The organism is Haloarcula marina, from assembly GCF_024218775.1.
GTDB classification, from domain to species: domain Archaea; phylum Halobacteriota; class Halobacteria; order Halobacteriales; family Haloarculaceae; genus Haloarcula; species Haloarcula marina.
This window is the reverse complement of the sequence record NZ_CP100404.1, coordinates 1,919,880-1,975,197: the sequence shown is the minus strand read 5'-3', so window position 1 is coordinate 1,975,197 and position 55,318 is coordinate 1,919,880. Positions and strand designations below refer to the sequence as shown.

Below are 55,318 nucleotides of genomic sequence, written 5' to 3'. Positions count from 1 at the left end.
TTCGACCACATGGACGTGACCTACGGCCCCGGCGGGAAGTGGAGTCCCGACTACGTGGGGATGGAGACGCTCGCGTCGGCGGGCGACGACGAACTCGACGCGATGCTGAACACGATGGACCTCGCCGACCTGCAAGCGGCCATCCGCTACTGGGACGAGGGCGTCGGCGACGAGTGGAACTGCCTCTACATGGGGAGTCACGACCAGACGCGGGCCGTCTCCAGATTCGGCGACGACCGCCAGTACCGCCGCGAGTCGGCCAAACTCGTCGCCACGTTCCTCCTCTCACAGCGCGCGACGCCGTTCCTGTATCAGGGCGACGAACTCGGGATGACCAACGCCGACTGGGACAGCGCCGACGACATCCGCGACGTGGAGGCCCGCGGACAGGTGGAGATGCTGATGGCCGACCACGACGTGCCCTACGAGACCATCGCCCCGTTCGTCCGCAACCGGTCCCGAGACAACGCGCGGACGCCGATGCAGTGGGACGACGGCGAGAACGCGGGCTTTACCGACGGCGACCCGTGGATACAGGTCAACGATAACTATCCCGAGATAAACGCCGCGGAGGCGCTCGACGACTCCGACTCGATTTACCACTACTACCGGCGGCTACTGGCGTTCCGACGCGAGTCCGACGTGCTCGTCTACGGCGATACCGAGTACGTCCTCCCCGACGAGACGTACCCGAACGTGTGGGCGCACCGCCGCACGCTCGACGGCGAGTCGGTGCTGGTCGTGCTGAACTGGCAGGGTGAGGAACGGACGCTCGATACTGACTGGGTAGACGCCCCGGTGCTGTTCGGGAACTACGCCGCGAGCGAACGGGACGGGGCGACGCTGCGCCCGTACGAGGCGCGGATTCTCGACCGCAGCGAATAATCGGGCTTCTCGTCTTCGGCGCTATTCGTCGTCTTCCTCACTGCCGACGCGGATGACCTGGAGAAGCGAGTAGACGGGCACGCCGCGGATGTCCTCGATGCCGCGCTTGTCGGCGAGGACGACGCAGGCGACGGGGTTGCCGCCCTGTTCTCGAATCGCTTCGACCGTCTCGGTCATCGTTCGGCCGCTGGTGATGGTGTCGTCAACGATGTAGCAGTCGCGGCCGCGAATCTGGGCGAAGTTCCGCGAGAACGACCCGTCGGTGGTGGCGCTGTCGTCGTCGTCCCACTGGTGCTTCGTCGGGGCGTAGGTTCCGAGGTCGGTGTCCAACTGTCGGGCGACGGTGGTCGCCAGCGGTGCGCCCGCTTTCTCGATACCGATGGTGAGGTCCACGTCTTCGCCCTGCTTCGAGAGCAGGTCGGCCATGGCACAGCCGATGTGGTGGAGTCGGTTGCTGTCACGGCCGAGGGCGGACCAGTCGACGTGGATGTCGTGGGGACCGCTCGCGGACGTGGTCTGCGGGGTGGTGCCCGCACCGCTCCGTTCCACGAGCCAACTGGCCGTCTCCCGCGAAACGTTCAGTTCGTCGGCAATCTCTCCCTTGGAGAGGCCTCGCTCGGCGAGGTCGGCCGCGCTGTCGACGAGGTCGTCGATGTTCTTCATACACCAGTCTCCGAGTGGCAGGACTTAATAGGCAATGCTCTCGGTCCCCGTTGCACCGAAAACTATTTACAACTGCTGTTGTTACCTAATCTTGGCTGGGTCGTGCCTGTCGTTCGTGGCCGAACGGCGTAGACGGCATATCAACGGGTGACTCTCCGAATAACCCGCGTCTCCCACACCCTTCGTTCCCCCACCACCGTCGCACACCCGGCCACCCCCCACCACAATCCGCCGACTCGTCAGGTCGGTCATGGTTGTCACCACTACGGTTCGTCGGCGGGGCACTCCCGCCGATTCACTTACTCGGACGGAAACGTGAACAGTCGCTGCTCACAGGACGGGCAGACGAGGGTTTCGTTGGGGGACTGTCGCGGCGTCATGTAGCCGCCACAGCACGAGACTTCCGAGGACTCGACGAGCGCCGTCCCGCAGGCCGGACACGCCTCCAGAAACATGCGGAACGACTCCGCGCCAGCGAGGCGTACCGCCTCGTCGTCGATTCGGTCGCCGAGCGTGCGGTAGGCGGCCAGTTCCGCGATAGCGACCGGCCGAGCGACGAGTTCGCCGCCAGCGTCGCCGACGACGACCCACTCGGAACCGTCGGTGACGAGGGTGTCCGCCCGTCCAACGTTGGGCATCGACCGCTCGACTTCCGCCGCGAGGTCGGAGAGCGACAGCGACGCGAGCGCGTCCATCTCGTCGCGCCACGCCTCGTCAACCTCGTCGGCCAACAGGAGCATCTCACCCTCGGCTACGAGGACGCCCGCCGCGCCCAGTTCCCGCATCACGGTTTCGCCGTCAAGGTCGGCGTCGGCGAGCGATTCCCGTTCGGCCTCGTGTTCGTCGATGGCGTCGTGAAACAGGTCGTTCGGCAACGGCGACGCGTCGACCAACTGCGGTGCGAACCGCGGGGTGTACGGGACGACGTAGCCCCGGAGGTAGACGATTCCGACCCCGACGCTCGCGACCACGAGGCTCAGTACCCGCCGTTTCCGTACTGCCAACCACAGCACGAACACCCCGACGACGGCGAGATTGACGAGCGTGCAGGGCCAACATCGGTTCTCCCCCGTGTACGAGGGTTCGCGCATCGAGGCAAGGTCTACCATTCAGAGAACGGGTGTTCGCGGGGGAGCATTAGCGTTCCCCTCCGTCAGAACTGGTCTGTGAATAGCAACCAAACTTTTTAACAACAGGTGTTGTTATATGCTCCCATGGTCGACACGCCCATTGCGTCCCCGTCGGCGAATCTCCCCCACGAAGTGCGGTGGCCGACGGGGTGCAGTTCTGGCGGGACCGACTGGGTCGGTCGGCGCGTCAGTCGCCCGCCCCCGGAGTCACCGCACCGGTCGTCACCGGCCGTGGTGGCCCTCCGCGCTAGTGCACTGGCGATGGGTCGAACGACTGAAATCCCTGTGTCCGGTATTTGCCGTCAGACAGACAGCGACACCACTCTCGCACACTCATGGACGACGACGAACTAACAGCGATACTCGAAGACTCGGGCCTCTCGCCGTATCAGGCGGAGGCGTACGTGGCACTGCTCGGACTCGGGACAGCCTCTGCGACGGACGTCGCCGAGTCCTGCGACGTCCCAGACCCGCGAATCTACGACGTGCTCCGGGACTTAGAGTCGAAGGGATACATCGAAACCTTCCAGCAGGACAGTCTCACCGCGCGGGCGCGGGACCCGAAAGAGGTCCTCGAAGACCTCCGGTCCCGGTCCAGTAAGTACCTCGACGCGGCGGAGACTATAGAGGAGCGGTACAACCAGCCGGAGATTTCGGACCACGAGGTGAGCATCGTCAAGCGGTTCGACACGGTGCTCAACCGGGCGGTCGACCTCATCGACGCCGCCGAGAACCAGATTCAACTGGGGGTCAACTCGCGGCAGTTCTACGAACTCGAACGGGCGTTGCGAGACGCACACGAGCGCGGTATCGACATCAAACTGAGCATCTGTACGGAGCCCGACGAGGAAGCCCCCACCGTCGAGGACATCGAGGGGACCTGTACCGAGGCGCGCCACCGGGAGTTGCCGTCGCCGTTCCTCGTTCTCGTCGACCGCCAGTGGACGTGCTTCGCGCCGCACCGCCACTCGGTCAGCGAATACGGCGTCTTGGTCAACGACCCCACGCACACCTACGTCTTCCACTGGTTCTTCCTCACCTGTCTGTGGGAGATCTGGGACACCATCGTTACGGAGCGAACCCCGGAGACGCCGACGACGTACGTCGACCTCCGGTACGCTGTCCGGGACATCGAACCCCTACTGAGCGAGGGCGCGACTATCGAGGCCACCGTCGAAGGGTTCATTACCTCGACGTCGGAGCACGTCGAACTCACGGGGACCATCACCGACGTCAACTACATCGGGAGCGCGATGGACCGCAAAGACCCCGTTCCCCTCGTCCAGTTGGCTGGGCGCATCAGTGCGACTCTCGAATCCGACGGTACAACCTACGAAATCGGGGGGTGGGGTGCGGTCTTAGAGGAGATAGAAGCGACCAACATCACGATTACCGACATCCGCTACGAGTGACGGTTCGTCCGGATAAACCATACAACTGTTTGCGCGTTTGAGCTGAGAGGATTCGCAAATAACCGTTTTTCTTTACGAAAGCTATTTATACGACTTGTTGATGTCGCGGTAGAACTGTCAGGAATATTCATTTTTGACGGTGAGACCACATGCCATTAACAACACCTGTGGTTAATTATGGATAACGCTTAAGTGGTGGCCCGGTAACCACAGAATAGACATGTCGGACAATGGCAAGCAGAACGGTGATAGCTCGACAGGCGTTTCGCGGCGACGGTTCGTCCGTGCCGCAGGGGCGACTGGTGTCGCAGCAGGTATCGCTGGGTGCGCAGACTTCGTCGGTGGTGGCGACGGTGGCGACGGTGGCGATGGCGGCGGTGGGAGCGACGGTAGCTCGACCGGAGACGGGAGCGGTCAGGAGACACAGTCGGTCACCATGAGCATGGGTGCGCCCATCCTGCAGGAAGCTGAGCAGGGTGTCCGCGACGCGTTCCGCAACGCGGGCCTCCCTGACTGGGTCGAGCTGAACTTCACGACACAGAGCCAAAACACCGGTGAGGTTCGGTCGAACTTCAACCGCCGACTCAGTGCGGGCGAGTCGAAACCGGACGCGATGCTGATGGACAACGGCTGGGTGAACATTTTCATCCAGCGCGGTCAGATCATGAACCTGTCGGAGCAACTCCCGGAGGACGTGCTCTCGACGGTCAACAACGACTATTTCCAGGGCTTTACCGACACCGCTCGGGACCCCAGTAGCGGGAACCTCTTCGGCGTTCCACTGTTCCCGGATTTCCCGACGATGCTGTACCGCAAGGACCTCGCCGAAGAGGCCGGTTACAGTCCGGAATCGAACAACTGGGCCACCGAACCGATGACGTGGGAGGAGTGGTCGAACATCGCCGTCGACATACAGGACAACGCCGGACTCGACTACGGCTTTACGACCCAGTGGGACATCTACGTCGGCACCGCCTGCTGTACGTTCAACGAGGTCATGTCCTCGTTCGGCGGCGCGTACTTCGGCGGCCGGGACAACCTCTTCGGGCCAGTCGGCGAGCGCCCCATCACCGTCAACGAGCCAGAGACGATCAAGTCGCTGAACATGATGCGGAAGTTCGTCCACGACGAGGACTTCGGCGGCGAGTTCGACGGCTACGGCGGCGGATTCACGCCGACGGACATCCTCGGCTGGATAGAGAACCCCTCGAAGGCACCCTTCGAGAACGGCAGTTCCGTGTTCCACCGCAACTGGCCCTACGCCATCGCCAGTGCTGGTAGCGAGGACATCTTCGGAACGGACCTGGGGACGATGCCGATTCCGTACGCCGTTCCTGAGAGTGATGCCGCACAGCCAGGGACGGGTGGCACGACGTCGGCACTCGGTGGCTGGCACGTTGTCGGCAACCCCAACACCCAGAGCCCGGAGGCCCTCAACGAACTGTTCCGTGCAGTCACGCAGGACTCGTTCAACCTCGACCTGCTCCGCGTGTGGGGTTGGCTGCCGCCGAAACCGGAACTGTTCAACTCCGACGTCGCCAGAGAACAGGAACCGACAGGCCGTTACATGGACACGCTCCGTGTGGCTGGTGAGAACACGATGCCGCGCCCGACCACGTCCGTCTGGGGCAATCAGACCAGCAAGATCGCCCAGCAGGCAAACCGTGCGGTCGCGCAGGATACGTCCTCCGAGCAGGCGATGGAGGCGTTGGCGACGGCCCTCGCCGAGACCGAGTCGTCATAAGCTCGGGATAACTTTACAAGCAACCCCAAACAGTTATAGACATGTTATCTATGCACATGTGGAGGATTGATTAACGATGAGCACAGACGCAGCCGACGCTGGACGTGAGTCCCGTCGGTCCGGGATGCTCATCGCCGCGGTTCGCTGGATGGAGAACCTGAGTGACACACAGTACGCGTATCTGTTGCTCACGCCGGTGTTCATCATCATGGGTATCGTGGCCCTCTATCCGCTCTTGCGGACGTTCGAACTCTCGTTGTACGCGGTCGGCACCGATCTGACGACGTTCACGTTCGTCGGAATCGACAACTACGTGCAGGTGTTCACCGGCGGCAAGGACCAGTTCCTGCCGGGGAGTAACACCTTCCTGCCCGCGAGTCTCACGGTGGACAACCTCGTTAACAGCGCGCTGGCCGTGACCATCATCTTCGCCGTCGTCAGCGTCTTCTTCGAGACTATCATCGGATTGGGGCAGGCGCTCGTTCTTGACCAGGACTTCTACGGGCGACGGTGGATCCGAGCGGCCATCATCATCCCGTGGGCCGTCCCCGTCGTCATCCAGGGCATCATCTTCTACCTGATGTTCAACTCCAACGTCGGCTTTGCGACGCCACCACTCGCTGACCTCGGGCTGTTGGCACCTACCAACACACTGAACGACCCGGTCAGCGCCCTGTTCATCATTCTGGTGGCCGACATCTGGAAGACGTCGGCGTTCATGGCCCTGCTGATTCTGGCGGGCCTCCAGAGTATCGACCGCGGGCTCTACGACGTCGCGAAAGTCTCCGGAGCCACGAAATTCCAGCAGTTCAAGATGATCACCTTCCCGCTCATCCTCCCGACTATCGGGGTCGCAGTGCTGTTCCGGATGGTCGGCGCGATGCGGGTGTACGGTATCATCGACACCGTGTCGAGTTGCGCCGTCGTCCCCTCGCTGTCGTGTATGGTCGTCTCGACGTTCAACACGCGGCAGGGGACGTCTGCGGCTATCGCGTTCATCACCGCGGCAATCATCGGCCTCGTTGTGATGGTTATCATCCTGTGGCAAGGGGAGGATGCGATCTGAAATGGCAACGACAACAGACAAGGCAGACGAGACAGAGGGCGGACCGCTCGCGCGATGGACTCAGAGTGCCATCCAGAACCCCGGGAAAGTGTATCAGGCGCTGTTCTACGCGGCGATGGTGTTTTTCATCGTGACAACGCTGTTCCCGTTCTACTGGCTGCTCGTCCTCGCGGTGACACCACGAGAGAACCTGCTCGCGGGCAGTTTCCTGCCGTCGTTCGATCTGTTCGGTTCCCAGATGACGTTCCCGCTCCCGGTGCCGAACAAAGGCGTTAATCTCGAGGCGTTCATCACTATCTTCGAACAGATCCCGTTCCACCTGTTCGTGTTGAATAGTTTCGCGCTCGCGCTCACGACGACCATCATCATACTGATTATCGCGAGCCTCGCCGGGTATGCGTTCGGTCGATTGGAGTTCCCGGGTCGGGCGCTGTTGATGCTCGGTATCCTCGCGATTAGCTACTTCCCACCGGCGGCGTTCCTCATCCCGCTGTTTGAGGCGTTCGCTGGCAACGAACCGATACTCATCCCGTTCACCGAGATACCACTGTTCACCGGGCCGCGTCTCCTCAACACGCCAGGGTCGATGGTGATTCCGTTCAGCGGCCTGTTCCTGCCGCTCGCGGTGTTCATCCTGACGACGTTCTACGCCCAGATTCCCGACGGACTGGAGGACGCAGCGCGCGTCGAGGGAACCACGAGACTGGGGGCGCTGTTCCGGGTCATCATGCCGCTTTCGGCACCCGGCGTTGCGACGGCCGCCGTGTTGACCTTTATCTCGGTGTACAACGAATACTTCTTCAGTTCCATCATGGCACTGTCACCGGAGGCCCAGAACTGGTCGCCTCTCGTCGGTGGTATCCTCAGCTATCAGACCCAGTACACTACCCAGTTCAATCTCATGGCTGCGGCGAGCGTCGTCGGGGTGCTCCCGGTCGTCATCCTCGTCGTCGTCGCACAGGAACGCATCGTCAGTGGACTAACCTCAGGCGCACTCAAGGAGTAACACAATGGCATCAGTACGACTCGAACACGTCACGAAACGCTACGACGACCAAGGTGAAATTGTCACCGCGGTCGACGACATGAACTTGGACATCGACCACGGCGAATTCATCTGCTTCGTCGGCCCATCCGGGTGCGGAAAGTCGACGACGATGGAGACCATCGCCGGTCTCACCATCCCGACCGAAGGGGAAATCCACATCGGCGACCGCGAGGTGACGAACCTCCCGCCGAAGGACCGGGGCATCGCGATGGTGTTCCAGAACATCGCGCTGTTCCCGCACATGGACGTTTACGACAACATCAGCTTCGGCCTGCGTCTGCGGGACTACCCGCAGGACGAAATCGACCGCCGGGTCGAGCGGGCCTCCGAAATCGTCCAACTCGAAGGCATGCTCGACCGGATGCCCGACGAGATGTCCGGCGGCCAGCGCCAGCGCGTCGCCATCGCCCGGGCAATCGTCCGCGAACCGGACGTCTTCCTGATGGACGAGCCGCTGGCGAACCTGGACGCGAAGCTGAAAGTCCACATGCGGACGGAACTCCAGCGCCTGCACAAGGAACTGGACACGACCATCATCTACGTGACCCACGACCAGGAGGAGGCGATGACGCTCTCGGACCGCATCGCAGTCCTCAACAGCGGGAGTCTCCAGCAAATCGACCCGCCGCTGACCTGCTACAACGAACCGGACAACCTGTTCGTCGCCGGATTCATCGGGTCGCCGTCGATGAACTTCGTCTCGGGGACAGTGAGCGAGAACAGCATCGACACGTCGAACTTCTCGTTGGCGTTCGACCCTTCGACTGTGGATGGGGTCGGCGTTGGCGACGAGGTGACCATCGGCATCCGTCCCGAAGACATCTACCCGGCCGAACACCGTAACGAAGTCGCCGACGCGACGGCGAGCATCGCGGCGAAGGTGGACATCCTCGAACCCATGGGCGACGAAATATTCGCCTACATGAAACTGGACGAGACGGAGACGTCGATGGACCAAGAGCTCACCACGGACAACCAACTCCTGATGAGCATCGAACCGGACTCCGAGTACGAGGAGGAAGACGACATCGAAGTCGTCATCGACCGGCGGAACATCCACCTGTTCGACACGGGGACCGGCGAGGCGTTGGTGCACAAACTCCAGCCAATCGGGGCCGGCGGCGGTGCCGCCGGAAGCGAAGTCGAATCCGACGACTGAAAGCATGAGCAGCCACCTCGCCGCCACAGTGTACTGGGGCGGAATGTTGGTGCTGTTCTTCTTCTGGGCGTACGGCATCGGGTCGTTCGTGCTGGACATGAAGAACAAAATCATCCCGGGGCTGGTGCAGTACCGGCGCGGCCGTCGCGCGGAGAAGGCCCAGCAGGAGCACGAAGAAGAGCGCGAAGAGCGCGAACGACAGCTGTACTAATCCGAACCCGAGACGCTTTTCTCGTCGCATCTGCTCGCTTCCGGTAGCAACGACAATGACTGATTTCTCATCCGTCCGTCTCGGTTTCGTCGGCCTCGGGAACATCGCACAGCTCCACGCGCAGCGCCTGCACGATGTCGGGCTAGGGAACGTGGTCGCCGGTGGCGTCGACATCGACCCGGCGGCCCGCGAGGCGTTCAACGAAGAGTACGGTGCGGTGGTGTACGAGCAACCGGAGCGGCTCTACGAAACCGTCGACGCCGTCCTCGTGACGACGCCGAACAAGTTCCACGAGGAGTACGTCGTGGGCGCGTTGGAGGCGGGGCTGGACGTGTTGGTCGAGAAGCCGCTGGCGAATACGGTCGAGAGCGCCGAGCGAATCGCCGACGCCGCCGCCGACGCCGAGGGCTTTTGCATGGTCGGCTTCCACAACCGCTTTGCCAACCCCGTACAGGCGCTCATGGGGTACGAGGAGAAGGGAACGCTCGGCGACATCACGCACGTCGAGGCTGACTACATCCGTCGGCGCGGCGTGCCCGGACGCGGGTCGTGGTTTACTCGCGAACCGATTGCCGGGGGTGGCTCGCTCATCGACATCGGCGCACACGCCATCGACCTCTCGCTGTATCTGCTCGGCTACCCCGACGTAGTCGAGGTGTCGGGCGAGACGCGCGCACAGTTCGGGACGCGGGACGACTACGCGTACGTGACGATGTGGGGCGAAGACCACGGCGCGGACGAGTTCTCCGTCGACGATTCGGCGAGTGCATTCATCCGCTGTGCCGACGGCTCGACGGTGACGCTGGAGGTCGCGTGGGCGAGCAACCGACCGGACAGCCAGCAGTTCTACGTCCGCGGCGACCGGGCCGGGGCGGGGTTGGACCTCTCGGACTACTCGCTGGAACTGTACGAGACGGAGACGACGGGCGTGATGCATCACCGGACGAGCGACATCGAGACGCAGGACGACGACGCTCACGCGACGGAATTGCGCCGGTTCATCGAAGCGGTCGCCGACGGCGCCGCCCCGGAGACCAACACTGTCGCGCAGGCGCTGACCGTCCAGCGGGTGATGGATGCCATCTATCGGTCGAGCGAGAACGGCCGCGCGGTGTCCCTCGATTAATCGGCGATAATCGGGAAGAAAGACTTAATCCGGTGTACTCTGACAGTCCGGTACGTTATGAAAGCCATCGGTGTTACGCGTGAGGGGGACGAACCGCAGTTACTCGACGTAGAACGACCGGAACCGAGCGAGGGGGAAGCGCTCGTCCGGACGCTCCGCGTCGGTGTCGACGGGACGGACCACGAGGTAATCGCGGGGTCCCACGGGGGATTCCCGGAGGGGGAGGACCACATGGTGCTGGGCCACGAAGCCGTCGGCGTCGTCGAGGACCCGAACGGCACAGGCATGGACCCGGGGCAAGTCGTCGTCCCCACTGTCCGCCGAAAGCCCGACGGGAAGACGAACGAGTACTTCCGCCGCGGCGAACCGGACATGGCTCCCGAAGGCGAGTACGTCGAACGCGGCATCGTCGGCGGGCACGGGTACATGGCGGAGTTCTTCACCTCTCCGGCAGACTACCTCGTCCCCATCGACGAAGACATCGCCGAGTACGGCCTGTTCGTCGAACCCATCTCCATCACCGAGAAGGCGAACGAACACGCCTTCGCGACTCGCGAACCGTTCGAGTGGCGCCCGGAATCCGCCTGCGTGCTGGGCAACGGGTCGCTCGGCCTCCTCACACTCTGGATGCTCCAGCAGAAGTTCGACCGGACCTACTGCGTCGGCCGCCGTGACCGTCCGGACCCGACTATCGACATCATCGACGAACTCGGGTCGACGTACGTCGACTCCCGACAGACTACCGTCGACGAGATTCCCGACGCCCACGAGTCTATCGACTACGTCTACGAGGCCACCGGATTCGCGCCGCACGTCATCGAGACGGTCCACGCGCTCGCCCCGAACGGCGTCGGCGCGTTGCTCGGCATCCCGGAGCCGTGGGACTTCGAAATCGACGGGGGGACGCTCCACAACGAGATAGTCCTCCACAACAAGTGTCTCATCGGGACGGTCAACTCTCACATCAAGCACTTCGAATATGCCGTCGAGACGCTCGAAGACATGCCGGAATGGCTGCTCGACGACCTCATCACGACCGTCGCGACCCCGGAGGACGTGGCCCCGGCCTTCGACGACGACAACGACCAAATCAAGGCCGTCGTCGAGTTCGACTCGCTGTAATCAGCGCCCTGCCCGGCGGGTTCGGACTCGAGAAACTTCCTTTGAATATCAGGGTAGGAGAAGCCAAATTCAAGATTCGAGGGCCCGATATGAATGATAATATTCGTTACATTTCCTACCAGCTAAATTATTTACTCGAACCGGAATAAAGACGTAACCGATGGACGGCTCGCGTTTTTTGTGCGGATATCGATGGGTAAAACGGACGCTGTTGTCATACAGAAGTATTAAGTGTGAATCCTCAATAAGAAATGGTGAGGTATTGGTGCAACCATGACTGACGAAAACTCTGACAAACGGCTTACACGACGGAACGCTCTACGCATCGCTGGCGCGGCTGGTGCTGCGTCGCTCGCTGGCTGTGGTGGCGGCGACGGCGGCAGTGGCAGCAGCGACGGCAGCAGCGATGGCAGCAGCGGCGACGGCTCCAGCGATGGTAGCGACGGCGGGAGCGAGACCACGCAAACCGCCACCCTCGAAGTGGCCCACTGGTGGGGCGAGGGCGACGGTAACGAAGCAATCAACGCGCTGTTCGAGGGCTTCAAGGAGGCTCACCCGGACGTCGCGACCGACGACAACCTCGTCGCCGGTGGCGCGGGGAGCAACCTCCAGACCAACATCCGAACGCGTATTCAGAACGGCAGCCACCCCAGCACGTGGCAGCAGTGGCCCGGCAAGGCCCTCATCCCGTTCACGGACGCGAACCTCCTCGAAGACATCGAGGACTCCGTCTGGAGCGAGAACGGCATGAAGGACGCCTATCTGCAGGGCGTCAAGGACGCCGCTCAGCCCGCCGGTAACTACGTTACCGTCCCGCTGAACATCCACCGTATCAACAACCTGTTCTACAACGTCAGCGTCGTCGAGGACGCGGGTGTCGACCCGTCCTCGCTCTCGACGCCGTCGGACGTGACGGACGCACTCGCGGCCGTCGACGAGGCAGGCTACACCGGAATGGCCCACCAGACCGGTTCCCCGTGGTCGACGGTCCAGATGTTCGCGACCATCTTCCTCGGGCAGACCGACGCCTCCACGTACAACGCGACGTGGGTCGAGGGCAACATCGACGCCAACAGCGACGCTATCGCGGCGGCGCTCGACACCGTTCGGGAGTACAGCGAGTTCTACCCGAGCGACGCTGGCTCCATCTCGTGGACCGAGGCGAACTCCGGTGTCATCAACGGCGAGACCGGGTTCATCCACCAGGGTGACTGGGCCGCAGGGACCTACATCGGTGCCGACGGCTTCGAGTACGGCGAAGACTGGGACTACGTCGTCTTCCCGGGCACGGAAGGGAACTACATGCTGAACATGGACTCCTTCCCGTACCCGACGGCGAACCCGTCGCCCGACGCCACCACCCTGTGGTGTCAGTACTGTGGGACCGCGGAAGGTCAGGAGCTGTTCAACCCGCGCAAGGGTTCGATTCCGCCGCGTACCGACGCGAGCGAGGAGCCCTTCTCGGCGTTCTCGCAGGACCAGATCGCGGACTTCGGCGAGTCCGAGGCCCAGCCGCCGTCGCTCCAGCACGGCCTGGCCGTCAAGCCGTCGGTCAAGTCCGGCGTCGCCTCGGCTATCAGCTCGCTCATCTCTGGCTCCTCGAACGACGAAGTCGTCAGCCAGATTTCGGACGCCTACAGCAACCTGTAACTCCGTCCACCCAACCGTCATTTTTTATTGGCTACCTGGATAGCGACAGCTATATACGTCGGCCAACGGCCCTTTCTACCTGATAGTGTCCCGGTCCGTCCGGTGGCAACAGCAGTGCAAGTAGACACGACATCAATGGGGGAACCAACCGATGGCAGGTCTGACACTCGATAACGTAACCAAGATATTCGACGACGACGGTGAGCAGATTATCGCCGTCGACGATGTTTCGATAGACATCGACGACGGTGAATTTCTCGTGCTGGTGGGTCCGTCCGGCTGTGGAAAGTCCACGACGCTCCGGATGATTGCTGGCCTCGAACAGATTTCCGAAGGCGAGATTCGACTCGGCGGTGAGGTGATAAACGACGTGCCCGCGACGAAACGCGACGTCGCGATGGTGTTCCAGTCGTACGCCCTCTACCCGCACATGAGCGTTCGGGAGAACATGGCGTTCGGCCTCGAAGAGTCGACCGACCTCCCGGACGACGAAATCAACCAACGCGTCGAGGAGGCCGCGTCGCTCCTCGGCATCGCCGAACTACTGAACCGACCGCCGAGCGACCTCTCCGGCGGGCAACAACAGCGCGTCGCACTCGGCCGCGCAATCGTCCGGGACCCCGAGGTGTTCCTGATGGACGAACCGCTGGCGAACCTCGACGCCAAACTCCGCGCGGAGATGCGGACGGAACTCCAGCAACTGCAGGAAGACCTCGGCGTGACGACGGTGTACGTCACGCACAATCAGGTCGAGGCGATGACCATGTCCGACCGCGTGGCCATCCTCGACGAGGGGATTCTCCAGCAGTGCGCGACGCCGCTGGAGTGTTACCACGAACCGAACAACCTCTTCGTCGCGGGCTTCATCGGGGAGCCCTCGATGAACTTCTTCGACGCAGAGCGCCAGGGAACGACGCTGGTCACAGCGGACTTCGAGTACGAACTCTCCGAGGAGACAGTGTCGGCGCTCGGCGACGAAAGCGAACTCGTGTTGGGCATCCGTCCCGAGGACATCGAACTCAAGTCGACCGTCGAGTCCGACCACGACTTCCGGGCGGTCGTCGACGTCATCGAACCGATGGGCGACGAGAACGTCGTCCACCTCGTCTTCGAGGGCAACGAAGTCACCGAGTCGAACCTCTTCACGGCCGTTCTGGACGGCATGAAGAGCGTCGAATCCGGGCAGCATCTCGTCGTCGAGATACCGGAGTCGGCCGTCCACGTCTTCGACCGCAAGAGCGGGCAGGCGCTCCACAACCGCCGCCTCGAAGAAGTCGACTCGCCGACGGTCCGGTAAGTACCGGGCGATAGCCGAACCTCTTTGTAGTCGACCGTGTAACGGCCGGTATGTCCAGTGACGATTTGGAGGCGTCACTAGAGCAGGTCATATCACGCTTCAATCTCGGCGAATACGAGATTGCGGCGTATCTGGCCGTCCTCCAACATGGCGAGATGACGGCGTCGGAGATAGCAGAGAACACGAGCATCCCGCAACCACGGGTGTACGATACGGTCAGGAGCCTCAGCGACGTCGGCCTCGTCGAACTGAAGGAGTCCCGGCCGATGAAGGTCCTCGCGATAGACCCCCGCGAGGCGTTCGGCGACATTCAGGAATCGCTGAATTCGTTAGTCGACGACCTCTCATCGCGGTACGTTGCCCCGGCCCGCGAGCCGGAAGCCGTCTCGCTCGTGAAGTCCCGGCCGACGATTCTGCGCTACCTCGACGACATCATCGATGCGGCGGAGTACGAACTGACGCTGTCGCTGACGCCCTCGCTGCTCGACCGGTTCGAGTCGAAGTTGGCCAAGCGCCGCGACTCGGGCATCGCGACGGAGATTCTCCTCTCGCCGTCTTCGAAGGCGCCGTCGCCGACAGAGTTCGACTACGCGTCGGTTGCGACGACGGTGAAGGGGCGACGGGGTATCACGACGCCCGTCGTCGCCGTCGCCGACGGCAACTACTCGATGTACGCGACGCGCGAGTCCATTCAGGGCGAGAGCGACCGGTACGGCGTCATCTTCAACCGCTCGGAACTCGGCTTCCTCGTCTCTGGGTTCCTCAACACCGTCCTGTGGACGACGGCGGAGGTCATCGCGACCGACGGAATGGGCCTCCCCTTCCCGCGGCGGTACGGAACGATACGGCGCTGTATCTCCGACCTGACGACGCTCGAAGGCAAGTTCTACGCGACCATCGAAGGCAGGGACGTCGAGACGGGCGAACACTGGGTCGTTCAGGGAGAGGTCGCCGAGGTGTCGTTCGGGCCGAATCGCGAGGTGGCGACGCTCGTCGTCGAGACGGCGGAGGGACCGGTCGACGTAGGCGGACAGGTCGCCGCCTACGAGGACATCGAAGCCTACGAGATACAGATCGGCCGCGACGAACCGCCGACCGCCTGAGGGCTGAGTCCGACCACCTTCGCTTTCGGGACTGTACCAGCGTCGGAAAGGACAATGAGTGCCGTGAGCGGATAGCCCACGGCCCGCACCGTCGCGTGGACGGATGCTGTCGAGGTACGGTGGCGACGAACGGTCGGGCGGAGACCCGACCGTCGTCCGAGTCAGCGGGGAAACGCTGGAAGACAGCACGCTGTCGGAGGCCAGCCTCAATCAAAAAGATTCCAGTATTTCTGCGAAGAACTCTCGAAGCGTCTCGCAAAAGCGAACTCCGCGCAGAGAGTTCCGGTTCTAGTGGAAACTGATATGTGTCTCGCCGGACAGGAGAGCATAACAAACACTCATGGGTGGCTCTTCACACGTCGAGTACGTCGGGGCGTCGTCGGTTCGGTCGGACGTAGTGTGTACGCTCTGTGACCGGACGCGGCGGACCGACGAACTCCTCTCTGCACTCGACGCCAGCGAATCAGCCGTCTACGACGCGCTGTCTGACCTCGAAACACGCGGCGTCATCGTCGAGACGCCCGATGGCTGGCGACTCAGCGGAATCGGGCGATTGGTCGCGGACACGCTCGCTCGGCAACACGCGACGGACGCGTTGCTCGCGGCGGAACCCGAGTATTGGGAGTCCCACGACGCGAGCGTGGTTCCGGAGCCGTTCCGCTGCCGCCTCCCGGAACTGGGGGAGTACGAAGTACTTCGTGCCGCCGAGCGCGACCTCCGTGGTCTGGTGCCGTGGGTGGTCGAGAAAGTCGAAGCCGTCGAGAGCTGTGACATCGTCTCGCCGGTGTACCACCGGGAGTATCAGGAGGCCATGCCGGACAACGAGGACTCACGACTCCTCGTATCGGAACCCGTGGTCGACGACGTGCTACTGAACATGGAGGACGGGCCGTACACGCGGGTCTACGAGGAGACGGACGTGCGTGTCACGACCGTCTCCTTCGCCCTCGGCGTCTCCGAACGGTGGACCATACTGACGGTGCCGACGTACGACGGGCGGTGGCCGTCTGCGAAAGTGTACGCCGAGTCGGCGTCGGCGGTTGAGTGGGGACGTGACCTGTTCGAGCACGTCTGGACGGCGTCGACGCCACTCGAAACGTATCTCGAGCGACAGTAGTTTTGGCGAACCTAAAAGCTCAAGAGGGGCGAGCAGATACGTCTCTCCAATGAACGCAGTGTCGACGCAACAGGCCGACGAGACCAGATACACGTTCGACGACCTCGCCGTCGTCATGGGCACGTACAACGAGGAAGAAGCCATCGGGAGCGTCCTTTCGGACATCGACGACGTGACCGACGGCCGGGCCGAGGTGGTCTGTGTCGACGGCTCGAGCGACCGAACGCCCGAAATCGCCCGTGAACACGGCGCGACGGTCGTCGAACAGGAACCGCAGGGCTACGGCGTCGCGGTCCGCGAAGCCGTCCTCACGCCCGAGCGCCCGGTCGTCGTCACGACGGACTGCGACGACACGTACCCGATGGCGCGACTCCCCGACTTTCTCGACGAGATAAACGACGGGGCGGACGTGGTCAGCGGCGACCGACTCTACTTCGGGGCCGACGAGATGCCCGGAATGAACAAACTCGGCAACGAACTGTTCGCACTGCTGGCGAGCGTGTTGATGGGCAAGCGCGTCCACGACACGACGACGGGCATGCGTGCCTACCGCCGCGAGGTGCTCCAGAAGATACGCTGGACGGAGAACACCGGTCTCTCGGCGGAACTCCTGATGCGCCCGCTCACGCGCGGCTACGACGTGCGCGAGCGCCCCATCGAGTACGACGAGCGCAAGGGCGAGACGAAACTCGACCCGTTCTCGGGCGGCGCGGCTATCGCGAAGTCCATCGTCCGCGTGGCCTACGAAGAACGGTTCCGGTGAGAGTGGCCCGCAAACGTCACTCGGGCGGTCGACGATAACTCTTCGTCCCACCGGGGTGGCCCTGCGGATTCTCGATGCCGACCAACGTCCCGCCGGTCGGCGAACTGTAGAGCGCGAACTGGAGGTCGTTCACGAGGTAGTACCGGACCCGCTGACGCGGGTCGCCGTCCGGGTCCGGCGTCGAGACGTGGACGCCCATCCCCCGTAGCGTCTCGTCCCGTTTCGGCGCGTCGAGTGCGGCGAAGTCGTCACCTTCCCAGTCGTGAGCGTACCGGTCCAGGGCGGCGACGGCGTCTGCGATACCCCGCGCTCGCTCCGGGTCGGCGTCGACTCGTCCGGCGAGGTAGCCGTCGACGAACCCCGCGACACCGCGGAGTTCACTCGGATAGACGGTGCTCGCGACGGCGCGGACCGTCTCGCGTTCGTGTTCTCCCATCGCAACGTTCTCGTCCTCGCTCTCGCCGTCCGGCCACGACAGCGCCGCCACGCCGCCCGCGACGGTCACTCCTGCGGCCCCGAGTGCTTTCAGCGCGTCTCGTCTGGTGAGTTCGTAGTCTGTCACGTTGTTCCCTCCACAGTCACGTTCATCTCGATGCCGTAGCGGTGCGTGCCCGGCACGTAGGCGGCCCGGCCATCACAGCGGCGCTCGGACCAGCACACTTCGAGGCGGGGCGTCAGCGCCCGTACTTCGCCGGTAGTCTGGTCGACGGGAAGTTCGGCGCGGTACTTGAAGCCGGACCCGGTCCCGAAATCGACGAACAGTATCAGCGTCACCGTGCCGCTGGTCGGCGTCGAGACGGCCACTCGTTCGTCGACCCCAGCGCCCGTCAGCACCGTCTGATTCGCGTTCGACCGAAGCCGCAGGTCCAGCGGCTCGCTCCCGTCTATCGTCGTGTAGGCGTTCTCCTCGCCGTTCGTGAGGCGCACGGCGACGAGTTCCGCCGAGTCGGGGACCGTCGCCTCGACGTGCGTGTCGACGGCCGCTCCCTCGACGAGGCGGACCCGCTGGAGCGTCGGTTCCACGGGCTGACCGAGGTAGGGAATCCACTCGCCGCGGTAGGCGTAGCGGTAGTACTGCCGCTCGGCGTAGTGGTCCGCGACGGCGAACTGCGCTTCCTGCATCGCGTAGACGGTGTCGCCGTCGAACCCGGGGTCGTTCCGGAGCGGTTGGAACGGGTGATTCAGCCAGTCGCCGTACGGCGTCGGCAGGAACACGACGCTGTTCGTGAGGTCCGTCTGCTCGAACGGCGCGTACGCCTGCTCGTACTGTTGAGTGACGGTGTAGTTGTCCCGTACTGGCTCGGCCGCCGCCGTAACGGCGACGCCGCCGCCGACCGCTCCACAGACGAGCGTCGCCGCGACGAGTACCGGTGTAGCACGCTCGGCGGGGACGTGCGTCTCGACGAGTTCGCGGAGGCGGTGTGCGGTGAACAGGACGCCGACGGCACCGAACGCGACTGTCGGCACGAGCAAGTCGACGTGATAGTACGGGCCGAGAAAGCGAACGAGGCCGTCTGTCGGATCAGCTAGCGCCCCCAGCATGTTGACCGTCCCCCAGAAGTAGAGGTTCCCGAGCGGAACGGTCACAAAGACGCCAGCGAGCGCGGTCTGTCGGGCGTCGAAACCACGGTGACGAGCGACGAGGACGCCGACGGCGGCGGTGAGGGTGCCGAGCGGTCCGGCGACCACCCACTGGGTCGCGAACTTCCAGAGGAGTTCGGCGTTGGCTTGCAGGGACAGCGCCGGGGTGAAGTCCCGCGAGTAGCCGAGAATCGACCGCTCGCCGAATCCGAGGCCGTCGTCCGGGGCGAACGCTTGATACGGAAAGACGAGCGGGTCGCCCGTTAGCAGGGCGTTGTACGACAGGGCGGCGAGCACGCCCAGGGCGCCGAACAGCGCAGTGAGTCCCACTCGAACGACGACCGGCCGCTCGACCGTCCGGAGCGACCAGAGCGCGTGGAGGACGAACGGCGTCGCGAACAGGACGGCGGTGTACGGCCGCGTGAAGAAGGCGACGCCGACACAGAGGCCCGCGAGCGTCGCCGTTCCGTTGCTCCCGGTTCGGTCGGCGTGGAGATAGCTCGCGGCGAACGCGAGGTTCCACATCGTCGCCGGGACGTACGAGAGGAACACGGACGCGTCGACGAGGAAGAGCGGCGAAGCCAGCATGAGGATGCTCGCGACGACGCCGGTCCGGGCGTCGAACGCCTCCCGAACGGTGTGGTACGTCCCGACCAGCGTCGCCGCCGCGACAACGGCGAGGGCGACCCGGTAGCCGCCCAGGAGTTTTCCGACGGCGAACATCGCCGCCGGGACGGGCGTGTATTTCGCGTACAGGCCGCGCTCGCTCTCGACGAAGAACCACGGCCGGAACGCGCCGTCGACAGGTGGCTGAAGGAACAGTTGCCCGTCTAACAGCATGGCCGCCTGCTGGAGGTAGACGGCCTCGTCGTGATTGCTCGTGTAGTACGGAAAGACGACGTGCGCGAGCGTGAAAACGAGCAGTCCGCCCACCAGCGCGACGGCGAGGGCTTGCACCCGCGGCCGTCGCAGTCTGTTCATTCCGCCGGGTACCACGCCAGTTCGTGGTCCGCGTCGAGGTCGACCTCGACGGGTTGGCCCGCCTCGAACGTCTCGACGTGGTTGTGCATGCAGTGGACCACGTCGCCGCTGTGGAGTTCGACCCGATAGATGAACGAGGGGCCGTTGTACTGGCGGTGGACGACGTAGCCGTCGGCCTTCGGTTCGTTGGTCGGGACCGCCCGAAGGTCGTCGGGACGGACGAGCACATCGATCATCGCCCCGTCGTAGGCCTCGATGGGGCCGTTCAGGAGTTCGAGGTCGAACGACCCGAGGCCGGTTTCGAGTCGCTCCTCGGTCACGCGCCCGGAGAGGAAACTCGCCTGTCCGAGGAAACTCGCGACGAACCGGCTCTCCGGGTTCTCGAACACCTTCGCGGGGTCGCCGACCTGTGCGATGTCGCCGTCGTTCATGATGGCGACGCGGTCGCTGATGGACAGGGCCTCTTCTTGGTCGTGGGTCACCGAGATGGCGGTGACACCGGCCCGCTTCAGAATCTTCCGGACTTCCTCCCGCATCTCGACGCGCAGGCGAACGTCCAAGTTCGAGAACGGTTCGTCCAGCAGGAGCACGTCCGGTTCCGGTGCGAGCGAGCGGGCGAGGGCGACGCGCTGTTGCTGGCCGCCCGAGAGTTGATTCGGCATCTTGTCGTGGTGGGCCGCCAAATCCACGAGGTCGAGCAGTTCGTCGACGCGACGGTCCGCGTCCTCCTCGTCCATCTCCGTGAGGCCGAACGCGATATTCTCGGCGACCGAGAGGTGCGGGAAGAGGGCGTAGTCCTGAAAGACGATGCCCACGTCGCGCTCTTCCGGACGGCGATAGGCCCCGTCGGCGTCGCCGGTGACCGTCTCGTCAGCGATGGTGATAGACCCGCTGGTCGGCTCCTCCAACCCGGCGATCATCCGGAGTGTGGTCGTCTTTCCGCATCCCGACGGTCCCAACAGCGTGAGCAGTTCGCCGTCCTTCACTTCGAGCGAGAGGTCCTCGACGGCGACTTCCTGCCCGTAGTCCTTCGAGATGCCGTCCATCGTGAGCACCGTCCGGTCGGGGTCCGCGACGGGCGAATCTATGGTATCGAACTCCGAAATGCGTTGACTTGGTTTCTGTTTCGACATTTAGTTACCCTCCTGTCTGAGTATGACCAGCATCGAGAGCCCCGAGACGCCGACGAGGATGAGCGCCGGGACGGCCGCCTGTCCTTGGTATGCTGCTCCGCGGACGAGCCAAATGTAGGTGACGATAGTCTCGAATCCCGTCGGCCGGAGCATCAGCGTCGCGGGCAACTCCTTCATCGTCGTCAGGAACACCAGCGCCGCACCGGCGGCGATACCGGGCGCGACCAGCGGCAGGACCACCTGCCGGAACGCCGACAGCGGCGCGTAGCCCAGCGACCGGGCGGCCTCGATGTAACTCGGGTCGACCTGCAGGATGGAGGACTCCGTCGCGCCGACGGCCTGCGGCAGGAACCGGACGACGTAGGCAAACACCAACACGACGACGCTCTGGTAGAGGAACGGGACGAACTGGAGGCCCAGATAGATGAGCGCCAGGCCGATGACCACGCCGGGGACGGCGTAGCCGATGTAGGACAGGCGCTCCGGGAGCGACGAGAGGGGGCCGGTCCCGCGCGCCGAGAGGTACGCGACAGGGAGGGCGACGACGAGACAGATGCCCGCCGCCGCCGCGGCGAGCCCGACGGAGTTCGCGACGTGAGAAATCCCGAACGAGAATCCGCCCGGCGGGCGCGTGCCCGAACGAACCAACCACTGGGTCAGGATACCGACCGGCAGGACGAGACAGAGGCTGGCGATGGCCGCACAGAACAGCGTCGCCGGTAACTTCCAGTAGCCCAGGCGTATCTCTCCGGGTCGTCGGTCGCCGCCGCTGACGTAGGCACCGTCGCGACTGGCGTTGATGCGGGACTCGACGAGGAGGATGCCCATCGCCATCACGAGCAACAGCATGGAGAGGACGGCGGCGGCGTCGACGTTGCGGGCCTGCTGTTCGTTGTAAATCATCCGCGTGAACACGTCGTAGCGCATGATGGCGGGCGTCCCGAAGTCCGAGAGCGCGTACAGCGCGACCAGTAACGCTCCGGCGGCGATACCCGGTGCGATTTGGGGGAACGTGACCCGCTTGAACGCCTCCCAGCGAGTGTGGTTGAGCGTCCGCGCCGCCTCGACGACGGTGCCGTCGAACGAGAGCAGTGACGCGCGCGTGGTCAGAAACACGTACGGATAGGTGAACAGCGTCAGGACGAGGACCGTCCCATGCAGGCCGTATATAGTGGGAAGCTGCTCGATACCGAGCGGCGCGAGCAGGTCCGCGAGTTCGCCGCGCGGCCCGAACGCCGAGACGAACGCGAATGCGCCGATGTAACTCGGGACGACCAGTGGGAGCGCTGACGTGACCGTCCAGAACCGCTTGAACGGCAGGTCCGTCTGGACCGTGAGAATAGCCAGCGGGACGCCGATGAAGAGTGACGCGACGGTGACGCCAGCCACGAGGACCAGCGTGTTCAGCGTCACTTCTGTCGCCGTCTCGCTGACGACGAGTTCGACGATTCGTCCCGGTTCCATGCCCGCACCGTGGACGAACAGCCACAGGATGGGCGAAATCAGGAGGATGGAGACAGCGAGCGTGACCGCTCCGAGGAGCCTCGGGGCGGAACTGCCAGTCGTCTCGCCGCTGGCTTGTTCCCGAAGCCGTTCGAACCGGTCACTCGCCCCCATCTCAGAGAACGCCCGCCTCCCGCAGTAAGTCGACTGTTCCGTCCACGTCGGCCAGTTCGGTCAGGTCGATGTCCGGCGGATTCAACTCGTCGATGCGCGGCAGGCCGCCGACCGGCGCGACGCCCGGAATCATGGGGTACGCGAACGTCCGCGTCGCGAAGAACTCCTGTGCCTCCGCCGAGAGGACGTGTCGGACGAAGTTCGCGGCGAGGTCGGCGTTGTCCGTGCCGTCGACGATTTCCACGCCGGAGACGTTGACGAGGGCACCGGCGTCGCCCTCGGTGAAGGCGAGTTCGAGCGGTGCGGACTCGCGGGCCGACCGCACCCGGAGCGAGTAGTAGTGGTTCGCGAACCCGGCGGCGAGTTCGCCGTCGGCGACGGAGTTCGAGACGCGGAACTCGTTGTCGTACTCGGTGACGCCGTGGTCCAGCATCGCCTCCAGCCACGCACGGGTCTCATCGTCGCCGCGGATGAGTCGCATCGCGGTGATGAACGACTGGAACGCGCCGTAGGTCGGTGCCCATCCCATCGCGCCCTGGAGCGCGCCGGTCTCGGGGAACTCCTGTACCGTCGAGGGCATGTCGGACGCCGAGAGTCGGTCGGTGTTGTACGGCACGGCGCGAGCGCGACCGGCGATGCCGACCCAGCGGCCCTGCCCGTCTTGGAAGGAATCGCGGACCGACGAGAGGGCTTCGTCCGGGAGCGGTGCGGTCGCCCCGGCGTTGGCGACGGCCCCGAGGGACCCGGCGTCGACGGCCATGAACACGTCGGCCTGCGTCGCGTCGGCCTCGGACTCTTGGATGATGGCGTTCGCGAGGTCGCTGGAGGGTTCGAGGCGGTGGTTGGCGGTGAAGTTGTCGTACTTCTGCTCGAAGAGGTCGATGAGGTCGAGATAGAGGCCGCCCTCGCCGCCGCCGAGGTAGAGGGTGAGTTCGCCGTCGAGGTCGGGCAAGTCCTCGATAGAAGTGCCGCCGGGGGACTCGCGTTGGCTGACGAGCGGGCCGGAACCGCGGAAATCTGCGAGAGAGATACTGCCGGAGACGCTGTCATCGTCGCCGTTACCGAGGATGCTCGAACACCCGGCCAGCGCGGTAACCATCGCCGCGCCGCCAGCGGTGACGAACCGTCGCCGCGACGGCGTCGAACTGCGTGAGTCGTCGGAGGTGTCGGTCATTGTTGTAGTATATGTTTTAGGTTTACCTAAATGGTTTGCGTTTTAGTCCTCCGCTGCCGCAACCGCTGGCTCTGCTGTCGCCGTCTCGATGGCGTCGAGACAGTCAAGCCAGTCGAGCATGAACTCGCCGCAGTAGTTGAGGAACGCGCCGTTCTCCCAGTCGTCGTAGTCGCCCTCGGCGAGTCGTCGGCCCATCGCCTCGAACGCCTCGGCGTAGGAGTCGGCGTCGTCGCCGACGGCGTCTATCTCTTCCCAGACGTGTTCGTTGAGTTCGAGGCCGTGCACCTCGTTGGTGAGGTCCGAGAACGTAGAGCGCGGCGCCTTGTTGTGTTCGCACAGCGGGCCGCCGTTGTAGATGTTCTTCCCGAGAACGTCACACGCGCGCTTGAGGAACAGGCCCGACCAGATGTCGTCGAACCGGCCCACGTCCCACTCGTTGTCGTCCATCGGGAGTTGGTAGAACGCCGGGACGACTTCCCGGCGGAAGGCCAGATTCATCGAGCAGACGGTGAGGTAGTTCCCCTCCGCGGCGACGAAGTCCCCCTCGAAGTCCTCGGCCCCGGTTCGGGTCTGGGCCTGTCCCTGCAGGTCGCCGTCCATCAGGATTCGGACGGCGTCGAGGTCGGGGACGTTCGTCCAGAGGCCCTGCGAGGCGACCACGTCGTCGACGGTGGCCGTCCCCGTCTCGACTTCTTCGTCCATCGCCGCGTAGGGGTAGCCGCGGGGGTAGAGGCCGTGTTCGTCCTCGTTCTGATAGAGCACGTTGACCCACCGCTCGTCGGACCCGACTGCCTCGATTTCGCCTTCGAAGGCGAGATTGTCCATGTGCGTGCCGAAGAAATCTTCGTCCTGATGGGGGAGCGTGTCGTCGTCGATGAAGACGCCGTAGTCGAACCGGTCGTTGGCCCACAGGTAGAGCAGGCCGAACGAGGTCTGTGCGTGGGACGCCGCGGGAATCAGGTGGTCGTACTCGGAGAGGCCGTGCTCTTCGAACCACGCCTCGCGGGCGGTCCCGTCGAAGACAGCGCCGTCGACGCCCTCCTCGTCGAGCATCCGTTCCATCGCGTCGGTGTCACAGAAGTCCTCGGTGACGAGGACGACGAACGTTCTGTCCAGGTCGAACCCGTGGCGGCGGGCGTTCTCGAAGTAGTCCCGCATACACTCGTGGTTGCGAATCGTCGGAACGACGACACACACGTCTTGGCTCATGCTATCCGTGAATGTTTAGGCCACCCTAAATAGACTATCGTTTTAGGCTCGCCGAACAACGCGCCGAGCCAGAGATATCTGCCACTATCTGTTTCCCACGTGAACCTGTATTCTGGACTTCAGGATGTGGGTCCGTCCCAAGGTCATAATATACACGGTCCGCCGATTAACGAAGTATAAGGCGAACTATTATTTGGCTGTGCTTTGCCCTCCTAGTAGAGATGTGTGCACGAACTGACGGGGGTCGATTGGGAACAGTATGAACCTCGATAACCAAACCTGCGTGGTCACGGGCTCGTCGCGCGGTATCGGTCGCGGCATCGCGAAAGATCTCGGACGACACGGGGCCAACGTCGTCGTCAACTACCGCTCCTCCGAGGAGGAGGCGCGTAACGTCGTCGAGAGCATCCGAGACGAGGGCGGCGACGCTATCGCGTCGCAAGCCGACGTCGCCAAACCCGACGAGGTGCAGGCGATGCGCGAGGAGGTGGCCGACGAGTTCGGTCCGGCCGACGTACTCGTGAACAACGCGGGTATCACCATCGACAAGAAGTTCGAGTACATGACCCGCGAGGACTGGGACACCGTCATCAACGTCAACCTCGGCGGCGTGTTCAACTGTACCGACGCCTTCTACGACGACATCATGCACGCCGAACACGGCCGACTCATCAACATCTCCAGCGTCGTCGGCCAACAGGGCAACATCGGACAGGCCAACTACGCCACGACGAAGTCCGGCCTGTTCGGTTTCACGCGCACGCTCGCGCTCGAACTCGCACACACCGGGTCGACCGCGAACTGCGTCGCTCCGGGATTCGTCAAGACGGACATGCTGGACGAGGTGCCCGAGCGCGTCCAGGAGAAAATCCTCCGGAACATCCCGCTCGACCGATTCGCCGAGGTGGAGGACATCTCCTGTATCGTCCGCTTCGTCGCCAGCGAGGAGTCGAGTTACATGACCGGTCAGGTCCTGGGCGTCAACGGGGGCATGGAGTGGTAACATGAGCCAACAGGAAGAACCCGAAGACGAGAGCGACGTATCGGACCCGATAGAGGAACTTCGAGAGAAGCGCAAACAGGCCGAACTCGGCGGCGGCGAGGCGCGCATCGAGTCCCAACACGAGAAGGGCAAGATGACCGCCCGCGAGCGCATCGACTTCCTCGTCGACGAGGGGACGTTCTACGAGGTGGACCCCTTCGTCGAACACCGCTCGACCAACTTCGGCATGGAGGAGAAGCGCTACGCCGGTGACGCCGTCGTCACGGGCTACGGGGAAGTCGACGGGCGCAAGGTGTTCCTCTTCGCCCACGATTTCACCGTCCTCGGCGGGTCCGTCGGCGAAGTCGTCGCCGACAAAATCTGTAAGGTGATGGACAAGGCCATCGAGAACGGCGTGCCGGTCATCGGCCTGAACGACTCCGGGGGCGCACGCATCCAGGAGGGCGTCGACTCGCTCGTCGGCTTCGCGAAGATTTTCGAACGGAACACGAAGGCCAGCGGCCTCATCCCGCAGATTTCGGCCATCATGGGTCCGTGTGCGGGCGGTGCGACGTACTCCCCTGCACTGACGGACTTCACGTTCATGGTGCAGGACACCAGCCACATGTTCATCACCGGGCCGGACGTCATCGAGACGGTCACCGGCGAACAGGTGTCCAAAGAGGAACTCGGCGGGGCCAGTTCCCACTCGACGAAGTCCGGGGTGGCGCACTTCTCGTACCCCTCCGAGGAGGAGGCCTTGGAGAACATCCGCCGCCTGCTCTCCTACCTCCCGCAGAACAACATGGAGGACCCGCCGCGGGTCAAGCCGTGGGACGAACCCGACCGCGAAGTCCCGGAGTTGACCGACATCGTTCCCTCCGCACCGCGCAAGCCCTACGACATGACGCAGGTCCTCGACAGCATCGTCGACGAGGGGTCGCTGTTCGAGGTCCACGGGAACTGGGCTCGCAACCTCATCACCGGCTTCGCCCGGATGGACGGCCAGTCTGTCGGTATCGTCGCGAATCAACCGCGCGTGAGTGCGGGGACGCTGGACATCGACGCCGCCGAGAAGGGCGCGCGGTTCATCCGCTTCTGTGACTCGTTCAACATCCCCATCCTCTCGTTCGTCGACGTGCCCGGGTTCATGCCCGGCACGGACCAAGAGCACAACGGCATCATCCGCCGCGGCGCGAAACTCATCTACGCCTACGCCGAGGCGACGGTCCCGCTCCTCTCCGTCGTCGTCAGGAAAGCCTACGGCGGCGCGTACATCGTCATGTCCTCGAAGTTCCTCGGGAGCGACGTGAACTACGCGTGGCCCGGGTCGGAGATGGCCGTCCTCGGCCCGCGCGGCGCGGTCAACATCCTCTACCGAAAGGAAATCGCGAACGCCGACGACCCCGACGCGAGGCGGCAGGAACTGATGGACGACTTCCGCGAGGAGTTCGCCCATCCCTACGGCCCGGCCAAACGGGGCTACCTGGACGACGTTATCGAACCGAAGGACACGCGCAAGCGCCTCATCGACGACTTGGACCTGCTTCAGCGCAAGCGCGAGGAGAGTCCACCGAAAGACCACGGCAACATCCCGCTCTAAGGCGATGTCTTCGCTCGAAACCGCGGACGACCGACCGGCCGAATCGTCGGACGACGACCTGCCCGTGCTCTCGCTGGCGGACCGGTCCGTCGAGGTGGCGATTCCGGACGACGCGTCGGCGGCAGAGGCCGCCGCCATCTCGGCCGCTATCGGTGCACACATCGCGGACCGACAGCGGGCGGCCGCGGCCGCCGCGTCGGCGACCGAGTCCGTCGAATACACAGACGAGTGGACGCTGGCCGCACGGCTGAACCGGTTCGGGAAACGCCGTCGCCCCCACAACGTCGAACGGGGCGAGGAGTGGAAGGCGGCGGCGCGAGCGCGCTACTGAACGCGCTCAGTGGAACTGGCGGAGGACTTCTAAATCACGCGCTGTCTTCATGAATTCCGACAGCGGCCGTCGAGTGCCGCACGCGTCACACTCGAACTCCGAGCGCGGGTCGGACAGGTCGTCGACGTTCGCTTCCCAGTTCTCCTCGCAGGCCGGACACTGGAGTTGGACCCAAGCCTCCTGCATGGTCGAGGGTGGCGACGGCTGACAGATATACTTTGTGTGGGTTGTCACCGACTGACGATAGGCCGCGTCCACGAACGCGACGACGGGTCGACATGTGACCGGACCGTAACGAATACACTACCTCCCTGAGTGGGCACCCGTATGGCAGTCGCAGTAATCGGCGCGTCGATGACGAAGTTCGGGCAGCGCGACGCCTGGATTCAGGAACTCCTCTCGCAGGCGGGCGAGGAGTGTCTTGAAGACGCGGGCGTCTCGCCGAAAGAAGTAGAGCACCTGTACGTCTCGAACATGGCGAGCGGTGAGTTCGAGGGACAGACCGGCGTGATGAACGCGCTGGCGCACGACATCGGGGTGCTGCCAGCCTACAGCGAACGGGTCGACCAGACCTCCTCGTCGGGCGGCGCGGGTATCTACGAGGCGTGGCAGTCCGTCGCCTCCGGGGCCAGCGACATGACCCTGCTCGTCGGCGGCGAGAAGATGACCCACAAGACGACGGGACAGGCGACGGACATCATCGCGTCCATCACCCACCCCGTCGAGTACAAGCACGGCGTCACCCTGCCGTCGTTCGCCGGGATGACCGCGCGACACTACCTCGAACGGTTCGACGCCCCGCGCGAATCGCTCGCGCGCGTGGCGGTCAAGAACCACAAGAACGGCGTCGACAACCCAAAGGCGCAGTTCCAGAAGGAGATTACGATGGAGAAGGCGCTGGAGTCGCCCATCATCGCCGACCCGCTTCGACTGTACGACTTCTGTCCCATCACCGACGGGAGCGCGGCGATGATGTTCACCACGGAGGAGCGCGCGAAAGAGATTACCGACGAGTACGCCGTCGTCTCCGGCGTCGGCGGGGCTACGGACACCCACGTCGTCCACGAACGCGACGACCCGACAATCATGGGCGGGGTCGTCGAGTCGAGCAAACAGGCCTACGAGATGTCGGGTCTCGGGCCCGACGACCTGGACGTGGCGGAACTCCACGACATGTTCACCATCCTCGAGTTCCTCCAGTTGGAGGGTATCGGGGTCGCAGAACAGGGCACCGCGTGGGAGATGGCGATGGACGGGACGACGGCGAAAGACGGCGACCTGCCCATCAACACCTCCGGCGGACTGAAGTCGAAGGGCCACCCGCTCGGGGCCAGCGGCGTCGCACAGGGCGTCGAGATTTACGAGCAACTCGTCGGCGAGGCCGGACCTCGACAGGTCGAGGCCGACACCGCACTGGCGTGTAACGTCGGCGGGTTCGGGAACTGTGTCATCACCACCATCATGGAGGCTGCAGAATGACGCTCGAAGCAGGCAAGTGTCCGAACGGTCACGTCTCGTATCCCACGCATCCGCGCTGTCCGGACTGTGGCGAACCGCAAGAAGAAACGCTGAACCTCGCCGAGAAGACGGGCGAAGTCGTCACGTGGACCACGTCGACGGCGACGCCGCCGGGCGTCCGGCAACCGAACACGATGGCTATCGTCGAGTTCGACGTGGACGGCCAAGCGGTCCGCGCACTCGGGCAAGTGACGACGGACGACGTAGAGACCGGCGACGAAGTCGAACCGGTCTACGTCGAAGAACTTCGGGACCCCGAGGCCGGTATCCGCGTCCCCGAGAGCATGTCGTGGGACGGCTACCGGTGGGAACCCGTCTGAGCGAGCGATTCACCGGACCGTAACGCCGATTCGATTCTGTCCAGGCCGTCCGTGACGGTGCAGTGACCGCACGGTCCGGCGTGCGGGTAGACGCCCACGAGGTCATCGTCCTCGTAGTAGGCGAGACAGACCACCGGGAGCGTCACCACCGAGTCGTCGCCGAGGAAGGCGCTGTGTCGCTCGTGCCGGTCGAACGTCGGCGCGAGCGTGCAGTCGTGTTCGGCGGCCCACGCTTCCATCGCCGCGATTTCCGCGGCCTCGGCGGTGTCAGACCCTGTCGAGAGTCGGTGCCAGTATGTGACCGAGATATCGTCTACGAACTCCTGCTGGTGCAACGTTTCTGCGCGGGAGAGGACAGATGCCTGTCGCCGCTCAGTATCTCCGGGGACCGGCGACCGGAGATACACTGCCAACCGTCTCGATTGTGTCATGGTAACATACACCGAATGAGTGTCCTACGCTCGCGGCGGAGATAGCCGTATCGGTGTCTGTGATAGCCATGGTCAGTCGGCAGTGGTCGGCGTCGCGGTTCCCGCGTCCATCGCCGTCTCTGTGGCCAGTTCCGCGAGGCACGCACCGAGGGAGGTGGGTGTTCCGTCCTCGGCGAACGGCGCGACGCGGGCGAGTTCGCCGTCTTCGTAGACGGCCAGGCACAGAACCGGTAGGACCAGTTCCTTTCGTCGCTCGCCCGTCTCGTCGCTGTAACACCACCGCGTGTCGAAGAAGGGTGCGAGACAGGCCCCGCGCTCGTTCGCCCACTCCGCGAACTCGTTGAATCGCTCTCGCTCGGGCCGATGGCCGTCGCCGGAGATGGGGATGCGTTTCTCCCACTCGGTGCGCTCGTAGTCGTCGAGAACCCCGCGGCGAGCGAGTTTCTCCAGCCCAACCTCGACGGCGTCGAGGCGCTTCTCGGACGCCTGTGGCAGGTCGCTTCTGACGAACAGTTCAGCGCGGCGCGTCGTAGGACACTCTGTTGTCGCCATCTGTATCGGTGAATAAAGTTCTATGATAATAAAGCATTATGATTATTATCTTATAGCTTACCGGAAGCCATTACTCGCTTTCGTCGTCAGGCCCGCCGTCCGGGTCGTCGGTGCCCTCTTGGCCGGTATCTGCGCCGAGGTCGTCCTTGATGGATTCGAGTTCGGCGTCAACGTCGACCGGGACGGTAGTGGACTCCTCATCGGGCTGGCCGTCTTCCCTGGTCGATTCCTCCAATTTGGCTTCGAGATCGGCTCGGAGCGTGCGCGCCTCGTCGAGTAATTCGGCCGCTTCTCGGTCGGACGGGCGCCCCTCCACGGCAGTCTGTAACTCTGTTAGCGCGTCGTCGAGGCGAGTGAGCGTCGCCTTGCTGAGTGCCGTCGCGCGCCGACGCATCTCGTCGGACCCCGACCCCGTAGAGGTGGGGCGGCCCTCGGCCATCCGGAGGGCGCGCCGGAGCAGTTTCAGCGCCTCGACGTTCGTCTGGAGGACGAGTATCGCCGCGGGAATCGTCACGTCGCTGGTAAAGCGAAGCAACTCGTCGAGCGTCGGCGGGCGCGGCCGCCCGTCGTCGGTGCGGGGTTCCACCTCCGTCTCCAGTTCCTGGAGCGTCCGCACGAGGTCGGTCAGGAGGGCGGGAATGTCGTCCCCCGTACTGGTCGTCATAGACGTATCTTACGCCGTCGGGTACAAAAGTTCGCCGCGGGGACTAGGTCAACCAAAACCCTTTTGTTTTTAGGCGGACCTAAGTATCGCCAATGGAACCACGGACGGACGACATCACGGACGACGCGCCGGACGAGCGCCCGACTGTGACCGCCCACGAGAGCGTCGCTGACCGAACCGTCTTCACAGAAAACGGGAACCGCGAGGGGTGGATTTCCACCGACCTGACCGTCGACTTACGTCCGTAAGCGCCGACTCGGTCGCCTTACTGGACCAGCGTGTCGTCTTCGAGGTAGTGCTCTATGTGGTGTGCGTCTTCTTCCGTCTCCACGAGGATTTCGCGGAGTATCTGGGCCGTCGCGTGGTCACCGAGGTTCTCCGCGAGTTCGACGTGGTCGCGTAGCGATTCGATGATGTCACCGTACATGTCGAGGTCGTTCGCGAGCGACGTGCGGATGTCGTAGACGTCCTGACCCTCGTACTCGACCGTTGCGTGTTCCTCCTGTGCCGCACCGCCGGATATCGGGGTCCCGCCGAGCGCCTGCGCCCGTTCGGCCAGTTCGTCGGCGGCCTCCTCGGCGTGTCCGGCGGCGTCACCGAGGAACAGGTGGAGGTCGCGGAATTCCGCCCCCTCGACGTTCCAGTGGTGTTTCTTCAACTGGTGGTACAGCGTGTACGTGTCGGCGAGGTCCTGATTCAGCGCGTCGATAATCTGTTCGGACTTTTCCTTCCCGAGGCGGAGGGAGTTCTCTTCGACTTCACCGAACTGCTTGCGGACGTGTTCCTGTGTCGCCATAACAACTACAGATACTCCCGTGAACCACTTAATACTTCCTCATAGGGAAAATTGAGTTTTCAAATACGAAAATGTCCTTTCTAAATACGGGTGTTTTGCGCCCACTCTCCAAACAGTTCGCACCGCTGACAGCGCCGCCGCCCGCTCGAATCTCCGGCTACCCGCGGACGCGTTCGACCTGTAGGTATCCCGCTGGCTCTCGCCAATCGTACACCGAAGGCGGTAGGTTCCCGACGCCCTGGATGCCCGGATGCGGCGTGATGACGCCGTCTTCGGCAATATCCGGGTCGCTCTCAGCCGTTCCCTCGGGTTCGCCGCCGATGACGAGCGTTTTCGCGGGCGGGACCAAATCCTCGAACAGTTCGGTGTTCTCCTCGGTTCCCACGTCGTACCCGTTGGCGTAGTAGGTCCGCGACTCGTTGACGTTCGTCGGGAGCGGAACGGTGTCCAGTCCGACGATGCCGTCGTTTGTCGCGACGAGCATGCTGACGAACGTGAGGTAACCCGCGCTGGCGTCCGCCGAGAGTTCCAGTTCGGCCACGTACGGCAGGCCGGTGTCGCCGGGGTCGGACTCTGGGACGAGCGGCGAGTCGCCGACGGCGGCCCCGCGAATCGCGTTCGTGTCTTCGATGAGCGAGGACAGCGGGCCGAGGTTGCCGTTCTCGGCGAGTTGTTGCGTCGCCTCGTTGGCTTCGGAGCCGACGGCGAACACCTCGACGCTGGGGCGGTGTGCGGCGACGGCCGGGGGCGTGAACGGTTGGCCCCGCGTGAGATTGGCGACGGTGACGCGGTACGTCCGGCTACTCTGTTGGCCGTCGCTCTGTCCCAGTACCGTCGCGCTCCCGAAGGCGAGACTCCCCAGCGCTGCCCCGCCGAGAGCGAGCGCCTGCCGTCGAGAGAGGGTCGGTCGGTCGTCGGTCATTGAACCGCACGGCGGTCAGTTGTAGAACCCATCGTGTTATCACCGACTCAGCGGACGGAACGGGCAGTCTTTGTAACTCGCGGCGTATCGGGCGGCCCCAGGCTGCGTTCGATTGCTAACGCCGCCTTGCCGGTCGCTAGCCTGCTGTTGCCGGGCGTCTCGTCGACTGAGTCCGGGGCGCTCCCGAACGACGATAATCCGGACTTAGTCTCGCTGCGTTGGCTCCCGGCCGACTACAAGGGGAACGTACCCCTCGGCCAGCGCCGTCAGGTCCACGTCCTCGGTGCGGATGGTCTGCTCCTGATGGACGGCCGAGAGGGCGGCCAGCACGTAGTCGTCGAGGCCGAGGTACGACCCGTAGTCTTCCCAAACGGTCGGCGGCAGGCCGACGATGAACGTCTCGGCGCTCCTGAACAGCACCGGGTCGTCGTACTGCTTTCGCCACTCGTACACTAAGTCCTCGACGCCGGGGTTCTCGCGCATCGTCCGCTGGTGGTCGGCGACCGCCTCGCGCAGTCGCTCGTACTCGACGTTGTTCGCGTCGGCGACGGCACGTACCACTTCCTCGTCGAACGGGGCTAGCAACTGAGACTCGGTCATCGGCTTCGGCTACGGGACACACGACAAAAACCGCGGCGAACGAGCGTCACTCGCCGGTCCTACAGTACGACCCTGGATATGCGTGATAGACCGTGTGTATTCCCGGTCTGTGGGAGATGTCGGCAGGTATTATCCGCTACGACACGAAGGACGAGGTAGAGGTATGGGACGACTATCGACGCTATTCGCGCCGGAACGCGTCGCCGTCATCGGGGCCACCGACTCGGAGGGGTCGGTCGGTCGCGCCATCACGGCGAATCTACTGGAATCGTTCGACGGCGAGGTCGTAGCGGTGAATCCCTACAAGGACGAGGTGATGGGTCTCACCTGCTACGACGGCATCGGCGATGTCGACGCCTCCCAGCGTATCGACGTGGCCGTCGTCGTCGTGCCACCGGACGTGGCCGTCCAAGCTATCAGAGATGCCGGGGCGAACGGCATCGCCAACGTCGTCGTCATCACTGCCGGATTCGGCGAGACGGGGAGCGAGGGCGCGGCCCGCGAACGGGACCTGCGGGCCGCGGCCGAGGAGTACGACATGAACCTCGTCGGCCCGAACAGCCTCGGCGTCATGTCGACGCCGAAAGGCCTGAACGCCACCTTCGGCAACGAGATGGCGACCGAAGGGGACATCTCCTTCATGAGTCAGTCGGGGGCGTTCGTCACGGCCGTTCTCGACTGGGCCGCGGAACGCGACGTGGGCTTCAAGGACATCGTCTCGCTCGGCAACAAGGCTATCCTCGACGAGGGCGACTTCGTCGCCGAGTGGGGCGAGGACCCCGAGACGGAGGTCATCCTCGGCTACCTCGAAGACATCGCGGACGGGAGCCGATTCATCCAGACGGCCCGCGAGGTCACGCAGGATACCCCTATCGTCCTCGTGAAATCCGGCCGAACGGACGCCGGGGCCTCGGCCGCCGCCTCCCACACCGGAGCGATGGCGGGGTCCGAGCGGGCCTACGAGGCCGGTCTGGAACAGGCCGGGACGCTCCGCGTGGAGTCGGTCCAAGAGCTGTTCGACTTCGCGCAGATTCTCTCGGGCCAGCCCTTACCCGACGGCGACGAAATCGCCATCGTCACGAACGCCGGTGGCCCGGGCGTGATGACCACCGACGCTGTCGGGGACTCGGACCTCTCCCTCGCGGAGTTCGAGGAGTCGACGCTGGACCGTCTCGGCGAGATGATGCCCGACGAGGCCAACATCTACAATCCCGTCGACATCATCGGGGACGCCCCCGCACAGCGGTTCGAAATCGCCCTCGAAACGGTGCTCGACGACGACAACGTCTCGATGGCCGTCGTCGTCGCCTGCCCGACGGCCGTCCTCTCCTTCGAGGAACTGGCCGACGTGGTCGTCGAGAAACAGCGGGAGAGCGAGATACCCGTCGCGACGACGCTGATGGGCGGGAAGTCCGTCGGCGCGGGACAGGACGTGCTCAGCGAGGCGGGCATCCCGAACTACTTCGACCCGGCGCGGGCCGTCGACAGCCTCGACGCGCTCTGGGACTACAGCGAGATTCAGGCCCGCGAGTACGAACCCCCGACCACGTTCGACGTGGACGAGGAACGCGCCCGCGAGATTCTCGAATCCGCCGCGCGCCGCGATACGAACCGCCTCGGCGTGGAGGCGATGGAACTGCTCGACGCCTACGGTATCCCGACGCCGCAGGGCGGCGTCGTCGACTCGCCGAGCGAGGCCGAAGCGCTCGCCGAGGAAATCGGCGACGACGTGGTGATGAAAATCGTCAGCCCGGACATTCTCCACAAGTCCGACATCGGCGGCGTCGAAGTCGGCGTCTCGCCGGCGGAAGTCCGAGACACCTACGAGGACTTGGTCGTTCGCGCGCGCAACTACCAGCGAGACGCCACCGTCCTCGGCGTCCAAGTGCAGGAGATGGTCGACCTCGACTCGGGCACCGAGACCATCCTCGGGATGAACCGGGACCCGCAGTTCGGCCCGCTCCTGCTCTTTGGCCTCGGTGGTATTTTCGTGGAGGTCCTCGAAGATAACACTGTCAGAGTCGCTCCCGTGAGCGAACCCGAGGCCAGAGGAATGCTGGACGACATCGACTCCGCGCCGCTCCTACGCGGCGCACGCGGCCGCGACCCGGTCGACGAGGACGCCCTCGTCGACGCCGTTCAGCGACTGTCACAACTCGTCACGGACTTCCCGGCCATCGTCGAACTGGACATCAACCCGCTCGTCGCCACGCCCGACGGCGTGCAGGCGGTCGACCTGCGACTCACCCTCGACCAGGAGGAACTATGACCGACTCAAACACGCTACTCGTCACCTCGACTCAGGAAGGTATCGGCAAGACGGCAATCACCCTCGCGCTGGCGAAGTCGGCCCAAGACGCCGGTCACGAGGTCGGCTACATGAAGCCGAAGGGGACCCGCCTCCAGAGCGCGGTCGGCAAGACCCGCGACGAGGACCCTATGCTGGCTCGTGAACTGCTCGGATTGGACGCCGAAGTCCACGAGATGGAACCCATCGTCTACTCGCCGACGTTCGTCCAAGAGGCCATCCGCGGCCGCGAGGACCCCGACGAACTCCGCGGGCGCGTCGTCGACAACTTCCAGGCCCTCTCGGAGGGCAAAGACCTGATGGTCGTCGAGGGGAGCGACAGGCTGGAGACCGGTGGTATCGTCGACCTCACGGACGCCGACATCGCCGACGCGCTGGACGCGCGCGTCCTCCTCGTCTGCGGGTACGCGACGGCGGGGGACGCCGACGAAGTCCTCGCCGCGGCCCGGTCGCTCGGGGACCGTCTCGCTGGGGTGCTGTTCAACGGCGTCACCGACGCCGCGATGGAGGAACTGACCGACGATGTGCTCCCCTTCCTCGAAGGACGCGGCGTGCCGGTGTTCGGGGCGCTTCCGCGCGTCCAATCCCTCGCGGGCATCACTGTCGCGGACCTCGCGCGGAGCCTCGGCGCGGACGTGCTGACCGCGGACGCGTCGACGGACGTGCACGTCGAACGGTTCACCGTCGGGGCGATGGGCGGCAACAGCGCGCTGGACCAGTTCCGCCGCACCCGTGACGCCGTGATGATTAGCGGCGGTGACCGCTCGGAGGTCCAGACCGCCGCGCTCGAAGCGAGCGGTATCAAGGTGCTCCTGCTGACCGGCGGCTACCGCCCGGCGAGCGCCGTCCTCGGCCGTGCGGAAGATGAGAACGTCCCCATCCTCTTGGTCCAATCGGACACGCGGACGACCATCGACAGGGTGGAAGACGTGCTTCGCTCGGGGCGCACGCGGGATGCCGGGACCGTCGAGCGGATGCAGGACTTGCTCGACGACGGCGTTGACCTCGACTCCCTGCTCGGGTTGGACGACTGACGAATAAGCCCGGTTTCGCTTGCGGTTTGGTTGCCTGTTTCTAGGCGTTTCGGGCGCTAATTATCGAAATCTCCAGACGAAACGCACCTCGTGCTTTTTTATTGTCTGACGCCGTTAGTGAAAGTGGAGCCGAGAGGCTCCGTAGTGTCACACGCTCGGGGAATCCCCTCCCCGATTCGACCCCTTTGTCCCCAACACGCTCAGCCAGTGGCGACGATGTCTTCGGGGAGGTGCGACTGGACGCCCGTAATCGCCGCCGCCGGGTCGGTCAGGTCCAGCGGCGGCATCGTCCAGACCGGGCAACCGGTCATCGACTCGATGACCGCAGGGTTCGTGCGCTCGGCCGTCGTCGCGCCCTCGTACTCGTTCAGGACGACGCCGCAGATGGGAACGTCCCGCCGTTCGAGGGCGTCGACGGTCATGCCGGTGTGGTTCAACGTCCCCAACCCGGACCGAGCGACGACCACCGTCGGGAAACCGAGGTCCGCGACGAGGTCGACGACCTCTCGGCCGTCGGCCAGCGGGACCCGGAGGCCGCCGATTCCCTCGACCACCCCGACATCGTGGCGGCCGATGGCGTCCTCGACGCCGGACAGTATCTCGTCGTAGGCGAGGTCGGCATCCGCCACGTCGGCGGCCACGGCGGGCGCGAGCGCCGGTTCGAGTCGCCGCAGGCAGGTCGCCGCCGACTCCGTCCCGCAGGCCTCGGCGACGAACCCGGCGTCGTCGTCGGGCGGATAGCCGGTCTGACAGGGTTTGACCGCGATGGCGTCGCGTCCGCGAGCGCGCAGCCATCCCGTCAATCCCGCCGTGACGACGGTTTTGCCGACCCCGGTTCCGGTTCCGACGACGAACAGACCGTCGTTCACCGTCGTCGTCACAGCAGTCCCACCTCCGCGCCCGCCGTCTCGAACGCGTCGAGACAGCGAGCGATATCCTCAGCCGTGTGGGTCGCCGTGGGCGCGACTCGGATTCGGGAGGTGCCGTCGGGAACCGTCGGCGGCCGAATCGCGGGTGCGACGACACCGTCAGCGCGCAGTCGCTCGGCCAGTTCCAACGCGTCCGTCCGGTCACCGACGAGGACCGGGAGGACGTGGGTCTCGCCGAGCACGTCGTACCCCATCTCCGACAGCCCCTCGCGGAGGGTCTCGACGTTGTCCCACAACCGCTCGACCTGATTCGTCTCGCGAGCGATACGGAGCGATTCGCGGGCGGCCGCGGCGGCGGGCGGGGCGAGGCCGGTCGAGAAGACGAACGACCGCGCGGCGTTCACCAGATGTTCGACGAGCGCCTCGTCGCCAGCCACGTAGCCGCCCTGACTGGCGAGCGCCTTCGAGAGCGTCCCCAACTGCACGTCGACGCGGTCGCTCAGCCCCTCTCGCTGGACGATACCGCCGCCCTCACCGAACAGGCCGGTGGCGTGTGCTTCGTCCACCATCAGCCACGCGCCGTGCTCCTCGGCGGCGTCACAGAGCAGTTCGAGGGGGGCCACGTCGCCGTCCATCGAGAACACCGAGTCCGTGACGACCAGCCACGACTCGTCGCTGGCCCCCTCTTCGGCCCGTTCAGCCATCTTCGCCCGCAGGTCGTCGGCGTCGCAGTGGTCGTACACCACCGTCTCGCTCGCCCCGACCCGACACCCGTCGATTATCGACGCGTGGTTCAGTTCGTCCGAGAAGACCACGTCGGGCGAGAGCGCGTCGATAGTGCCGACGTTGGCGGCGTAGCCCGAGGAGAACACCAGCGCTCGCTCGGTTCCCTTACACGCCGCCAAATCCCGTTCGAGCGCCCGGTGAATCCGCGTATCGCCGGTGACGAGGCGCGAGGCGCCCGCCCCCGTCCCGACCGTGCGCGCGCCGAGTTCGGCCGCCCGCTGGACCCGCGCGTCGTCGGCCAGTCCGAGATAGTTGTTCGCGGCGAAGACCACCGCCTCCCCGCCGAACTTGATGCGTCCCCCTTTCGGGTCGTCGGCGAAGCGCGTCCGGTCCCCGACGCGCTCTGCCACCGCCAAGTCCCGCCGGAGGTCCGCCGACTCTCGCTGACGAAGCCGACCGTCGAGGTCGAACCCGTGTGTCATGTTCGGGGCAACGGATAGCCGCCCCTTAGCGATTGGTGATGCGTCGATTGCGGACGCCGTTCCAGCGATACGACAGCGAGGTTACCTTTACTACCGTCGTGTGTGAATACTCCGCATGGACCGGGACACCGCCGCGCCCGACGTAGATTCGTTTCCGGGCGAAACGGCCCGCGAGATTGCCGACTACCACCACGAAGTCGCCGCCCCGTCGACGCACGTCTACGAGTTCGTCTGGGACGTGACCGAGGACGCCGTCGGCCCGTACTGCGTCGACGTCGACGGGAACGTTCTGCTCGATTTCACCGCCCACGTCGCCTCCGCGCCGCTTGGCTACAACAACCCCGCGCTGTTGGACCGTCTGGACGAGTTCGATATGGTCGACCCGCTGAAGTTCGGCGGGCAGGACTTCTACGCCAGCGCGGGCGATTTGCCGGGACCAACGGAACTGATGCACCGTCTCGTCGACATCGCGCCCGACGGTCACGATACCGTCTTCCTCTCGAACTCCGGCGCGGAGGCCGTCGAGAACGCCATCAAAGTGTGTTACGACTACCGCGAGGGCGCGAAGTACGGCCTCACCTTCGAGGGGGCGTTCCACGGCCGCACGCTCGGGGCACTCTCGCTCAACCGCTCGAAGGCGGTCCACCGACGGGACTTCCCGGAGGTGTCCGGCATCGCTTCGCTCCCGTACTGCGACGACCGGACCTGCGACCCCGACACCTGTTCCTGTGGCTTCTTCCCGGACGGCGAACCATCGCAGTTACGCCGCAAACTCGGCCCGGCGGGCAACGTCGACCCGGCGGAAGTCGCGTACGTCATCCTCGAACCCGTGCAAGGAGAGGGGGGCTACCGAATCCCGAGTCAGTCCTTCATGAGCGACGTGGCGGCCGTCTGCGAGGAGTACGACATCCCGCTGGTCGCCGACGAGATTCAGTCCGGCGTGGGCCGGACCGGCGAATGGTGGGGCGCGGACCACTACGACATCGAACCGGACGTACTGGCCGTCGGCAAGGCGCTCCGCGTGGGCGCGACAGTCGGCCGGGAGGAGATATTCCCCGAGGAGAACGGTCGCCTCTCCTCGACGTGGGGGTCCGGCGCAATCCTCGCCTCGATGGTCGGGACGCTCACCATCGACATCATCGAAGCGCAGAACCTATTGGCCAACGCCGCCGAACGCGGCGACCAGTTGGCGGGTGCGCTCCTCGCGACAGATGTCGACGGTTGTGCCGACGTGCGAAATCTCGGAGCGATGGTCGCCGTGGAGTTCGAGACGCCCGCCCGCCGGGACGAACTCGTCGAGAACTGTCTCCGTGAGGGACTGCTGACGCTCCCCTGCGGGTATCGGACGCTCCGATTCCTGCCACCCCTTGACGTGCGAGAACGAGAGGTACGGCAGGCCGTCGACGCGTTCGAGCGCGCCGGAAATCGGTAACGCGCAAGCCGAAAACGAAACGACGGGTCGCGGTCAGAATCCGGGCATCAGGTCCGCCGGACCGAACACGCCGTAGTGGCCCGCGCGGTTGTTTCGGACCCCGGCCTTGAGATAGCCAAGCGCCGGGCCGTTGACGTTGGCCTCCATGCTCGTCACGTCGCCGAGTTGGAAGGTGTTCGTCCCCGTCTCCCCGTCGAAGGTGGTCCCGGTCACCGAGACGGTGGTCGTCGTCGGTTTCTCGTCGGAGCGAACGTCCAGAACGCCGCCGACGTGGACGTCTTCGGCGTCGCAGATGCCCGCGCGTTCGAGCAACACGTCGTCGGCGTGTTCCATGTCGTGGAACTCCAAGACGCCGTCGTGCTCCTCGATGAGCGCCTCGATTTCGTCGTCGCTCATCTCGCGGGCCGTCTCGATGTCGTAGCCGTCGAGGTGGGCGATGTCCTCGCGGACCGTGCCGCGGTTGTCCTCGTACCCGCTCTTGAGGCCGACGCCCCACCAGATTTCGACTTCCTCGACGTCGACGAACGACTGGGCCGCGAGGGCGGCCGCGCCGGTCAGGAACCCGGGCGTCGCGCCCGCGCCGCAGACGAACGTGATGCCCGACTCCTTCAGTTTCGCCTCCCGGTCGTCCAGCATCCCGATGACCCGCGAGCGTTTGAGCACGTCGACGAGGACGCCCTCGTACGCCGCCTCGGCGAACCGTTCGGCCACGCGGGGGATAAAGTCGTGTTCTAAGTTGGGAAGCGCGACGAGGACGGCGTCGATGGCGTCGCTCTCGGCTATCACATCGTCGATAGGCGTCTCCGTCGGTCGGCCCTGTTCGCTGGCGACGATTCCGGCCTCGTCGCCGTGCTGTTTGACGCCCGCCGTGGCCGCGCCGCCGTCCGTGGCGAGGTCATCGCCCGGCCCGTCCTGTGGCCCGCTCGCGATGTTGCCCTCCGTGGCGTCCAACAGTTCTGGCACGTCGAGGCCGCCGTGGTCGACGGCGACGCCGTTACGGTCACAGGCCGCCACGGCCGTCAGGCCGTCCTTGTACTGCGAGACTTCGAGCGTTCGTCGTCCGATGCCGCCGGTGCCGAGTACTGCGAAACGTACGTCGTCCATAGTTAGTCGTCTGATTGGAGTTCTGATTTCGTCTGTGCCGTCCCCGCCGCCGTCTCGGGGTCGCTCTGTTCGTCCGCGCGTGCTCTGACCTCGTCGGGGTCGAATTCGTTTGCGTCCGTGTTCGGTTCGAGGCCCGCCTGCTCGACGATTTCGAGGTCGTCGGCCGGTGACTGACCTTCAGTGGTGAGGTAATCACCGGTGAGGATGCCGTCCGCGCCCGCCTCCAGTGCGGCCACCTGCCCGTCCGTGTCGAGGTTCACCTCGCGGCCGCCGGTCAGGCGGACGCGGGCCTCCGGGTGGAGCAAGCGGTACACCGCGATGGTTTCGATGACCTCCTCGGTCGTGATGTCGGGAAAGCCGCGGTCGGCCATCGGCGTACCTTCGACCGGGTTGAGGATGTTGACCGGGAGCGATGAGACGCCGATGTCCTGGAGGGCCATCGCCGCCTCGACCCGGTCGGTCGGCGTCTCGCCCATGCCGAGGATGACCCCTGCACAGAGGTCCATCCCGGCCTCCTTCGCGACTTCCAGCGTCGCGACGCGGTCCTCGAAGTCGTGGGTCTGGACGATTTCCGGGAAGTACCGGGGGGAAGTCTCGATGTTGTGGTTGTAGTGGTTCAGGCCCTCCTCGGCGAGGATGGCCGCTTCCTCCTCGGTGAGGATGCCGAGGCTGGCGTCCACTTCCACGTCCGTCTCGTCGCGGACGAGGCGGATAGCCTCCAGTACCTCCTCCCACTCTTCCGGTCGCTGTTCCTTCGAGACGCCTTTCTCGGCCAGCACGATGCCGAAGCGCTGTGCCCCGTCGCGTTCGGCACGCTCGGCGGCCTCCAGAATCTTCTCCGGGCCGAGGAACCCGTAGTTGTCGATGCCGGTGTCGAAGTGGACCGACTGGGCGCAAAAGCCGCAGTCCTCAGCACAGTTCCCGGCCTTCGCGTTCACGATGGAGCACGCGTCGACGGTCCGGTCGCCGAGGCGCGTTCGCACGTAGTCCGCGCCCGCCGCCAGGTCCTCGACCGGTTGCGCGACGAGCGCCAGACCGTCCCTGCGGTCGAGTCGCTCCCCGTCCAATACGCGCGCTACGGCGTCGTCTACCGTTCGGTTGCCCGTCTCGTAAACCACACTCCCAACGTCAGTTGACGAGTGAATAAAACTTCGGGTGACCGAGGGGTCTCTCGGTCAGTACAGGTCGTCCAGTTCCTCGTTCGTGCTGGCGTGTTCCTCGCCGGGGAAAGAACCGGATTCGACCGCCTCGACGTACTCGCCGATGGCGTCGCGCATCTCCTCGCGGGCGTCCCCGAACTGCTTGGCGAATGGCGGACTCGACTCGGCCAGTCCGACGACGTCGGTGAACACGAGGACCTGTCCGTCGCACTCGCCACCAGCGCCGATGCCGATGGTCGGGATGTCGATGGCGTCGGTGACCTGCGCGGCGAGGTTCGCCGGGACGTGTTCTAAGACGAGGGCGAACGCGCCAGCCTCCTCGTGGGCCGTCGCGAGTTCGAGAATCTCTTCGGCTTCCTCGCGGTCGCCCGCCTGCTGAGTGTACCCCGTCTGGTTCACGCTCTGGGGCGTCAGGCCGAGGTGTGCCATCACCGGAATCCCGAGGTGCGCCAGTTTTTCGGTCAACTCGACGGTGTGCGGCCCGGACTCCAGTTTCACCGCGTTCGCGCCCTCCTCTTTGAGCATTCGGCCGCAGTTCTCGACGCTCTGCCCCTCGTCGGCGCCAAAAGAGAGGAACGGCATATCGGCGACGACCAGCGCCTCGTCCGTCCCGCGCGCGACGGCCCCGACGTGGGAGGCCGTCTCGTCGACGGTGACCGGGAGCGTATCGTCGTGCCCGAGGACGGCGTTGCCCATGCTGTCGCCGACGAGGAGTACGTCGATGCCCGCGGACTCGGCGATACCCGCCATCACCGCGTCGTAGGCAGTTAGCATCGTAATCGGTTCCTCGCCCGCCATCGCCTGCAGGTCCCGGACGGTGGTCATGTGCGTGGCCGGGCGCGCCGTCGTATTACGTGTTCGGGTCTCACAGGGAGCGAGCGACCATCTCGCCCCACGGTTCGAACCCCCAGCGGTCGTAGAACGCCCGCGCTCGTTCGTTGTCCGGGTCCACGTCCAAGACGAGTCGGTCCAGCGGGAGCGATTGCTCGCGGGCCGCCGACAGCGCCGCGTCGAGTAGCGCGTCGGCCACGCCCGTCCCGCGATGGTCCGGGGCGACGTACAGTTCGTTCAGCACCGCCGCGTCCCAGACGTGGGCCATCGACTCCGGCAGGACGAAGACGTAGCCGACCACCTCGTCGCCCCGTTCCGCCAACTGAACGGTTCGCTCGTCCGCCGCGACGCACCGGTCGACCCACGCGAAGTAGGACGCCCGGTAGTCGCCGTCCAGTTTCTCCCGGTAGGCCGCGGCCTTCTCGTCGTCGCCGGTCCCCGTTCCGAGGCCGAGTTCGAAGGCCTGCTTACACTCCCAGAGTGCGTCGGCGTCGGCCTGTCCGTACGGTCGGACCGTCGCGTCGCTCACTCCAGCAACCCGAGGTCCCGGCCCACGCGGTCGACCAACTGTTCGAGTACTTCGGGGTCGACCTCCGCGACCGATTCCCCGTCGTGTAACTGCTCGTTGTGTCGCTCGACGGCGGCCTCCACGTCCGCAAACGCCACGCGCGTGCGTGTCTCGCAGGCCGTGCAGACGACCGGAATCTCCGGCAGTTCGTCCTCTGTGGTCATCGAGCGTCGATTTTCGCTACTCTCGCAAATAAGGTCTGGTCGGCGGCGAACCGGAAGTCGCTTGTCCGTCGCTCGGAAACGCTCGCTCGTGCCAGCAGTAGAGCAGACGGACCCCGAGGGCGTGGACTTCGGATGGGTGATGCAGGTCACCTTCGTGACGACCATCCTCGTCGGGTCGCCCATCGTCGTCCTCGCGTCGTTCGGGGTGTCGCTGCCCACGTGGACGAGTCGCGCGCTCTTTGCGGTCCGGGTCGGCGCCGTCATCTGGTTCCTGACGGCCGTCGCCGTCTACCTCTACGCCCGATACCGGCGCTGACTGAACTCGCTCGCCCACTCGAAAGCCGTCCCGGCGCGCCGCGCGGTTTCGGCGTCGCTCTCCGAATCACCGACGAAGACGGTCGATTCCGGGTCGGCACCGAGTTCGTCGACCACGGTCAGGAGGCCCTCGGGATTCGGTTTCGAAGACCCGACGGTGTCGCGGCCCACGACCGGACCGACCGTCGACTGGAGGTCGTGGGTTTCCAACGCGAGTCGGCAGGCGACTTCTGCGTTGAGCGAACAGACGCCCACCGGCACCGAGTGGGGCAGGCCGTCCGCCAAGGCGAGACGGTCGGAGTTTCGCGCGCCTTCGCGTTCGTACTCGGTAATCGTCTCCTCGACGACCGGGCGGTGGCCCGTCTCGTCGGCGCGTTCCAACATCCCCCAGAGTCCGGCGTCACCCGGGTCCACGTCGCGGTCTCTGAGGACGCGGGCCACGTCGCTGGCGACGGCCCCCCAGTCCACGGCGAGGCGGACGAGCGTTCCATCGAGGTCGTAGACGACGGCGTCGTAGGTCACGCTCGCCGTTACGCCAGCGGTTCGCAAAGGCGCTTCGCTCAGTCGAGGAGCGACCGAGCGATGACGTTCTTCTGTATCTCCGTGGTTCCCTCGTAGATGGTCGTCACCTTCGCGTCGCGGTACAGGCGCTCGACGGGATACTCGGTCGTGTAGCCGTAGCCGCCGTGAATCTGGACGGCCTCGTTGGCCACGTCGACCGCTCCTTCGCTGGCGAAGTACTTCGCCATGCTCGCCGCTTGCCGAGCGTCTTCGCCCCGGTCCATCCGACCCGCGGCATCCCACGTGAGCAGTCGACCCGCCTGTACGGTCGTCGCCATCTCGGCGAGTTTGTGCCGAATCGTCTGGATGTCCGCGATGGGGCGGTCGAACTGCTCCCGTTCGCTGGCGTAGGCCAGCGATTCGTCGAGCGCGGATTGGGCGAGGCCGACGGCTTGGGCCGCGATGGCGACCCGGCCTCCGTTGAGAATCGACAGCGCGGCGGCCAACCCCTCACCGACCTCGGTGAGTCGATACCGTTCGGGGATGCGGACCCCGTCGAACGTGAGCGGCGTCGTATCGCTGGCGCGGAGGCCGAGTTTGTCCTCCGGGTCCCCGACGGTCAGCCCTTCGCTGTCTTTCGGGACGAGGAACTGGGTTATCGAGTCGGCGTCGTCGCGGTCCGTCTTCGCGAACACGACGACGACGCCCGAGCGAGCGCCGTTGGTTATCCACTGCTTCTCGCCGTCGAGGACGTATTCGTTCCCGTCTTCCCGGGCCACGGTGGTCATCGCGCGCGGGTTCGACCCGGCCTGCGGTTCCGAGAGTGCGAACGCGCCGACCGGGCGGCCGTCGACCATCTCGGGAAGCCACTCCTCGCGGACCGCCTCGTCGGCGAACTCCGCGATACAGGAGGTCGCCAGACAGTGGACCGACAGCGCGGTGGCGACGGCCAGCGACCCGTAGGCGAGTTCCTCGTTGACGATAGCGTACGTGCGCGAATCCGCGTCGAACCCGCCGTACTCGGCGGGGGTCGTCAGGCCCGTGAGGTCCATCTCTGCGAGAGCGTCCCAGACGCCCTCGGGAAACACTTCGTCGCGGTCCGCCTCGCGCGTCCCCGGCCGGATTTCCTCGGCCGCGAACTCCCTGACCGTCTCCTTGATGGCTCGCTGCTCGGGCGAGAAGTCCATGGCCTCGCCTATGCGTGGTAGTACCAAAGGTCTATGTCCGCCGTCGGACAGAAACCGCGCTCAGCGACCGTCCGCGAGTTCGATGTCGAGGTAGTCTTCGAGGACGGCGATGGTCGACCCGCCGACGTTGGCCTGCGTCGCCCGCCCCTGCTCGACGGCGAGAACGTCGCTCTCGTCCAACTCCAGTTCCTCGGCGAGTTCGCTCGTCTGGAGACCTTCCTCCTGCCGGGCCTTCGTGACGCGCGTCCCGTAATCCTTCACGAGGTAGGGGAGTTGGTCGCCGTCGTACTCCGCGCCGTCCTCCCAGTGGGAGGCGTCGGGGGTCTGCGAGTCCTGTAGCCGCGCCGTGTTCTGTGCCGCCCGTCGCGCGCGGTCCCGGTCGTCGCGAGAACTGTCACTGCTCTGTGACTGCGTGTTCTCGCCGTGGTTGTTCGCGCAGTCGCGACACACCTGCAGGGTCGCGCCCGCGACGGTAGCGGTCTGGAGGTCGCCACCGTCAGCGCCACAGAGTTCGCAGTTCCCGCCGGCGCTGTCACCCCCACTGCCGGTCGAGTATTTCGCCATGCCCCCGGTAGCGGCTTCGTCGTATTTCAAACGTCCGGTTCGACAGAATGGCACTGTGTCTCGCGGTGCATCGCAAACGAAAGCCCTTTTATTGGACCGCGGGATACGATTGAGTGCAGTAAGACAGAGCGTGCGTGGGTAGCCAAGCCAGGCCAACGGCGCAGCGTTGAGGGCGCTGTCCCGTAGGGGTCCGCCGGTTCAAATCCGGTCCCACGCATCGCATGGTGGACCACTCCACCGACACACGGCGGCGTCGCCGCCGGGACGATGCAGGTGCACTCCCTTGGGACTGCACCCACGCAAAATTCCTTCCGACGCTACTCCCCCAGACCAATCTCCGGACGGGGCGAGGTAAGAGTCACCGCAGTCACAACGCCGATAGCCGACGCCACGTATCTGTGGGTCGTGCCGTTCGAAACGCCCGACTTACTGCCGACGCCTGGCGACGTACCGGAGGAGATTGCGACGAGTGACTTCGTCGTCCGGCCCCTGACGGTCGACGACGCGCAAATCGACTCACCTGACGACACGACCGGTCTCTTTGACGCGCTCGGTGTCGCCGACGGACGACGACGGGCAGTAGACGGCCCCTTCGGGGTCGAGGAAGTCTCGTTGCGGGTCGATGACGAGCAACGCGGGCGTCTCGCCGATTGCACCGGGGCCGGTGGGAAGCATCGTCGGTAGTTCGACGGCTACCGGCACCACGTTTGCTGTCACCCCAATTTCTGCCAGTCGCGGCTACGGACACTCGCGTTGCACGCGCCTGCCGTGCTCGAATCCCGTGTTCCCCACGTGCCACTCTCGTTCGTTCGAGACAAAGTGGAAGGGGCGGGATTCGAACCACGCGGAGCCCTGCGAGGGAAACTGCCGAACCGATTCTGGCACGTTGGCTGGCAGCGCTCTACCACTGAGCCACCCTTCCAGACGCACATTTCTTCGTGGTCCGAAGGCAAATATGTGACGGGATGACATCACTCGGGCTGGAACTGGGTCGCCAGTTCGCGCGCTCTACGGCGAATGGCGGCGGCGTCGACGGTTCGGTGTTCGCCGTCGGCGTACACCACGTCGCCGTCGACCATCGTGAACTCCACGTCGTCGCCGTGGGCACCGTAGACGAGGTGTGAGATGGGGTCGTGAATCGGCGTCGCCCGTGACACCTCGGTCGTCAGGCCGACGAGGTCGGCTCTGAAACCCGGTCGCAATGCGCCGATGTCGTCGAATCCGGCGGCCCGCGCACCGTTGCGGGTCGCCATCTCGAACACCGTCGGGGCCGAGAGCGCTGTCGCGTCGAGTCGGTCGACCGACTGGAGCAGGGCGGCCTGTCGCATCTCCGTGAAGGCGTCCAGCGTGTTGTTGCAGGGCGGGCCGTCGTTGCCAAGGGCGACGGTGATACCGCGGTCCAGATAGTCCGGGACGGGTGCGACGCCGCTGGCGAGTTTCATGTTCGCCGACGGGCAGTGCGTGACGCAGGTATTCGTTTCGGCCAGTATCTCACGCTCTGCGTCTTCGGTCCAAACGCAGTGGGCGAGCGTCACGTCCGGACCGGTCAGGCCCACCTCGTCGAGCCATTCGATGTTTCGCATTCCGGTCCGCGCTGTCACCTCCGCGACTTCGTCGCGGTTCTCGCTCGCGTGCGTGTGGATTCGGACCCCGGGATGTTCGTCGGCGAGGGCGCGGGCCCCGCGGAGTAGTGTTTCCGAGCAACTGAGGGCGAATCGCGGCGTCACCGCGTATCGGAGACGGTCGTCGAACGCGCCGTGATACCGCTCGATGAGGCGCTCGGACTCTTCGAGGGCCGCGTCCGCTGGTTCGAGCAAACCCTCGGGGGCGTCGCGGTCCATCAACACCTTTCCGAGGAGACCGCGGATGCCCACCTCGCCAGCGGCCTCGAACGCCTCGCTCGCGTGGTCGACGGTGAGGTGGTCGACGACGGTAGTGACGCCGCTTTCGAGACACTCCAGATAGCCGAGCGCCGCGGCGACGCGCGTCGACTCCGCGTCGAGAGCGGCCTCCATCGGCAGGACGTGGTCTTCTAACCACTCCAGTAAGGGCACGTCGTCGGCGATACCACGGCCGAGGCTCTGGACGCTGTGGACGTGTCCGCCGACCAGTCCCGGGGCCACGATGTCGACACGGCGGCGTTCGTGGTCCGGGTACGCCTCTCTCGCCGCACTCGCCGCTCCGACGAACGCGATTTTTCCGTCGGCAGTCACGACGGCCCCGTCTTCGACGACCGTCTCGCTATCGGCGACGACAGTTCCCGAAACCAGCATTCTCACATCAACAGTGGGTCGGTCGGGGCAAAGCCGTTCGGGTGAGTCCAGTCAGATTGGAAGTGCGCATTTCCGAACCGAGAGCGGACGTTCGGGCGTGACCTACACGAAATGCAGTTCCACGAATGGCGAGGCGGTCGAGCTAACCGCTGGCGGTGCACTCAGAATCGACCCGCACTCGGTCAGACAGATAGGGAACGGCGATACCGAGAGTCAGTTCGTCCTCGTCGGCGCGCCCTGAACGGCGTCAGTAGCTCCGCTCTTTCGGTTCGTACGTCTCCTCGTCGCCTTCGAGGATGACCGGCTTGTAGTACAGTTCCGGCGTGCCCTCGTTCCACGCGAGCATCGTGTGCTTAATCCACTCCTCGTCGCGGCGCTCCTGGAACTCCGCGCGCCAGTGCGCGCCGCGGAACTCCTCGCGGGCCAGCGCACCGAGCGTGATGGCCTCGGCCACGTCGAGGATGTTGCGCGTCTCGATGGTGTGGATGAGGTCCGTGTTGTAGGTGCGCGACGGGTCGGCGACGGCGACGTGTTCGTACTCCTCGCGGGCGGTCCGGAGGTCACGGAGAGCCGTCTTCAGGCTCTCTTCTTCCCGGAAGACGTTGACGTTCTGGGTCATCGTCTCCTGCACGTCGGCCCGGACTTCGGCGTGGTTGATGCCGTCGTCTTCCAGCAACGTCTCGACGCGGTCTTGCTCCCGTTCGACGGCGTTCTCGATGACGCCGGTGGGTTCGACGGCCGCGCCGTCGGCGGCCACGTCTTCGTCGCCCGCGTCGACAGCGCCGGGCGCGACGGGCGGTTGCACGTCCCCGTCCTCGCTCTTGGCGGACGGCCCGGTCTGAATCTCCGCGGTCTTCATGTCCTTGCCAGCGGCGTGGTACCCGGCGCGCGCGCCGAAGACGAGCAGTTCGGGCAGGGCGTTCCCGCCGAGGCGGTTCGCGCCGTGGAGGGAGACGCAGGCCGTCTCGCCAGCGGCGTAGAGGCCCTCGATACAGGTCTCACCGTTCTCGTCGCACTCGACGCCGCCCATGGCGTAGTGCTGGCCGGGCTTGACCGGCATCGGTTCGTCGAGGCCGTCGACGCCCTCGAAGTCCTCCGCGAGGTGGAGGATGTTCTCCAGTCGGTCGAGGATGCGCTCCTCGCCGAGGTGGCGCATGTCCAGGTCGACGTACTCGTCCTCGATACCGCGGCCCTCGTTGACCTCGGTGAGTTCCGCGCGGGAGACCACGTCACGAGAGGCGAGTTCGCCGTCGTTGTTCGCGTAGCCGTACTCGAACATGAACCGCTCCTCGTCGTCGTTGTAGAGGATGCCGCCCTCACCGCGGACACCCTCGGAGATGAGCACGCCCGTCGACGGGAGCGTCGTCGGGTGGAACTGAATCATCTCCATGTCCTCCATCGGAACGCCGGCGCGGTAGGCCATCGCGCATCCGTCGCCAGTGTTGGCGACGGCGTTGGTCGTGTGGTCGAAGGCCTGCCCGAGGCCGCCCGTCGCGAGGATGACGCCGCCCTTCGCGCGGAAGCCCTCTATCTTGCCGGACTTGATGTCGTAGGCGACACAGCCGTGACATTCCCGGTCTTCTGGGTCGTCGTGGTCGGTCACCGCGAGGTTGGTGACGTACCACTCGTCGTACACTTCGATGCCGCGCTTGACCGCCTGCTCGTACATCGTGTGCAGGAGGTGGTGTCCGGTCTCAGCGCCCGCGTACGTGGTCCGGGGGAACGACATCCCGCCGAAGGGGCGCTGGGAGACGCGGCCGTCGTCCTCGCGGGAGAACGGCATCCCCCAGTGTTCGAGTTGGATGACTTCCTCGGGGGCCGTCTTGGCGAAGGTGTCTATCGCCGGGGCGTCCCCGAGGTAGTCGGAGCCTTTCATCGTGTCGTAGGCGTGCAGGTCCCAGGAGTCGCCCTCCCGGAGCGAGGCGTTGATGCCTCCCTCTGCCGCGCCCGTGTGACTGCGGACCGGATGGAGTTTCGTCACGAGGGCGACGTCTGCGCCCTCTTCGTCCGCTGCGATAGCCGCACGGAGGCCAGCGCCACCCGCGCCGACCACGATAACGTCGTGTTCGTACATAGTGTGTGGAAAGTAGTAGCGTGTCTGGCGTCGCTTAGGACTACCAGAACTTGAGGTTGTTCTTCACCGCTTCGCGCTTCAACTCTTGGATGTGCTCGGTCAGGGGGATGTCCTTCGGGCACACTTCAGTACAGGAGAACTGGGTCTGGCACCGCCAGACGCCGTGTTCCTGCTCGATGATGCGGAGGCGTTCTTGCTTGCGGTTCTCGCCTTCGCGCTCGTCCATCGCGAACCGGTAGGCCTTGTTGATGGCGGCCGGGCCGAGGTACTCGTTGTCCCCGGCCGCGATGTTACACGAGGACATGCACGCGCCGCACCAGATACACCGCGTCGACATCTTCACTTTCTCGCGGTTCTCTCGGGTCTGGCGCTGCTCTTCGAGGCTGTCCTCGGGGAGTTCGTCGGCGTCGAAGTACGGTTCGACGGCCTCCATCTGGTCGTAGAAGTGCTCCATGTCCACGACGAGGTCCTTGACGACCTCTTGGTGGGGGAGCGGTTCGATGCGGACCGGGTCCTCCAGGTCCGATAGCTGGGTCTTACAACCGAGTCGCTGCCTGCCGTTGACGAACAGCGCGTCCGAACCACACACCGCCTGTCGGCAGGAGTGGCGGAACGTGAGCGAGGAGTCGTAGCGGTCCCGGGCGTAGATAAGCGCGTCGAGCACGGTCATCCCCTTGTGGAAGGGGACGGCGAAGTCGTCGAATCGCGGTTCCTGCTTCCCCTCGACTTCGGGGTCGTAGCGGAACACTTTCAGGGTGACCGTCTCCTCGTCGTCCAGCGTCTCCTCCTCCGTCTCACGCTGGATGTCCCGTTCGGTCTGTCGTTGTCGTTTCGCCGCCCGGCGGCGGTCGCCCGGCGACTCCACCTCTGGTTCGGCCTCCTGTTCTTCCGTCTCGGTCTCCTGTTGTTCTATCTGTGTACTCATTGTTTAGAGGAACCCGTTCATCGCGAGTGCGACCCGCGTGCCCTGGGCGACGAGAAGCAGGCCCGCGACGACGAGGACGTACTTCACTGCGGTCTTCTGTGATCCGCTGATGCCCTGATTGACGAGGGCGTTGTAGACGCCGTTGACGCCGTGGAACGTCGCCGTCACGAGGAATAGCCACATCGTCGCGAAGTAGCTAATCTGTCCCATCCGCGCCTGCGTCCCAGCGAAGGTGATGTCCGCCGCGTGGTTGACGAAGTGCAACAGCATGAAGTGGAACGCGAGGACGCCGATGAGGAACACCGCCGTCAGACGCTGCAGGAGCCAGCGACGGCCGCCCCGCTCGAAGGACGAGTAGTGTTCGGCCATTACGCCAACGGCCCCCCGAGGAACGTCGGGATGCTACCGACGACGATGGCGCCGGTCAGCAGCAGCGACGCGTAGAAGCTCTTGTCCTGTGCTTCGAGGCCGACACCGAGGTCCACCATCAGCAGGCGAATGCCGTTCAGAATGTGGAAGACGGCGACGGCGAGCAGTCCGACTTCGAGGAAGCGAACGATGAGCAGGGCTTCGAGCCCCTGCAGTGTGTTCGTATAGAGTTCGGCGCCACCGAGGGACGTACTGAGGACGGCGATGTGGGTAAACAGATACCCCACGAGAACCCAGCCGGTGAACTTGTGGAATATCCAGGCCCACATCCCGGCCGAGAACTCCCGCCACCGTCCGAAGTCCTCGACGGTGCCGCGGTTGTAAGACTGACTCATACACTCGGGGGTTAGTCCGGGGACAGATAGTAGTTACTACCGCGTGCGTGTATCGCCGCTACCGTCGGAAAATACCTCTATTAGATTACGTGTTCGACCGGTGTTCAGGCGCGTTCCAGCGTCGCCCGACCGTCGACGCGCACCGCGTCATCGGTGACGATGACGTGGTGGCTTCCGACGTTGAACTCGACGGTTTTCGGTGGGCTGTCGTGGGCGAACAAGTCGTCCAGTGCCTCGGTGTCGATTTGGTCCTCCAAGACGAAATCGAGGTCTATCGGTTCGACGCCCTCGACTTCCGCGATTGCGTCGACGACGAGCACCGACGGCGGCGTCGAATCCGTTTTCTTCACGCCGACGTCCCCCCGAGAGACGTGGTCGCGGGGCGGTCGATGTGTGGTCTGTTCGGCCTTCGTTCAGCGAGCACACTGAACCGTCCGGGCCGGTGAAAAATATCCTTTGTGTTGGGCGGTATCGTGGGCATCGTATGTGTATGTGTATGTGTGTTCCGCTGTCGTCACCACCACGGCGACGCGTAGATGCCGATGCTGTGGTGGTAGGTTCTTCACTTTAAGGGTGTAACTAGGGGTGGTAAAGAACTGTCGGAACACCTCCGTCGCTATTGGCGTGCGGTCGCGGGCCGAATCAGTCGTACCCAGCGACGGCGTCGGGGACTGACCGCTCGATGTTCGGGCGTATTCCTACTTGTGCCGGTTCGGCGCTGTCGATATCCTGCGGAGTAGTTCGGCGAATCCCTCGAACTCCGGGCCGGGATACACCACGCCGTCGTGCCGGTCCCAGTTGATTGCGCCTGCGTCGGCGAGTTTCGGGAGGTCTACGTGGTGGAGTGCTATCTGTTCCGCACGGGGCGCGGTCCCGTCGTAGAAGTCCCCGGGGACAGACAGCCCCGAAGACGGGTCTCGTGCGTCGTCTAGTCGTCGGAGCACCATCCGACGACGTTCCTTGGCGAGTATGTCCAGTGGCACATCGCTCATCACCGAAGTTGTAGTTGTCAGTACTACATTACGTTACTGCCTAGGCATCTAGGTCGACTGTTACGGCGGCGAACCGACGCCCCCGTCGCCGGGGAACTCCTGACTCCGTTCGAGCGCCCGCCGCGTCCGGTTATCGAGGCGCACGAGGTGACAGAGCGGGTTGCCGGGATAGACGAGCGGGTTCTCCAATACGCCGACGAGCAACCCCGTGAAGGGAGCCCTGACCGTGGTGTCCTCCGTTTTGAACGGGTTCGCGATGGTGCAGATGATGTCGTCCTCGTAGACGAGCGCACCGCGTTCGTGATGCATGTCCACGAGGCCGCCAGCGTCGGCGCGAATCCACGTTTTCTCGTCGCTGTTGTCGATGACGGTGCGCCACCCCGGCCACTGGACGACTTCCGACGGCAGCATCTCGAACTCCGCCAGTACCGACCGGACGCTTTCGAGCGCGCTGTCGATGAGCGGTCGCTGGAACCGGTGGGCTTCGCCCATCTCGATGGTGATTGTCGGCGCGTCCGCGGCGCTGACCTCTCGCCTGAGTGACCCGCTGGGCCCCTCCGACGAGATGATGACGTTCGAGGCGAAGGCGTTGGCGACGCGGGCCACCGGTTCGTCGTCCATGTCGGCCCTGACGTGGAGCATGTTCGTCCGACCGCGCGTCGACGTGTGGAAGTCCAGGCCGAAGTCACAGGGTTCCAGGAAGTTCCGGAAGATGCGGTGGGCCATCCGCTTCGCGCTCGTCGAGTCCGGGTTCCCCGGGAACGAGCGGTTGAGGTCGCGGTCGTAGATGGGGAGATACCGCTCCTGTGCCAGGAACGCGGGCACGTTCAACACCGGGAGACAGACCAGCGTCCCGGCCAGTTCGGTGTGGTCCCACTCGTGGGCCACCTCCCGAACGACTTCGATGCCGTTCAGTTCGTCGCCGTGCGCCGCCGCCGAGAGAAACCCCGTCGGTCCCGGCCGCTCACCGTTGACGATGGTGACCGGCATCCGGACCGGGTCGCCCATATACGTCTCGCTCACCGTGTACCGGACGTTCTGCGTCTCGCCCGGGTCTACCCGTCCACCGTCGTAGGTGAACGGTTCGTCCTCGTTCATACCCTGATAAGCGGGACCGCTCGTAAAAGGGTGTCTG

The 55,318-nt window shown here is 64.8% G+C and carries 59 protein-coding genes and 2 tRNA genes (1 of these 61 running past the window's edge); 26 read left to right on the top strand and 35 right to left on the bottom strand.

Translation table 11 applies throughout. The features are described 5' to 3' along the window. Window positions 1-885: the 3' portion of a glycoside hydrolase family 13 protein gene (locus tag NJQ44_RS10345; protein ID WP_254271271.1), read on the top strand. It extends 834 nt beyond the left edge of the window; 885 of the gene's 1,719 nt are visible here — the last part of the coding sequence; its start codon lies off the left edge, out of view; the stop codon is at window positions 883-885. Between the two features lie 21 nt (window positions 886-906). On the opposite strand, the gene gfcR is transcribed toward NJQ44_RS10345, so the two are convergent. Continuing rightward, entirely contained in the window at window positions 907-1,548 is a 642-nt protein-coding gene (gfcR, locus tag NJQ44_RS10340; RefSeq protein WP_254271270.1) for a transcriptional regulator GfcR, read from the bottom strand. Window positions 1,549-1,847: 299 nt separating this feature from the next. Beyond that, window positions 1,848-2,657: a DUF8054 domain-containing protein gene (locus tag NJQ44_RS10335; RefSeq protein ID WP_254271269.1), complete on the bottom strand. Its 810-nt coding sequence runs from the start codon at window positions 2,655-2,657 to the stop codon at window positions 1,848-1,850. A 356-nt stretch (window positions 2,658-3,013) separates the two neighbouring features. On the opposite strand from NJQ44_RS10335, the gene NJQ44_RS10330 reads away from it, so the two are divergent. From NJQ44_RS10330 to NJQ44_RS10270, 13 genes are all read left to right on the top strand, one after another. Continuing rightward, window positions 3,014-4,090: a TrmB family transcriptional regulator gene (locus tag NJQ44_RS10330; protein ID WP_254271268.1), complete on the top strand. Its 1,077-nt coding sequence runs from the start codon at window positions 3,014-3,016 to the stop codon at window positions 4,088-4,090. Between the two features lie 220 nt (window positions 4,091-4,310). Beyond that, window positions 4,311-5,834, top strand: a complete 1,524-nt coding sequence (locus NJQ44_RS10325; protein WP_254271267.1) for an extracellular solute-binding protein — start codon at window positions 4,311-4,313, stop codon at window positions 5,832-5,834. Window positions 5,835-5,910: 76 nt separating this feature from the next. After that, window positions 5,911-6,900, top strand: coding sequence for a carbohydrate ABC transporter permease (locus tag NJQ44_RS10320; protein ID WP_254271266.1), 990 nt, complete (start codon window positions 5,911-5,913; stop codon window positions 6,898-6,900). 1 nt (window position 6,901) lies between these two features. Beyond that, window positions 6,902-7,906, top strand: a complete 1,005-nt coding sequence (locus NJQ44_RS10315) for a carbohydrate ABC transporter permease (protein WP_254271265.1) — start codon at window positions 6,902-6,904, stop codon at window positions 7,904-7,906. A gap of 4 nt (window positions 7,907-7,910) precedes the next feature. Beyond that, a complete protein-coding gene (locus NJQ44_RS10310) occupies window positions 7,911-9,107 on the top strand; it encodes an ABC transporter ATP-binding protein (RefSeq protein WP_254271264.1) in 1,197 nt (398 codons plus the stop codon). A gap of 4 nt (window positions 9,108-9,111) precedes the next feature. Continuing rightward, window positions 9,112-9,318, top strand: coding sequence for a DUF8005 family protein (locus tag NJQ44_RS10305; RefSeq protein WP_254271263.1), 207 nt, complete (start codon window positions 9,112-9,114; stop codon window positions 9,316-9,318). 55 nt (window positions 9,319-9,373) lie between these two features. Next, a complete protein-coding gene (locus NJQ44_RS10300; protein ID WP_254271262.1) occupies window positions 9,374-10,444 on the top strand; it encodes a Gfo/Idh/MocA family protein in 1,071 nt (356 codons plus the stop codon). A 57-nt stretch (window positions 10,445-10,501) separates the two neighbouring features. Beyond that, the gene (locus NJQ44_RS10295) at window positions 10,502-11,566 is read left to right on the top strand and encodes a glucose 1-dehydrogenase (protein WP_254271261.1); all 1,065 of its coding nucleotides are present in this window, start codon (window positions 10,502-10,504) and stop codon (window positions 11,564-11,566) included. 273 nt (window positions 11,567-11,839) lie between these two features. Further along, a complete protein-coding gene (locus NJQ44_RS10290; RefSeq protein WP_254271260.1) occupies window positions 11,840-13,216 on the top strand; it encodes an ABC transporter substrate-binding protein in 1,377 nt (458 codons plus the stop codon). A gap of 151 nt (window positions 13,217-13,367) precedes the next feature. Beyond that, complete coding sequence (locus tag NJQ44_RS10285) at window positions 13,368-14,513, top strand: ABC transporter ATP-binding protein (RefSeq protein ID WP_254271259.1); 1,146 nt, start codon at window positions 13,368-13,370, stop codon at window positions 14,511-14,513. 50 nt (window positions 14,514-14,563) lie between these two features. Then, complete coding sequence (gene trmB / locus NJQ44_RS10280; protein ID WP_254271258.1) at window positions 14,564-15,616, top strand: HTH-type sugar sensing transcriptional regulator TrmB; 1,053 nt, start codon at window positions 14,564-14,566, stop codon at window positions 15,614-15,616. Window positions 15,617-15,956: 340 nt separating this feature from the next. Further along, entirely contained in the window at window positions 15,957-16,733 is a 777-nt protein-coding gene (locus NJQ44_RS10275; protein ID WP_254271257.1) for a helix-turn-helix transcriptional regulator, read from the top strand. Between the two features lie 49 nt (window positions 16,734-16,782). Beyond that, a complete protein-coding gene (locus tag NJQ44_RS10270; RefSeq protein ID WP_254271256.1) occupies window positions 16,783-17,496 on the top strand; it encodes a dolichyl-phosphate hexose transferase in 714 nt (237 codons plus the stop codon). 16 nt (window positions 17,497-17,512) lie between these two features. On the opposite strand, the gene NJQ44_RS10265 is transcribed toward NJQ44_RS10270, so the two are convergent. The 6 genes from NJQ44_RS10265 to NJQ44_RS10240 are packed head-to-tail and all read right to left on the bottom strand — an operon-like array spanning window position 17,513 to window position 25,191. Next, window positions 17,513-18,058, bottom strand: a complete 546-nt coding sequence (locus NJQ44_RS10265) for a gluconate 2-dehydrogenase subunit 3 family protein (protein ID WP_254271255.1) — start codon at window positions 18,056-18,058, stop codon at window positions 17,513-17,515. Then, window positions 18,055-20,058, bottom strand: a complete 2,004-nt coding sequence (locus NJQ44_RS10260) for a DUF7846 domain-containing protein (protein WP_254271254.1) — start codon at window positions 20,056-20,058, stop codon at window positions 18,055-18,057. Before NJQ44_RS10260 ends, NJQ44_RS10265 begins: the two co-directional genes overlap by 4 nt. Then, window positions 20,055-21,191, bottom strand: coding sequence for an ABC transporter ATP-binding protein (locus NJQ44_RS10255; protein ID WP_254271253.1), 1,137 nt, complete (start codon window positions 21,189-21,191; stop codon window positions 20,055-20,057). Before NJQ44_RS10255 ends, NJQ44_RS10260 begins: the two co-directional genes overlap by 4 nt. Further along, complete coding sequence (locus tag NJQ44_RS10250) at window positions 21,192-22,808, bottom strand: ABC transporter permease (protein WP_254271252.1); 1,617 nt, start codon at window positions 22,806-22,808, stop codon at window positions 21,192-21,194. Window position 22,809: 1 nt separating this feature from the next. After that, window positions 22,810-23,982, bottom strand: coding sequence for an extracellular solute-binding protein (locus NJQ44_RS10245; RefSeq protein WP_254271251.1), 1,173 nt, complete (start codon window positions 23,980-23,982; stop codon window positions 22,810-22,812). 42 nt (window positions 23,983-24,024) lie between these two features. Further along, window positions 24,025-25,191: an alpha-1 4-glucan-protein synthase gene (locus NJQ44_RS10240; RefSeq protein ID WP_254271250.1), complete on the bottom strand. Its 1,167-nt coding sequence runs from the start codon at window positions 25,189-25,191 to the stop codon at window positions 24,025-24,027. Window positions 25,192-25,450: 259 nt separating this feature from the next. On the opposite strand from NJQ44_RS10240, the gene NJQ44_RS10235 reads away from it, so the two are divergent. Genes NJQ44_RS10235 through NJQ44_RS10225 form a run of 3 tightly spaced genes read left to right on the top strand, consistent with a single transcriptional unit; the run spans window position 25,451 to window position 28,107 of the window. Then, window positions 25,451-26,194 carry a beta-ketoacyl-ACP reductase gene (locus NJQ44_RS10235; RefSeq protein ID WP_254271249.1) on the top strand — a complete coding sequence of 248 codons (744 nt, stop codon included), beginning with the start codon at window positions 25,451-25,453 and terminating at the stop codon, window positions 26,192-26,194. A gap of 1 nt (window position 26,195) precedes the next feature. Next, the gene (locus NJQ44_RS10230; RefSeq protein ID WP_254271248.1) at window positions 26,196-27,776 is read left to right on the top strand and encodes an acyl-CoA carboxylase subunit beta; all 1,581 of its coding nucleotides are present in this window, start codon (window positions 26,196-26,198) and stop codon (window positions 27,774-27,776) included. A gap of 4 nt (window positions 27,777-27,780) precedes the next feature. Then, window positions 27,781-28,107: a DUF8022 family protein gene (locus tag NJQ44_RS10225; protein ID WP_254271247.1), complete on the top strand. Its 327-nt coding sequence runs from the start codon at window positions 27,781-27,783 to the stop codon at window positions 28,105-28,107. A 6-nt stretch (window positions 28,108-28,113) separates the two neighbouring features. Here the strand turns inward: NJQ44_RS10225 and NJQ44_RS10220 are convergent, their stop codons facing one another. Continuing rightward, window positions 28,114-28,293 carry a DUF7836 family putative zinc-binding protein gene (locus NJQ44_RS10220; protein ID WP_254271246.1) on the bottom strand — a complete coding sequence of 60 codons (180 nt, stop codon included), beginning with the start codon at window positions 28,291-28,293 and terminating at the stop codon, window positions 28,114-28,116. Between the two features lie 141 nt (window positions 28,294-28,434). Between NJQ44_RS10220 and NJQ44_RS10215 the strand changes: the two genes are divergently transcribed. After that, window positions 28,435-29,586, top strand: a complete 1,152-nt coding sequence (locus NJQ44_RS10215) for a thiolase family protein (protein ID WP_254271245.1) — start codon at window positions 28,435-28,437, stop codon at window positions 29,584-29,586. Continuing rightward, the gene (locus NJQ44_RS10210) at window positions 29,583-29,945 is read left to right on the top strand and encodes a Zn-ribbon domain-containing OB-fold protein (protein ID WP_254271244.1); all 363 of its coding nucleotides are present in this window, start codon (window positions 29,583-29,585) and stop codon (window positions 29,943-29,945) included. The genes NJQ44_RS10215 and NJQ44_RS10210 overlap by 4 nt, the downstream gene beginning before the upstream one ends. On the opposite strand, the gene NJQ44_RS10205 is transcribed toward NJQ44_RS10210, so the two are convergent. The 3 genes from NJQ44_RS10205 to NJQ44_RS10195 form a co-directional block, all read right to left on the bottom strand. Next, window positions 29,924-30,376: an HTH domain-containing protein gene (locus NJQ44_RS10205; protein ID WP_254271243.1), complete on the bottom strand. Its 453-nt coding sequence runs from the start codon at window positions 30,374-30,376 to the stop codon at window positions 29,924-29,926. The genes NJQ44_RS10210 and NJQ44_RS10205 overlap by 22 nt on opposite strands. 72 nt (window positions 30,377-30,448) lie before the next feature. Continuing rightward, complete coding sequence (locus tag NJQ44_RS10200) at window positions 30,449-30,928, bottom strand: HTH domain-containing protein (RefSeq protein WP_254271242.1); 480 nt, start codon at window positions 30,926-30,928, stop codon at window positions 30,449-30,451. A gap of 70 nt (window positions 30,929-30,998) precedes the next feature. Further along, a complete protein-coding gene (locus NJQ44_RS10195) occupies window positions 30,999-31,592 on the bottom strand; it encodes a DUF7547 family protein (protein WP_254271241.1) in 594 nt (197 codons plus the stop codon). A gap of 92 nt (window positions 31,593-31,684) precedes the next feature. Here NJQ44_RS10195 and NJQ44_RS10190 point away from each other — a divergent pair, with 92 nt between their 5' ends. Next, window positions 31,685-31,840, top strand: coding sequence for a hypothetical protein (locus tag NJQ44_RS10190; protein WP_254271240.1), 156 nt, complete (start codon window positions 31,685-31,687; stop codon window positions 31,838-31,840). Window positions 31,841-31,857: 17 nt separating this feature from the next. On the opposite strand, the gene dpsA is transcribed toward NJQ44_RS10190, so the two are convergent. From dpsA to NJQ44_RS10175, 3 genes are all read right to left on the bottom strand, one after another. Continuing rightward, window positions 31,858-32,388 (bottom strand): DNA starvation/stationary phase protection protein DpsA, encoded by a 531-nt coding sequence (gene dpsA / locus NJQ44_RS10185; RefSeq protein ID WP_254271239.1) that lies wholly within the window; start codon window positions 32,386-32,388, stop codon window positions 31,858-31,860. Between the two features lie 157 nt (window positions 32,389-32,545). Beyond that, a complete protein-coding gene (locus tag NJQ44_RS10180) occupies window positions 32,546-33,310 on the bottom strand; it encodes a spondin domain-containing protein (protein WP_254271238.1) in 765 nt (254 codons plus the stop codon). Window positions 33,311-33,514: 204 nt separating this feature from the next. Further along, window positions 33,515-33,910 (bottom strand): DUF8048 family protein, encoded by a 396-nt coding sequence (locus tag NJQ44_RS10175; protein ID WP_254271237.1) that lies wholly within the window; start codon window positions 33,908-33,910, stop codon window positions 33,515-33,517. 163 nt (window positions 33,911-34,073) lie between these two features. On the opposite strand from NJQ44_RS10175, the gene acs reads away from it, so the two are divergent. Together acs and NJQ44_RS10165 are read left to right on the top strand one after the other, a co-directional pair. Beyond that, the gene (gene acs, locus NJQ44_RS10170; protein WP_254271236.1) at window positions 34,074-36,179 is read left to right on the top strand and encodes an acetate--CoA ligase alpha subunit; all 2,106 of its coding nucleotides are present in this window, start codon (window positions 34,074-34,076) and stop codon (window positions 36,177-36,179) included. Next, complete coding sequence (locus tag NJQ44_RS10165; RefSeq protein WP_254271235.1) at window positions 36,176-37,252, top strand: phosphotransacetylase family protein; 1,077 nt, start codon at window positions 36,176-36,178, stop codon at window positions 37,250-37,252. The genes acs and NJQ44_RS10165 overlap by 4 nt, the downstream gene beginning before the upstream one ends. Window positions 37,253-37,452: 200 nt before the next feature. Here the strand turns inward: NJQ44_RS10165 and bioD are convergent, their stop codons facing one another. Beyond that, window positions 37,453-38,133: a dethiobiotin synthase gene (bioD, locus tag NJQ44_RS10160; protein WP_254271234.1), complete on the bottom strand. Its 681-nt coding sequence runs from the start codon at window positions 38,131-38,133 to the stop codon at window positions 37,453-37,455. Then, on the bottom strand, window positions 38,130-39,329 hold the full coding sequence (locus NJQ44_RS10155; RefSeq protein WP_254271233.1) for an aminotransferase class I/II-fold pyridoxal phosphate-dependent enzyme: 1,200 nt from the start codon (window positions 39,327-39,329) through the stop codon (window positions 38,130-38,132). Before NJQ44_RS10155 ends, bioD begins: the two co-directional genes overlap by 4 nt. A 115-nt stretch (window positions 39,330-39,444) precedes the next feature. Between NJQ44_RS10155 and NJQ44_RS10150 the strand changes: the two genes are divergently transcribed. Next, on the top strand, window positions 39,445-40,761 hold the full coding sequence (locus tag NJQ44_RS10150; protein ID WP_254271232.1) for a class-III pyridoxal-phosphate-dependent aminotransferase: 1,317 nt from the start codon (window positions 39,445-39,447) through the stop codon (window positions 40,759-40,761). A 33-nt stretch (window positions 40,762-40,794) separates the two neighbouring features. Here the strand turns inward: NJQ44_RS10150 and bioU are convergent, their stop codons facing one another. The 5 genes from bioU to NJQ44_RS10125 are packed head-to-tail and all read right to left on the bottom strand — an operon-like array spanning window position 40,795 to window position 44,588. Continuing rightward, a complete protein-coding gene (bioU, locus tag NJQ44_RS10145; RefSeq protein WP_254271231.1) occupies window positions 40,795-41,865 on the bottom strand; it encodes a (S)-8-amino-7-oxononanoate synthase BioU in 1,071 nt (356 codons plus the stop codon). Window positions 41,866-41,867: 2 nt separating this feature from the next. Then, entirely contained in the window at window positions 41,868-42,983 is a 1,116-nt protein-coding gene (bioB, locus tag NJQ44_RS10140; protein ID WP_254271230.1) for a biotin synthase BioB, read from the bottom strand. Between the two features lie 57 nt (window positions 42,984-43,040). Then, the gene (gene panB, locus NJQ44_RS10135; protein WP_254271229.1) at window positions 43,041-43,850 is read right to left on the bottom strand and encodes a 3-methyl-2-oxobutanoate hydroxymethyltransferase; all 810 of its coding nucleotides are present in this window, start codon (window positions 43,848-43,850) and stop codon (window positions 43,041-43,043) included. Window positions 43,851-43,890: 40 nt separating this feature from the next. Beyond that, window positions 43,891-44,385: a GNAT family N-acetyltransferase gene (locus NJQ44_RS10130; RefSeq protein ID WP_254271228.1), complete on the bottom strand. Its 495-nt coding sequence runs from the start codon at window positions 44,383-44,385 to the stop codon at window positions 43,891-43,893. Beyond that, window positions 44,382-44,588, bottom strand: coding sequence for a DUF8149 family protein (locus NJQ44_RS10125; RefSeq protein ID WP_254271227.1), 207 nt, complete (start codon window positions 44,586-44,588; stop codon window positions 44,382-44,384). Before NJQ44_RS10125 ends, NJQ44_RS10130 begins: the two co-directional genes overlap by 4 nt. Window positions 44,589-44,676: 88 nt before the next feature. On the opposite strand from NJQ44_RS10125, the gene NJQ44_RS10120 reads away from it, so the two are divergent. Continuing rightward, window positions 44,677-44,904, top strand: coding sequence for a DUF5822 domain-containing protein (locus tag NJQ44_RS10120; protein WP_254271226.1), 228 nt, complete (start codon window positions 44,677-44,679; stop codon window positions 44,902-44,904). Here the strand turns inward: NJQ44_RS10120 and NJQ44_RS10115 are convergent. Genes NJQ44_RS10115 through NJQ44_RS10105 form a run of 3 tightly spaced genes read right to left on the bottom strand, consistent with a single transcriptional unit; the run spans window position 44,883 to window position 47,155 of the window. Next, complete coding sequence (locus NJQ44_RS10115; protein WP_254271225.1) at window positions 44,883-45,425, bottom strand: HAD family hydrolase; 543 nt, start codon at window positions 45,423-45,425, stop codon at window positions 44,883-44,885. The genes NJQ44_RS10120 and NJQ44_RS10115 overlap by 22 nt on opposite strands. A gap of 38 nt (window positions 45,426-45,463) precedes the next feature. Continuing rightward, window positions 45,464-46,591, bottom strand: coding sequence for an acyl-CoA dehydrogenase family protein (locus NJQ44_RS10110; RefSeq protein WP_254271224.1), 1,128 nt, complete (start codon window positions 46,589-46,591; stop codon window positions 45,464-45,466). 60 nt (window positions 46,592-46,651) lie between these two features. Next, entirely contained in the window at window positions 46,652-47,155 is a 504-nt protein-coding gene (locus NJQ44_RS10105) for a helix-turn-helix domain-containing protein (RefSeq protein WP_254271223.1), read from the bottom strand. 132 nt (window positions 47,156-47,287) lie between these two features. Between NJQ44_RS10105 and NJQ44_RS10100 the strand changes: the two genes are divergently transcribed. Next, a tRNA-Leu gene (locus tag NJQ44_RS10100) sits at window positions 47,288-47,372 on the top strand. A 299-nt stretch (window positions 47,373-47,671) separates the two neighbouring features. On the opposite strand, the gene NJQ44_RS10095 is transcribed toward NJQ44_RS10100, so the two are convergent. The 3 genes from NJQ44_RS10095 to NJQ44_RS10085 all read right to left on the bottom strand — a co-directional run bounded on the left by NJQ44_RS10095 (window position 47,672) and on the right by NJQ44_RS10085 (window position 49,428). Beyond that, window positions 47,672-47,872, bottom strand: a complete 201-nt coding sequence (locus NJQ44_RS10095; RefSeq protein ID WP_254271222.1) for a hypothetical protein — start codon at window positions 47,870-47,872, stop codon at window positions 47,672-47,674. A 103-nt stretch (window positions 47,873-47,975) separates the two neighbouring features. Then, window positions 47,976-48,077, bottom strand: a tRNA-OTHER gene (locus NJQ44_RS10090). A gap of 49 nt (window positions 48,078-48,126) precedes the next feature. After that, complete coding sequence (locus NJQ44_RS10085) at window positions 48,127-49,428, bottom strand: 5'-deoxyadenosine deaminase (protein WP_254271221.1); 1,302 nt, start codon at window positions 49,426-49,428, stop codon at window positions 48,127-48,129. Between the two features lie 97 nt (window positions 49,429-49,525). On the opposite strand from NJQ44_RS10085, the gene NJQ44_RS10080 reads away from it, so the two are divergent. Continuing rightward, the gene (locus NJQ44_RS10080) at window positions 49,526-49,669 is read left to right on the top strand and encodes a hypothetical protein (RefSeq protein ID WP_254271220.1); all 144 of its coding nucleotides are present in this window, start codon (window positions 49,526-49,528) and stop codon (window positions 49,667-49,669) included. Between the two features lie 6 nt (window positions 49,670-49,675). Here the strand turns inward: NJQ44_RS10080 and NJQ44_RS10075 are convergent, their stop codons facing one another. From NJQ44_RS10075 to NJQ44_RS10045, 7 genes are all read right to left on the bottom strand, one after another. After that, a complete protein-coding gene (locus tag NJQ44_RS10075; RefSeq protein WP_254271219.1) occupies window positions 49,676-51,502 on the bottom strand; it encodes an FAD-binding protein in 1,827 nt (608 codons plus the stop codon). Between the two features lie 40 nt (window positions 51,503-51,542). Continuing rightward, window positions 51,543-52,427, bottom strand: a complete 885-nt coding sequence (locus NJQ44_RS10070; protein WP_254271218.1) for a succinate dehydrogenase/fumarate reductase iron-sulfur subunit — start codon at window positions 52,425-52,427, stop codon at window positions 51,543-51,545. A 3-nt stretch (window positions 52,428-52,430) separates the two neighbouring features. Further along, the gene (locus NJQ44_RS10065) at window positions 52,431-52,796 is read right to left on the bottom strand and encodes a succinate dehydrogenase hydrophobic membrane anchor subunit (protein WP_254271217.1); all 366 of its coding nucleotides are present in this window, start codon (window positions 52,794-52,796) and stop codon (window positions 52,431-52,433) included. Continuing rightward, window positions 52,796-53,191, bottom strand: a complete 396-nt coding sequence (sdhC, locus tag NJQ44_RS10060) for a succinate dehydrogenase, cytochrome b556 subunit (protein WP_254271216.1) — start codon at window positions 53,189-53,191, stop codon at window positions 52,796-52,798. The genes NJQ44_RS10065 and sdhC overlap by 1 nt, the downstream gene beginning before the upstream one ends. A 104-nt stretch (window positions 53,192-53,295) precedes the next feature. Continuing rightward, entirely contained in the window at window positions 53,296-53,541 is a 246-nt protein-coding gene (locus NJQ44_RS10055) for a HalOD1 output domain-containing protein (protein ID WP_254271215.1), read from the bottom strand. Window positions 53,542-53,889: 348 nt separating this feature from the next. Next, on the bottom strand, window positions 53,890-54,183 hold the full coding sequence (locus NJQ44_RS10050) for a hypothetical protein (RefSeq protein ID WP_254271214.1): 294 nt from the start codon (window positions 54,181-54,183) through the stop codon (window positions 53,890-53,892). Between the two features lie 60 nt (window positions 54,184-54,243). Further along, window positions 54,244-55,281 (bottom strand): succinylglutamate desuccinylase/aspartoacylase family protein, encoded by a 1,038-nt coding sequence (locus tag NJQ44_RS10045; protein WP_254271213.1) that lies wholly within the window; start codon window positions 55,279-55,281, stop codon window positions 54,244-54,246. Window positions 55,282-55,318: the final 37 nt, after the last annotated feature.

Bases quoted from the DNA above. Each gene is read 5' to 3' on its own strand.
- gfcR (WP_254271270.1), bottom strand. From the start codon at position 1,548: ATGAAGAACATCGACGACCTCGTCGACAGCGCGGCCGACCTCGCCGAG.
- NJQ44_RS10335 (WP_254271269.1), bottom strand. From the start codon at position 2,657: ATGGTAGACCTTGCCTCGATGCGCGAACCCTCGTACACGGGGGAGAAC.
- NJQ44_RS10330 (WP_254271268.1), top strand. From the start codon at position 3,014: ATGGACGACGACGAACTAACAGCGATACTCGAAGACTCGGGCCTCTCG.
- NJQ44_RS10325 (WP_254271267.1), top strand. From the start codon at position 4,311: ATGTCGGACAATGGCAAGCAGAACGGTGATAGCTCGACAGGCGTTTCG.
- NJQ44_RS10320 (WP_254271266.1), top strand. From the start codon at position 5,911: ATGAGCACAGACGCAGCCGACGCTGGACGTGAGTCCCGTCGGTCCGGG.
- NJQ44_RS10315 (WP_254271265.1), top strand. From the start codon at position 6,902: ATGGCAACGACAACAGACAAGGCAGACGAGACAGAGGGCGGACCGCTC.
- NJQ44_RS10310 (WP_254271264.1), top strand. From the start codon at position 7,911: ATGGCATCAGTACGACTCGAACACGTCACGAAACGCTACGACGACCAA.
- NJQ44_RS10305 (WP_254271263.1), top strand. From the start codon at position 9,112: ATGAGCAGCCACCTCGCCGCCACAGTGTACTGGGGCGGAATGTTGGTG.
- NJQ44_RS10300 (WP_254271262.1), top strand. From the start codon at position 9,374: ATGACTGATTTCTCATCCGTCCGTCTCGGTTTCGTCGGCCTCGGGAAC.
- NJQ44_RS10295 (WP_254271261.1), top strand. From the start codon at position 10,502: ATGAAAGCCATCGGTGTTACGCGTGAGGGGGACGAACCGCAGTTACTC.
- NJQ44_RS10290 (WP_254271260.1), top strand. From the start codon at position 11,840: ATGACTGACGAAAACTCTGACAAACGGCTTACACGACGGAACGCTCTA.
- NJQ44_RS10285 (WP_254271259.1), top strand. From the start codon at position 13,368: ATGGCAGGTCTGACACTCGATAACGTAACCAAGATATTCGACGACGAC.
- trmB (WP_254271258.1), top strand. From the start codon at position 14,564: ATGTCCAGTGACGATTTGGAGGCGTCACTAGAGCAGGTCATATCACGC.
- NJQ44_RS10275 (WP_254271257.1), top strand. From the start codon at position 15,957: ATGGGTGGCTCTTCACACGTCGAGTACGTCGGGGCGTCGTCGGTTCGG.
- NJQ44_RS10270 (WP_254271256.1), top strand. From the start codon at position 16,783: ATGAACGCAGTGTCGACGCAACAGGCCGACGAGACCAGATACACGTTC.
- NJQ44_RS10260 (WP_254271254.1), bottom strand. From the start codon at position 20,058: ATGAACAGACTGCGACGGCCGCGGGTGCAAGCCCTCGCCGTCGCGCTG.
- NJQ44_RS10255 (WP_254271253.1), bottom strand. From the start codon at position 21,191: ATGTCGAAACAGAAACCAAGTCAACGCATTTCGGAGTTCGATACCATA.
- NJQ44_RS10250 (WP_254271252.1), bottom strand. From the start codon at position 22,808: ATGGGGGCGAGTGACCGGTTCGAACGGCTTCGGGAACAAGCCAGCGGC.
- NJQ44_RS10245 (WP_254271251.1), bottom strand. From the start codon at position 23,982: ATGACCGACACCTCCGACGACTCACGCAGTTCGACGCCGTCGCGGCGA.
- NJQ44_RS10240 (WP_254271250.1), bottom strand. From the start codon at position 25,191: ATGAGCCAAGACGTGTGTGTCGTCGTTCCGACGATTCGCAACCACGAG.
- NJQ44_RS10235 (WP_254271249.1), top strand. From the start codon at position 25,451: ATGAACCTCGATAACCAAACCTGCGTGGTCACGGGCTCGTCGCGCGGT.
- NJQ44_RS10230 (WP_254271248.1), top strand. From the start codon at position 26,196: ATGAGCCAACAGGAAGAACCCGAAGACGAGAGCGACGTATCGGACCCG.
- NJQ44_RS10225 (WP_254271247.1), top strand. From the start codon at position 27,781: ATGTCTTCGCTCGAAACCGCGGACGACCGACCGGCCGAATCGTCGGAC.
- NJQ44_RS10220 (WP_254271246.1), bottom strand. From the start codon at position 28,293: ATGCAGGAGGCTTGGGTCCAACTCCAGTGTCCGGCCTGCGAGGAGAAC.
- NJQ44_RS10215 (WP_254271245.1), top strand. From the start codon at position 28,435: ATGGCAGTCGCAGTAATCGGCGCGTCGATGACGAAGTTCGGGCAGCGC.
- NJQ44_RS10210 (WP_254271244.1), top strand. From the start codon at position 29,583: ATGACGCTCGAAGCAGGCAAGTGTCCGAACGGTCACGTCTCGTATCCC.
- NJQ44_RS10205 (WP_254271243.1), bottom strand. From the start codon at position 30,376: ATGACACAATCGAGACGGTTGGCAGTGTATCTCCGGTCGCCGGTCCCC.
- NJQ44_RS10200 (WP_254271242.1), bottom strand. From the start codon at position 30,928: ATGGCGACAACAGAGTGTCCTACGACGCGCCGCGCTGAACTGTTCGTC.
- NJQ44_RS10195 (WP_254271241.1), bottom strand. From the start codon at position 31,592: ATGACGACCAGTACGGGGGACGACATTCCCGCCCTCCTGACCGACCTC.
- NJQ44_RS10190 (WP_254271240.1), top strand. From the start codon at position 31,685: ATGGAACCACGGACGGACGACATCACGGACGACGCGCCGGACGAGCGC.
- dpsA (WP_254271239.1), bottom strand. From the start codon at position 32,388: ATGGCGACACAGGAACACGTCCGCAAGCAGTTCGGTGAAGTCGAAGAG.
- NJQ44_RS10180 (WP_254271238.1), bottom strand. From the start codon at position 33,310: ATGACCGACGACCGACCGACCCTCTCTCGACGGCAGGCGCTCGCTCTC.
- NJQ44_RS10175 (WP_254271237.1), bottom strand. From the start codon at position 33,910: ATGACCGAGTCTCAGTTGCTAGCCCCGTTCGACGAGGAAGTGGTACGT.
- acs (WP_254271236.1), top strand. From the start codon at position 34,074: ATGGGACGACTATCGACGCTATTCGCGCCGGAACGCGTCGCCGTCATC.
- NJQ44_RS10165 (WP_254271235.1), top strand. From the start codon at position 36,176: ATGACCGACTCAAACACGCTACTCGTCACCTCGACTCAGGAAGGTATC.
- NJQ44_RS10155 (WP_254271233.1), bottom strand. From the start codon at position 39,329: ATGACACACGGGTTCGACCTCGACGGTCGGCTTCGTCAGCGAGAGTCG.
- NJQ44_RS10150 (WP_254271232.1), top strand. From the start codon at position 39,445: ATGGACCGGGACACCGCCGCGCCCGACGTAGATTCGTTTCCGGGCGAA.
- bioU (WP_254271231.1), bottom strand. From the start codon at position 41,865: ATGGACGACGTACGTTTCGCAGTACTCGGCACCGGCGGCATCGGACGA.
- panB (WP_254271229.1), bottom strand. From the start codon at position 43,850: ATGACCACCGTCCGGGACCTGCAGGCGATGGCGGGCGAGGAACCGATT.
- NJQ44_RS10125 (WP_254271227.1), bottom strand. From the start codon at position 44,588: ATGACCACAGAGGACGAACTGCCGGAGATTCCGGTCGTCTGCACGGCC.
- NJQ44_RS10110 (WP_254271224.1), bottom strand. From the start codon at position 46,591: ATGGACTTCTCGCCCGAGCAGCGAGCCATCAAGGAGACGGTCAGGGAG.
- NJQ44_RS10105 (WP_254271223.1), bottom strand. From the start codon at position 47,155: ATGGCGAAATACTCGACCGGCAGTGGGGGTGACAGCGCCGGCGGGAAC.
- NJQ44_RS10085 (WP_254271221.1), bottom strand. From the start codon at position 49,428: ATGCTGGTTTCGGGAACTGTCGTCGCCGATAGCGAGACGGTCGTCGAA.
- NJQ44_RS10075 (WP_254271219.1), bottom strand. From the start codon at position 51,502: ATGTACGAACACGACGTTATCGTGGTCGGCGCGGGTGGCGCTGGCCTC.
- NJQ44_RS10070 (WP_254271218.1), bottom strand. From the start codon at position 52,427: ATGAGTACACAGATAGAACAACAGGAGACCGAGACGGAAGAACAGGAG.
- NJQ44_RS10065 (WP_254271217.1), bottom strand. From the start codon at position 52,796: ATGGCCGAACACTACTCGTCCTTCGAGCGGGGCGGCCGTCGCTGGCTC.
- sdhC (WP_254271216.1), bottom strand. From the start codon at position 53,191: ATGAGTCAGTCTTACAACCGCGGCACCGTCGAGGACTTCGGACGGTGG.
- NJQ44_RS10050 (WP_254271214.1), bottom strand. From the start codon at position 54,183: ATGAGCGATGTGCCACTGGACATACTCGCCAAGGAACGTCGTCGGATG.
- NJQ44_RS10045 (WP_254271213.1), bottom strand. From the start codon at position 55,281: ATGAACGAGGACGAACCGTTCACCTACGACGGTGGACGGGTAGACCCG.